We start from the raw sequence: 57671 nt of genomic DNA on the forward strand, positions 1-57671 counted from the left end.
GACTGGCTTTCCTCGCCGGCTGGGCCGTCGGCCTGGCAGTGGTGACGGCCGTCTGCGTCCAGGCCTCACACCTGCTCGGTGGCGCGCACCACGGCCACAAGTCGCCGCCCGAGTGGGCGTCGTGGCTGCGGGTGGTGCTGGGCGCCGCGCTCATCGTCTTCGGTATCTATCGCTGGTTCACCCGGCACGACAGCACCGATTCGCCGGGCTGGATGAAGAAGATCGCGACCCTCACCCCGGCCCGCGCGGCGGCGATGGGTGGGGCGCTGGTCGCGGTGCGCCCTGACGTCGTATTGATCTGTGTGCCAGCCGGATTGGCGATCGGCACCGCGGGGCTCGGCCTCGAGGGTGACTGGCTGGCCGCGGCCTTCTTCGTGATCGTCGCCGCGTCGACAGTGGCGATCCCGACGGTGGCCTATGCCATCGCCGGCGCCCGGCTCGACGACACGATGCGGCGGCTCAAAGATTGGATGGAGAAGAACAACGCCGCACTGATGGCGGTGGTGATGGTCGTCATCGGCGCGATGGTGCTGCACAACGGCGCACGTGCGCTCGGGTGGCTCTAGGGCAGCCCGGGGCGACAGCTGTTCCTGACCGGAAAACTCCGGTAGAGACGCCGTCGCGCGGATGCCCAGGTCACAGACCTGCGCATCCGCGCGACAGTGTGAAAAGAATTGTGGCTGGTGCGAAGCGGTCCGCACCAGCCGACTGAGCTTTCGGGCTCAGTTAGACCGCGGTGACTCCGGTCGCAGCCGGGCCCTTGCTGCCCTGACCGACCTCGAACTCGACCCGCTGGCCCTCGTCGAGGGTGCGGAAACCGTTGCTCTTGATCTCCGAGTAATGGACGAACAGATCCTTGGAGCCGTCGTCGGGAGTGATGAAGCCGAAGCCCTTCTCACTGTTGAACCATTTCACAGTTCCCTGTGGCATATACCAACTTCTCTCATGTAGAGCAGGACGTTAGGAAGAAAACGTCCGCGGGCATCGTAGCTCAGTTCGATATCCCTCCGCACCCTGAACTGCACATATCGCTGTTCCAGGTGTGAACCGGTGCGCCGCCGGGTATAGGGGCCGCAGGAGTGCGCCGGCCTCCGCTTCATGCCGGCCCCGGTACGGAAGTGACGGACATGCGACTGGTTGCAGCCGTGCTCGCTGTCGTTTCCGTCCTCCTCGCGACGTCGTGCGCGCCCGCACAGCGCGTTGACCTGGGTCGGGATGCGGGATACCTGATCGCGGCGATCTCCGGCGAGCCCGACCAACTCGACCCGCAGAAGACCAGCGCGTACTTCTCGTTCGAGGTTCTGGAGAACGTCTTCGACACCCTCGTGGAGCCGGACGCCAACCTGACCATGCGGCCCGCCCTCGCGCAGTCGTGGGACGTCTCGCCTGATCAGCTGGCATGGACGTTCCACCTGCGGCCCGGGGTGACGTTCCACGACGGCAGCCCGCTCACCGCCGCCGACGTCGTCTACTCCTACCGCCGGATCATCGACGGCAAGCTCGCCAACGCCGACAAGCTCAGTGCCGTCACCGACGTCACCGCGGCCGACGACCACACGGTCCGGATCACGGTGTCCCACCCGACCCCCAATCTGCTGACCAACCTCGGCGGGTTCAAGGGTGTGGCGATCGTGCAGCGCCGCAACGTCGAGGACGGGCAGATCGCCGGCCACCCGATCGGCACCGGGCCGTTCGCCTTCGTCAGCCAGCGCGGCGGTGATGCAATCACGCTGCGCGCAAATCCGCATTACTGGGCCGGCGCCCCGCGCATTCCGGGCGTGACGTTCCGCTTCATCAGTGAGCCGTCGACGGCGCTGTCGGCGCTGCAGGCCGGTGAGATCGACTGGACCGACGCGGTGCCACCGCAGCGGGTCGCCCAGTTGCGCGGCGATGATTCGATCCACCTCGCGGTGACGCCGAGCAACGATTACTGGTACCTGGCCCTCAACGAAGCCCGGCCGGCGTGGCAGGACGTCCGGGTGCGGCAGGCCATCGCCTACGCGATCGACCGGGCGTCGATCGTGCAGGCCACCAGTTACGGTGCGGCGCAGGCCAATCAGCTCGCGATCCCGCAGGGCAACCCGTGGTACACGCCCTACGACAAGTACCGCTACGACATCGACCACGCCAAATCGCTGCTGCGGCAGGCCGGCTCGGCGCCGACCGCCATGGACCTGTTGGTCACCAGCGAGTACCCGCAGACGGTGACCGCCGCCCAGGTGATCGCCGACAACCTCGCGCCGCTGGGCATCCGGGTCACCATCCGCACCGTCGACTTCGGGACGTGGCTCGACGAGCAGCACAGCGGTCACTTCGACATGCTGATGATGGGCTGGCTCGGCAACATCGACCCCGACGACTTCTACTACGCGCAGCATCACACCGGCGGTGCGAGCAATGCCCAGAAATTCTCGGACCCGCGCGTCGACGCACTGCTGGACGCCGGTCGTACCGAGACCAATCAGCAAGTGCGGCACCAGGATTACGCGCGGGCGGCGACGCTCATCGCGGACCAGGTGAGCTACCTCTACCTGTACAACCCCGCGGTGGTCCAGGCCTGGTCACCGCGGCTCACCGGCTATGAGGCCAGGCGCGACAAGGCAATTCGGTTCCGGGACGCGGTACTCGGCGGTGACCGGCCATGACCATCCTGCGGTTCCTGGCCCGTCGGCTCGCCTACTCACTTGTGGTCCTGGTGGGCGTCCTCATCGTGGTGTTCGCCCTGGCTCACCTGGTTCCCGGTGACCCGGTGCGCATCGCCCTGGGGACGCGGTACACACCCGAGGCGTACGACGCCCTCCGTCACGCGAGCGGTCTGGATCGGCCACTGCCTGCCCAGTTCCTCGGCTACCTCGGCCATGCCGCGACGGGCAATCTCGGCGTCAGCTTCCGCAGCGGCGACCCGGTGGCCCAGGTGCTGGCCGAGCGGTTGCCCGCCACCGTCTCGCTGGCCGTGGTCGGCATCGTCCTGGCTCTGGCCATCGCGCTGCCCGCCGGCATCTACGCGGCGTCGCACGAGGGCCGGCTCAGCGACGTGATCGTCCGGGTCACAAGCCAATTCGGGGTGTCCGTGCCGGACTTCTGGCTGGGCATCCTGCTCATCTCGCTGTTCTCCACGACACTGGGCTGGCTGCCGACATCGGGCTACCGGCCGCTGTTCGACGATCCGACGGGCTGGTTGCGCCACGTGATCCTGCCGGGCCTGACCGTGGGTCTGGTGGCCGCGGCGATCATGACGCGTTACGTCCGCTCCGCGGTGCTGGATGTGTCCGCCATGGGCTACGTCCGCACCGCGCGCTCGAAAGGCCTGCCGCCGCGGGTGGTCACGTTGCGGCACGTCGTGCGCAATGCCCTGGTTCCCATCCTCACCATCACCGGTATCCAGCTGGCGACGATCCTCGGCGGTGTCATCGTGGTCGAGGTGGTGTTCGCGTGGCCGGGCCTGGGCCGGCTGGTCTACCTGTCGGTGGCCGCGCGCGACTATCCCGTGATCCAGGGCGCGGTGCTGCTCATCGCGGTCCTGTTCCTGGCCGTCAACCTGGTGGTGGATGTGCTGTACGCAGTTGTCGATCCGCGGATTCGGCTGTCATGAGGCTGCCCACGAATCCCGTCACGGTGGTCAGCGCCGCCGTCGTGGCCGCTGCCGTGGTCGTCGCCGTGGGTGCCGGCCGGCTCGCGCCGTACGGCATCAACGATGTCGACGTACCGCAGGCGCTGCGGCCGCCGAGCGGTGCGCACTGGTTCGGCACCGACGAACTCGGCCGCGATGTGTTGTCCCGCGTGCTGACGGGCCTGCAGGCGTCGATGACGGTCGCGGTGGTCAGCGTGGCGTGCGCGGCGGTGGTCGGCACAGCGCTGGGCGTCATGGCCGGGTACCGCGGCGGCTGGCTGGACACCGTGGTGATGCGGGTCGTCGACGTGATGTTCGCGTTCCCGGTGCTGTTGTTGGCCATGGCGATCGTCGCGGTGCTGGGGCCGGGCTTGGGCACGACGATCGCCGCGATCGGCATCGTCTACGTGCCGATCTTCGCGCGGGTGGCACGGGCCAGCACCCTGGCGGTGCGGGAGGAGCCGTACGTGGCGGTGTCGCGCACCATGGGGACCGGGACGGCCTACATCCTGCGCCGGCACGTCCTGCCCAACATCACCGGTCCGCTCATCGTCCAGACCTCGCTGTCACTGGCGTTCGCCATCCTGTCCGAGGCCGCGCTGTCCTTCCTCGGCCTGGGCATCCAGCCGCCGCAGCCGTCACTGGGCCGGATGATCTTCGATTCGCAGGGCTTCGTCAGCCTGGCCTGGTGGATGGCGGTGTTCCCCGGCGCGGCGATCGTCGTCATCGTGCTGGCGTGCAACCTGCTCGGTGACGGGCTGCGTGACGTCCTGGATCCCAAGCAGCGCACCATGATCGAGGCGCGGCGGCGATCATGAGCGTGCTGTCGGTCGACAATCTGGCCGTCCGGATCGGGCGTCGCGACATCGTGCGCGGCGTCTCACTGGCGGTCGAGCCCGAGCAGACGCTCGGCATCGTCGGCGAGTCCGGTTCGGGCAAGTCGACGACGGTGCTGGCCGCGACCGGGCTGCTCGACGCGCCCGGCGCGCTCGTGACCGGCTCGAGTGTCCTTGCCGGACAACAGGAACTCGTCGGCGCCCCGGCGCGGACGTTGCGGCGCGTGCACGGTGGCCGGATCGGGTTCGTCTTCCAGGATCCCGGAACCTCGCTGAACCCGCTGCTGACCATCGAACGGCAGATCACCGAATCTCTTGAAACACACAAGCAGGTGACCCGCCGGCACGCCGCGGTGCGCGCCCTGGAACTGCTGGAGGCCGTGGGCCTGCCCGACCCGCAACGGCGGCTGCGCAGCTATCCGCATCAGCTCTCGGGCGGCCAGCGTCAGCGGGTGATGATCGCGATCGCCCTGGCCTGCGACCCCGAACTGCTGATCGCCGACGAGCCGACGACGGCCCTCGACGTCACGACACAGGCCCAGATCATCGAGCTGGTGCGGGAACTGCAGCGCGGGTTCGGTACCGCCGTGGTGTGGATCAGTCACGACCTCGGGGTGATCGGCGAGGTCGCCGACACCGTCACCGTGCTGCGCGGCGGTGCGGCCGTCGAACAGGCACCGGTCGACGCGATATTCGATGCGCCGCAGCAGGCCTACACCCGCGAATTGCTCGATGCCAGGCCGGTTTTGGGACACCCCGCCCGCGACGTCCCGGACACCCCGACACTGCTGGACGTCTCCCATCTGGACGTCAGGTTTCCCGTGAGCACGCCGACGGGCCGGATGGTGGTCCACGCGGTCAAGGACGTGTCGTTCCGCATCCGCCGGGGGACGACCCTCGGGCTGGTGGGCGAGTCGGGTTCGGGAAAGTCGACCGTGGCGGCCGCGCTGACCGGTCTCGTCGCGCCCGACGGCGGTCGCGCACTCCTCGACGGCACCGACGTGCTGACGGTCAAGCGCCGTGACCGCAAGGCGGTACGCCGCCGGATCGCTCTGGTCTTCCAGGATTCGTTCTCGTCGCTCAATCCGCGTATCCCGGTGGGTCTTTCGATCGCCGAGCCCTTGGCGGGTGCGGCCAGGGACCGACGGGCGCAGGTGCGTGAGCTGCTGGACTCCGTCGAGCTCCCGGCGGACTACGCGGCACGGTATCCGCACGAACTGTCGGGCGGCGAGCGGCAGCGCGTCAACATCGCCCGGGCGCTGGCCGTGGCGCCCGAGCTGTTGATCCTCGACGAAGCGACCGCGTCACTCGATGTCTCGGTGCAGGCCAAGGTGCTGGACCTGCTGACCCGGCTGCAGCAGGACCGTGGCCTGACCTACCTGTTCATCGGCCACGACCTGGCCGTGATCGAGCGGATGAGCCACGACGTCCTGGTGCTGCGCGGCGGCGAATCGGTGGAATACCGCTCTGCCGCCGAGTTGTTCGCGCATCCGGAACACGAGTACACGCGCGCGTTGCTCGCAGCGGTGCCTCCGGCGCGTCCGGGGCGTGCAACGATGACCTGATGCGCGCGGTGATCTTCGAGCAGTTCGGTGGCCCCGTGGACGTCAGGTCGGTGGCCGACCCGACGCCGTCGCCCGGCGGCGTCGTGGTGCAGGTGCACGCAACCGGGTTGTGCCGCAGCGACTGGCACGCCTGGGCCGGGCACGACGACGGCGTCGCCCTCCCGCATGTGCCCGGACATGAACTGGTCGGAGAAGTGGTCGCGGTCGGCACCGACGTCCGGCGCTGGCGGGTCGGTGACCGCGTCACCACACCGTTCGTGTGCGGGTGCGGCACCTGCGAATGGTGTGCCGGCGGCCAGGCGCAGGTGTGCCCGGACCAGACCCAGCCGGGTTTCACCCACTGGGGCTCGTTCGGTGAGTACGTGGCGCTGCACGCGGCGGACACGAATCTCGTTGCGGTGTCGGAAGATATCGACGACGCCGCGGCGGCCGCGCTGGGTTGCCGCTTCGCCACCGCCTACCGCGCGCTGCGGGCCCGTGCCGACGTCAAGCCCGGCGAGTGGGTCACGGTGATCGGTGTCGGGGGTGTGGGCCTCAGCGCTGTCCAGGTGGCGGCCGCGGCCGGTGCCAACGTCATCGCCGTCGACCGCACGCCGGCGGCACTGGAACTCGCGCGCAGCCTCGGTGCCGCCGAGACCGTCCTCGCCAACGGCGCCGAGGTGGCGCCAGCGGTGCACGAGATCACCGGCGGCGGTAGCCATGTCGCGGTCGACGCGGTGGGCACCGCGGGGACGTGCGCCGATGCGATCCACAGCCTGCGCCGGCAGGGACGCCATGTGCAGGTGGGCCTGCTGCCCAACGTCGACGGGCATCCGCAGGTGCCCATGGATCGCGTAATCGCTTGGGAATTGGATGTTTTGGGGTCGCATGGCATGGCCAGCGCGGACTACCCCGAGATGCTCGACCAGGTCGCGGCGGGCAAGCTGCGCCCGCAGGCGTTGGTCGAGCGGGTGGTGGGGCTCGCCGAAGGCGCGCGCCTGCTGCCGGAGTTCGGCGCCGCCAGCCCGGTGGGAGTCACGTTGATCGACCCCCGGCGGGCGTGACGGTCAGGGGACCGGCACACCTTCGCGCAGGAAGTACACGCCCGCGATGGTGCCATCGGGATGGATCTTCACCCGGAACTGGCCGGGCATGCGGTCCATCTGCAGCGGGACGTTCACCACGGTGAGGTCGCCGCGCGCGGTGTCCTCGGGGCCGCCGTGCGACTGGTACGCCCCGAACGTGCGCTGGTAGCCGTCCCATACCTGCTGTAATGCCTTGGGGGACAACCGTTTCTGCAGCTCCGGATCGAACCGCGCGGTGACGGCGGCGTAGTTGCCCGCGGCGATGTCGTCGATGGCCGTCATGGCCACCTGGTCGGGTGCGTCGGCCGCTGCCGCGACCGGTGCTCCGCCGAGAGCGACGCCGATCCCGAGTGCCGCGATCGCGGCCGCCACTGTGCTCCGACGCTGATGCCTGGAATGTTGTCCCCGCCACATGAGGGCCAGCCTATGCGCTCGCGTCCCGATTGCCATTGACGAGACCCCGGGCACCGCCTATTTTTGACTACATACGTTGTCAACGGTGACAAGGAGTGCGCACGATGTCCCTGCCGATCCCGGCACGTCATCCCGACCGGCCGCAACCGGTGCCCGCGGCGATCAGTTCATTCGCCACCATGCTGGCCATCGGGAAGCCCGATGCGGCGCAGTGGCAGCGCCTGGGCGAGCGCCTGAACGTCGGGGACGAGCCCATGGACGCCCTGGTCGCCTGGATGTCGGAGGCGGGAACCAAGCAGCTGCGGCCGCTGTTCGACCGCGCGCTCGCCGAGGGCATCGCCTCCGTTCCGGAGGCGCCGGAGCCACTGCGGCGGTTCTTCGAATCGATCGAGGCCACGCCCGACTGGGTCGATCCCGAAGCGCTGCGGATCGGAGCGCGGACCCTGCGCCGCAGCGGGGCCGACGGCATGTACATCGCCCGGGATGTGGCCCTGCTGGGCGGCTACCAGTTCTCCGGGTTCAACCAGACCCTGTTGCGCACCGGTGCCCTGGAAAAGGGGTCCAACCAGCGGTTCGCCGAGACCATGCAGTGGGCGCTCGACGTGATCGACGCCGGCGGGCTCGACAAGTTCGGCTCCGGCTACCGGTCCACGGTCCGGGTCCGCTTCGTGCACGCGATGGTGCGCAAGCATGTGCAGGCGATGCCGGACTGGCGAACCGAGCAGTGGGGTGTGCCGGTCAATCAGACCGACATGGCGGCCACGCTGGTCGGCGCCCTGATCGCGCCGACGATCGGCGGCCTGGGCATGGGCATCGTGTTCACGCCGACCGAGTTGAGCAGTGTGGCCCACCTCACCCGGTACGTGGGCTGGCTGATGGGGGTGCAGGACGAATGGTTGCCGCGGTCGTTCCGGGACAGCGTCCGCATCCTGTACCAGACGTCAACGGCGCTGGCAGTCTCCGACGAGACCACCCAGCAGCTGTCGGTCCCCATGGCGCGCGATCCGCTGAGCTGGCATTACCGCGGCGCGGCAGGTCTTCGCCGGCGGTTGGCCTGGGCCCAGCACCTGTCGGTCACGACGGCGTTCCTGGGCCCGCGAGTGATGCGCACGCTGGGGCTCCCGGCCTACATGCCGCCGTGGTATCCGGTGCTCCGCATCCCCGTCAACGGCGTCCGCAGCATCGCGGCGCTGGTGCTTCCGGGAGGCTCGGACCGCGCCGCAGACCGCGGGCTGCGCGAGCAGAGGGCCTTGCTGCACACCATGATCGGCGATGACGAGGCCACCATCGGGGCGTCGGCGTCCCATCTGCGGGGCGTGGCTTGAGTTTTACGGCAGCGGCGCGACAGGAGCGACGCAGGCCGGCTCCACCGGCGCCGGGTCGCGCCACGCGTGACTGCCGGACATCAGCGCGACGGTGAAGGCCTCCAGCAGCCCCACCACGACGACGGGCCACATGGCTCCGGCCAGCACGCTGGTGAGGACCTGGTGGTCGGGTTGCTCGTCGTTGCTGAACCTGCGGCCGAGGAGATACGTCGCCAGGGTCACCACAGCCCAGATCGCTGTGTACGCCTCCACATAGAGGTGGACCACTGGGCTACTCCCTTTGACCGGGTAACCGCCGCGTGAACAGCTGTGACCGAAGGCTCATTTGCAACTGAATGTGTCGTCAATCTAACTCGGGAAAATGCCCGCGCCAAGGCCTTCGGCAGCCAGCAAAACGGCATTACGGCACGTCGCGGGGCGGTGGCAAATAGCCTTCACGCGCGGTACCCGCTTAGTGCCGGTATCCAGCTACTTTGACGGACTAGTAGATTTTTTTGCCAGAAAGTTACGTGTCAGGACGTCAGCACGGCCTTGGCGGTGTGCTGCTGGCCCGCGCGGTCGATCCAGAACAGCTCGACGACGTCGCCGGGGTAGTGCCGGTCCAGCACGCTGGTGAGCGCACTCGCCGAGCTCACCGTGACGGCGTCGATGCTCACCAGCACGTCACCCGGGACCATCCCGGCGATTTGCGCGGGGCCGCCGCTGATCACGTCGCGGATGAGCACACCGGGCAGCTGCGAGTGCTCGTCGGTGCCGCCGACGCCGACGCCGAGCAGCGTGGGCTGCCCGATGTGGATGTTGTTCGACGCCGCGCCGGCCCGGATCTGCGCGGCCGTCGCCAGCGCCTCGTTGATCGGGATCGCGAAGCCCTCGCCGCCCGGGCCCATGTGGAAGTTCAGCGTCGCCGCGACCGTCATCCCGACCACCCGGCCGTCCGCGGAGACCAGCGGGCCACCCGAATCGCCGGCGCGGACCGGGGCGGCGAACTGGATCAGGCCCGTCACCTGCTCGGAACTGCCCGTCAACTCGTCCTTGGCGGTGATGGTGCGGTTCAGCCCGATGACGTGACCGGCCTCGTGGGTCAGTGAGTTGCCGCTGCCGTCGGCGTTGCCCAGTGCGACGACCTCGTCGCCGACGGCCACCGCCGACGAGTCGCCCAGCGGGGCGACCGGCAGGTCGGCCGCGCCGCGCAGCTGCAGCACCGCGATGTCGCGGTGCCGGTCGTAGCCGACCAGGTCAGCGCGATATGGCCGCCCACCGATGGTCGCGGTCACCTTGTCGGCGCCCTGTACGACGTGGAAGTTGGTCAGCAGCGCGCCGCCGGCGTCGAGGACGAAGCCGGTGCCAGCACCGATGGCGTGCTGGTAGTTGATGACGGTGTCGACGCGCGCGGTCGCGGGTTCGACGACGGCTGCGGCCGCGGACGGGTCAGCGTGGGTGACGGGGGCGAGGCTGATGGTGGCCACGGCAACGGCCGCCGCGGTGGCCGCGGTGCCGAGCCGACGGCAGAAGCGGAACCCGCCCATGTGCTGTCCTCCGGACTGCGAGGTGATGGCCCTGCGAATGGCCCTTAGGCTCCGCGCCCGAACAAGCCGGAGCCTTTGCCGGAGCGGCGGTTGCGCAGCTTACCGGCGGGGGCGTCGTCAGTGGCCGTTTCTTCCGCCTCGTCCTCGTTGGTGTCGGCGGTCTCTTCGCCGGACGTCTTGGCCGCTTCATCGGATTCTGCGGCGTCGGCGTTACCAGCGTCGTCGGCTTCGGTGGTCTCGGCCGCGTCGTCGTCGGCCTTGTCCGTGGCCTCTTCTTCGGCCTCGGCTTCGGTGTCAGTCTCGCTCTCATCGCCGGCTTCCGCGACTTCAGCGGCGACGGCCGGGGCCTCATCGGCGCCCTTGTCGGCCTTGCGGCGGCCGCGGCGCTTGCTGTCGTTGACCTTCAGCGGCGCCGGCGGCGGAGGCGGCAACTCGGCGACGAAGGCCAGGTAGAACGCCAGGGCGGCGAGCAGGGCCAGGCCGGCCGCGCCGCCGTAGATACCGAAGAGCCAGGTGCCGGCCTGATCCAGGGTCAACCAGATCTCGCTGATCGCGGCACCGATGATCAGGACGCCCGCGACGATGTGCAGGACGATCGACCAGGTCCGCAGGGTCAGCGCCAGCTGCGGGGTGCCGTACTCCGGCAGGGCGGTGCGCTGGCGGGTGAACAGGACCGGCAGCGCCGACAACGCGACGATCAGACCGCAGACGATGCGCATCGCGGTGCCGAGGGTGTGCGACCAGTCGCCGGTCAGCTCGTTCCACCGGGGCAGCGCGAAGAAGAAGTACAGCAGCCCGGCGAGGATGAGGAACGACGCGTGCCAAATGATCGCTACCGGCCGCCGCATACTGCTCCTCGAGGGTTTTTCGCTCTGATAGTGGGCCGGGGTGCGACCGGCTGATCAGCTGGTCGCACCCCGGACCGAGTGCGGAGGATAGGGGATTTGAACCCCTGAGGGCTGTTAACCCAACCCGCGTTCCAGGCGAGCGCCATAGGCCACTAGGCGAATCCTCCGTCGACAAGGGTACCCGACCCGGATCCGACGCCCTACTCGTGTGCCACTGGGTGGGTACTACACTCGTGGCCGGACCCCGCGCGGCGTCCATCCTGTGAACTCCCCCAGGGCCGGAAGGCAGCAAGGGTCAACGGGCTCTGGCGGGTGCGCGGGGTCCCCTATGTTTTCGCGATCTGATGCGAGAGGCGCGCCGTGTCGTTTCTGTCCCTCGGCCGTGACGAATTGCAGGCCCAGCACGATCTGCAACAGCGCAATTACGCCGAACTGCAGGCCCGCAACCTGGCCCTCGACCTGACTCGCGGCAAGCCGTCGGCAGAACAGCTCGACCTGTCGAACGCCATGCTGAGCCTGCCGGGAGACACCCCCGGTTCCTACCTGGACGGCAACGGCACCGATACCCGCAACTACGGCGGCCTGCACGGCCTGCCCGAGCTGCGGGCCATCTTCGGTGAACTGCTCGGCCTGCCCGTGCAGAACCTGATCGCCGGCAACAACGCCAGCCTCGAGTTGATGCACGACGTCATCGTGTTCTCGCTGCTGCACGGCGGCGTTGATTCGCCGCGCCCCTGGGTGCAAGAACCCATTCTGAAGTTCTTGTGCCCGTCGCCCGGCTACGACCGGCACTTCGCGATCACCGAGAGCTTCGGCATCGAGATGATCCCGGTCCCGATGCTGGAGGACGGCCCCGACGTCGACCTCATCGAGGAGCTGGTGGCCGCCGACCCGGCGATCAAGGGCATGTGGTGCGTGCCGGTCTTCGGTAACCCGACCGGCGTCACCTACTCGTGGGAGGCCACTCGCCGGCTGGTGCAGATGCAGACGGCGGCACCGGACTTCCGGCTGTTCTGGGACAACGCCTACGCCGTGCACACGCTGACGCACGAGTCGGTCCAGAACGTCGACGTCGTCGGCCTGGCCGCCACCGCGGGCAACCCGAACCGGCCGTACGTCTTCGCCTCGACGTCCAAGATCACCTTCGCCGGCGCCGGCGTCAGCTTCTTCGGTGGCTCGCTGGGCAACATCGCCTGGTACCTGCAGCACGCCGAGAAGAAGACCATCGGCCCGGACAAGGTCAACCAGCTGCGGCACCTCCGGTTCTTCGGTGACGCCGACGGCGTGCGGCTGCACATGCAGCGGCACCAGGCGCTGATGGCGCCCAAGTTCGCGGCGGTCGCGGAGATTCTCGACGACCGGCTCAGCGCGTCGAAGATCGCATCGTGGACCGACCCCAAGGGCGGCTACTTCGTCAGCCTCGACGTGTGGCCGGGCACCGCGAAGCGGACCGTGGCGCTGGCCAAGGACGCCGGCATCGCGGTGACGGCGGCAGGCGCGTCGTTCCCGTACAAGAAGGACCCGGAGGACAAAAACATCCGGATCGCGCCTTCGTTCCCGCCGCTGCCGGACCTGCGCCTCGCCATCGACGGCTTGGCGACGTGCGCGCTGCTGGCCGCGACCGAGGCGCTGCTGAAGGGCTGAGGTCCTGCCGCGCGCTGTATGCGTTGACCCTGTACCCAGGGCGCATTCGTGCGAGAGCGGTGCGCCGTGGCGTCAGGATCAACGGGTGTCACTGCCGTCCCCACGCTGACTCTGTACTGAGGGCGCAGTTGTGCGAGTAGCGGGGTGCGTAGATGCAGGGTCAATCGAGTCGTGGTGGTCGCGTTCGCCGAGCCTGACTGCACGGCGATTTGCGGCCTGATTTTCCGCCACCACGTCAGCTTCGTGGAATGGCGAATCCACCAGAGCACGAGTCGGACCCGCTCGGTAGCCTTCTCCCGTGGCTCTTTACCGCAAGTACCGACCGGCAAGTTTCGCTGAGGTTGTCGGGCAGGAGCATGTCACCGAGCCGCTGTGCAACGCGCTGGAATCGGGCCGCATCAACCACGCCTACCTGTTCTCCGGGCCGCGCGGTTGTGGCAAGACGTCGTCGGCGCGCATCCTGGCCCGCTCGCTGAACTGTGAGCAGGGGCCGACGGCCAATCCGTGCGGCGAGTGCCATTCGTGCGTGGCGCTGGCGCCGAACGGGCCGGGCAACATCGACGTCGTCGAACTCGACGCCGCCAGCCATGGTGGTGTCGACGACACCCGTGAGCTCCGGGACCGCGCGTTCTACGCACCGGCACAGTCGCGGTACCGCATCTTCATCATCGACGAAGCGCACATGGTGACCAATGCCGGTTTCAACGCGTTGCTCAAGATCGTCGAGGAGCCGCCGGAGCACCTGATCTTCGTGTTCGCCACCACCGAGCCCGAGAAGGTGCTGCCGACCATCCGGTCGCGTACCCACCACTACCCGTTCCGGCTGCTGCCGCCGAAGACCATGCGTGGCCTGCTGGAGAAGATCTGCGCCCAGGAGGACGTCGGCGTCGACGACGCGGTGTACCCCTTGGTCATCCGCGCCGGCGGTGGTTCGCCACGTGACACGTTGTCGGTGCTCGACCAGCTGCTGGCCGGCGCCGAGCAGAACCGCGTCGTCTACCAGCGGGCGCTGTCGCTGCTGGGCGCCACCGACCTCGCACTGATCGACCGGGCCGTCGACGCGCTGGCCGCCGGCGACGGCGCGGCGCTCTTCGGCGCCGTGGAGTCGGTGATCGACGCCGGGCACGACCCGCGCCGCTTCGGCACCGACCTGCTGGAGCGGTTCCGGGATCTGATTGTCCTGCAAGTGGTTCCGGACGCCGCGGCCCGTGGTGTGGTCGACGCGCCGGACGACGTCATGGAGCGCATGCGGGACCAGGCCGCCCAGATCGGCACCGCGACGCTGACCCGCTACGCCGAGGTGATGCACGCCGGGCTGGGGGAGATGCGCGGCGCGACCGCACCGCGACTGTTGCTCGAAGTGGTGTGTGCCCGGCTGCTGCTGCCGTCGGCCAGTGACACCGAAGCCGCTCTGCTGCAACGCATCGAGCGCATCGAGACCCGGATGAACGTCTCGATTCCGGCCTCCGAGAGCGCCGTGAGTGCCGTCAGCGCACCGCGTCCGGCTCCGGTGGCGGCCCCGGTCGCAGCCCCATCGGCACCGGTCGCCGAGTCGTACGCGGAGACACCCCCGGCTCCTGCGGCCCCGTCGTCGGCGGCGGGCAACCGGCAGTTCACGCGGAGAAGTCAAGCGCCGCAGTCGGGTTCGGCCACGTCGGCCGAGCCGCCACCCGCGCAGCCCGCACCCCCGGTGTCACGGCCCGAGCCCCGCCCGGCCCCCGAATCTGCGCCGGTTCAACGTGAAACATCACCTGAACCAGTCGCCCCGCCGGCTCCCGCACCGGACGCCCCGGCGCCCGTGCAGCCGGCCGCCGCGACACCCGGTGAGCCCGATGCCGCCGCGGTGCGGGCCATGTGGACGACGGTGCGCGAGAAGGTCCGCATGCGCAGCCGCTCCCTGGAAGCCATGCTCATGGAGGCGACGGTCCGCGGCATCGAGGGCGACACCCTCATCCTGGCTCACCCCGCGCCGCCGTTGGCGAAACGGCTGTCCGAGCAGCACAACGCGGACGTCATCCGCGAGGCGCTCAAGGACGCGCTGGGCGTGAACTGGCGGGTGCGCTGCGACGCCGGTGCGGCGCCCGCGGGTGCGGCCAGTGCGGCTCCGGCCGCCCCGCGACCGGCGGCCCCGACGCCCGAGCAGCAGGCCGCCGTGGAGCGCGCCGAAGAAGAGGACATGCTGGCCGACGCCGCCAACGACCGCGGCACCGACGTGCCCCGGCGCGACCCGGAAGAGGTGGCGCTCGAACTGCTCAAGAGTGAGCTGGGCGCCCGACCCATCGGGGAGTAGTCAGGGCGTCCACCACGGGCGTAACGGCAGCCCGCCGTCGGCCCCGTGCTCGTCGAGTTTGACGGCCAGAACCTGGTGCAGCTGAACCACATTGGTCTCGAATCCCACCCGGGAACCGGCCATGTACATGCCCCAGACCTTGGCTGTGGCCACGCCGACCTCGGCGACCGCGTCGTCCCAGTTGCGGACCAGGTTGGCGCACCAGTCGCGCAGTGTCAGGGCGTAGTGGTGGCGCAGGTTCTCCTCGTGCAGCACCTCCAGTCCGGTGTCCTGGGCGGTGGCGATTATCCGTCCTGAGCCGGTCAGTTCCCCGTCGGGGAAGACGTAGCGGTCGATGAATCCGCCGATGTGCCCCGGCCGGTTGTGCGGCCGGGTGATGCAGTGGTTGAGCAGCAGCCCGCCGGTCCGGAGCCGGTCCCGCAGGAACCGGAAGTACGCCGGGTAGTTGGCGACGCCGATGTGCTCGGTCAGGCCGATCGAGGAGACCGCGTCGAAGCCGTCCTCCCGCACGTCGCGGTAGTCACCGTGCACGACGCGGGCGAGGTCGGCCAGGCCCTCATCGGCGATGGCGCGCTGTGCCCAGCCGGCCTGCTCCGCCGACAGCGTCACGCCGGTGGCCCGGACACCGTGCCGGGCGGCGTACCGGACCATGCCACCCCAGCCGCAGCCGACGTCGAGCAGCCGATCGCCGGGCTGCAACCGCAGCTTGTCGAACACCAGCCGGTACTTGTTCTCCTGGGCCTCCTCGAGCGTGGCATCGGGCCGGGGATAGCAGGCGCAGGTGTAGGTCATCGACGGGCCGAGCACCAGTTCGTAGAAGGCGTTCGACACGTCGTAGTGGTGGTGGATGGCCTCGGCGTCCCGGATTCGGCTGTGCCGCAGCCCTTCTGCCATCCGTCGCCATTTCGGCAGGGCCTCCTGCGGCGGTGGGGCGATGGGCAGCAGATGCTCGAACCCGATGGACCGCACGATGTTCGCCAGTACCCGGATCGGCGGACGCTTGAACTCCACCTTGTCGGCGAGCGCCTTGAGCAGCTCGTACGGGTCGCCCGGATGCACCCCGAGCGCCGCGAGATCGCCTGCGACGTAGGCGCGCGCGAGGCCCAGGTCGCCCGGCGCGGTCGCCAGGTAGGTGGTGCCGCGCGGAGTCAGCAGGCTCAGCCCCAGTTCGGCGTCTTCGGGGCCGGCCGAACTCCCGTCGTACGCCTCGAATTTCAGGGGGAGCCGACCACTCGAGAAGCTCTCCAGGACCTCGGCCAAGGTGAGCTTGCCGTCGGCCGTGCCCCGGTCGTCAGTTGTCGTCATTGCCGCTGTACCGCCTTCGCATAGAGACCTAGTAGCCGCGATTCGGGGTCGTAAACGTCTTTGACCTTCTGGTACTCCGCGCCGCCGTAGCGCTTGTCGAAGTCCGCGCGCGAGTAGAACGACTCGGAGTACAGGGATTTGTGGCCGCCGCAGTCGTCGACCTTGTGCTCGATGAGCCGGTTCGTCTCACCGGCGACGGGTCCAGCCGGGACCGATGACCAGAACCCGACGTTGACGTAGTTGCGGTGGGGCTGGAGCGGATACAGCGGCCAGTGGGTGTCGTCGCGTAACCGTAACGGGCACAACCAGATCGGGGTGATGGGCACATGCACCAGGAACCAGTCGAGGAAGTCGACGACGCGCTCGACCGGCACCTCGACGTCCTGCACCACGCGCTCGCGCAGCGGCTGTCGCGGCGCCAGGAGGCTGCGGCGCTCGATCCGGTCGGCGATGTGGAAGCGCTGGTCGAGGCCGACGAGCTTCCAGTAGACGCTGCTGCGCCGGTACCGGCGGGGCCACAGCCGCCGGATGAGTGGGCGTTGCGCGCCGAAGGCCGCCGAACACCAGAACCAGTCGGTGTCCCAGCGCCAGAGATAGTCCTGCGTGGTGAGCCGGTCGTGGCGCTCGCCGGAGTCGTGCTGGATGGAGCGGTAGTAGATGTGCCGGCCGGTGTAGTCGCTGACCGGGCCGTCGGTCCCGGTCTTCATGCCGAGGCACAGATAGCTTTCGTCGGGCCCGAACACGACGCCGTCGAGGTAGTCCACCGGCACGCCGTCGTGGCCGCCGGTGTCGAGGATGCGCTGCAGCTCGTCGACCAGGTCGGTCAGCCGGTGAAAACGCAGGTGCCGCAGCTTGACGAAAGGGCGCACCGGTTCCAGCTCGATGCGCAGCCGTACCGAATAACCCAGCGTGCCATAGGAATTCGGGAAAGCATGGAACAGGTCGGGGTGCCGGTCGCGGCTGGCGGTGACCAGCTCGCCTGCGCCGGTGAGGATGTCGAGCTCCAGCACGGACTCATGCGGCAGGCCGTTGCGGAACGACGTCGACTCGATGCCCAGTCCGGTGACCGCGCCCCCGAGGGTGATGGTCTTGAGCTGCGGTACGACCAGCGGTGCCAACCCGAACGGCAGTGTCGCCGCGACGAGCGTCTCGTAGGTGCACATGCCCTGAACGTCCGCGGTGCGTGACTCGGTGTCGACGGCCAGCACACCGTCCAGCCCCGAGACGTCCAGCCCCTTGGTCTTGGTGCGCGTACGTGCCCGGAACAGGTTCGACGTCGGTTTCGCCAGCCGCACCGTCGCACCCTGCGGGATGGCGCGATAGCTGTCCAGGAGTCGCTGAACGGCCACCTCGTGGGCGGCCGTCGCATCGGTCGTGACAGCAGTCACACATATACGCTAAACCGAGACAGCGGTCCTCGCGACCGCAAGGGAAGCCAGATGAACAGGAGTTTTACCTGATGGGACAGGTCAGTGCGTCCAGCACCGTGTTGATTCTCGCCGAGCCGGAGAAGGTGCTTGCGGCAGTCGCCGACTACCAGACGGTGCGCCCGAAGATCCTCTCGTCGAACTACAGCGGCTACCAGGTGCTCGAAGGCGGACAGGGCGCCGGCACCGTCGCCACCTGGAAGCTGCAGGCCACCAAGAAGCGCTCGCGTGAGGTCAAGGCCACGGTCGACGTCGCCGGCAAGAGCGTCATCGAGAAGGACGCCAACTCGTCGATGGTGACCACGTGGACCGTCGCCCCGGCGGGCACCGGCTCGACCGTCACCGTCAAGACCGCGTGGCAGGGCGCCGGCGGTATCGGCGGCTTCTTCGAGAAGACCTTCGCGCCGCTGGGTCTGCGCAAGATTCAGGACGAGGTGCTGGGGAACCTGAAGAAGGTCGTCGAAGGCTAGCCCTTTCGGCGCACGGAGATTCTTTTCGCGGCCAGTCGGTCGCCCGGTGATCCGTCGGGCGACTAGGCTGGCGCGCACACCCGATCATCGAAAACTGAGGGGATCGTCATGCAACCCGGTGGCCAGCCCGATATGTCCGCGCTGCTCGCTCAGGCGCAGCAGATGCAGCAGCAGCTCATGGCGGCGCAGGAGTCCCTGGCCACCTCGTCGGTGACCGGTCAGGCCGGTGGCGGTCTGGTCAAGGTCACCATGATGGGCAGCGGTGAGATCACCGCGCTCACCATCGACCCGAAGGTCGTCGACCCCGACGACATCGAGACGCTGCAGGACCTCATCGTGGGTGCCCTGGGTGACGCCTCCGAGCAGGTGACGCTGATGGCGCAGCAGCGCCTCGGCCCGCTGGCCGGCGGCATGCAGGGCATGGGCCTGCCCGGGTTCTGATGTGTTTGAAGGCCCCGTACAGGATTTGATCGACGAGCTCGGCAAGCTGCCGGGCATCGGGCCGAAGAGTGCCCAGCGCATCGCGTTCCACCTGCTGTCGGTGGAGCCGCCGGACATCGACCGGCTGACCGCGGTGCTGAACCGGGTGCGCGACGGCGTCAAGTTCTGTGCGGTGTGCGGCAACGTGTCCGATGACGACCGCTGCCGCATCTGCAGTGACCCGCGCCGCGACGGTTCCCTGGTGTGTGTCGTCGAGGAGCCCAAGGACGTCCAGGCGGTGGAGCGCACCCGCGAATTCCGCGGGCGCTATCACGTCCTGGGCGGCGCGCTGGATCCGCTGTCCGGTGTCGGGCCGGAACAATTGCGAATTCGCGAGCTGCTCAACCGCATTGGCCAGCGGGTCGACGGTGTGGACATCGTCGAGGTGATCATCGCGACCGACCCCAACACCGAGGGCGAGGCCACGGCCACGTACCTGGTGCGCATGCTGCGGGACATCCCGGGGCTGACGGTGACGCGCATCGCGTCGGGTCTGCCGATGGGTGGCGACCTCGAGTTCGCCGACGAGCTGACGCTGGGCCGGGCCCTGGCCGGCCGCCGCGCCATGGTCTGATGCGCGGCTCAGCCGCGGTGATTCAACTTTCCACCCACTGAAACTGCCTGCCGCGCGGCGCTGGGCAAAACTTTCTCTGCCATGAGGCTGTTTCGGCAAGTTCAGCTAACTATTGCAAATGAAAGTAATGCGCCATGTCCAGGGAAGTCGGCACGGCCTTCTTCATCAGGCAAAGAATGCTGCGAAAGTTGTTACGGTATCGGTGATTTCGGACGGGTTGCTCGATCGCGGCGCGCCGGGGCAGGTTTATTGACGCCCATTTGTGGACATAGTCAGAGCATGTAGCATTCGCCCACGGGTCGAGTGAAATCGCAAAGCCCAATTATCTTGAGCGTCAATTCTTTTGGGAGCACCATGAGCACCAACCCGTTCGATGACGACAATGGATCTTTCCTCGTGCTGATCAACGACGAGGAACAGCACAGCCTGTGGCCGACATTTGCTGATGTGCCGGCCGGCTGGCGGGTGGTCTTCGGTGAGGCCGACCGCGCCTCGTGCCTGGAGTACATCGAGCGGGAGTGGACGGACATCCGGCCGAAGAGTTTGCGGGACCGACTGGCGGTGGGTCAGCAGCTCTGATCGCTCGCTCGGTAAGTCAGAGGTAGTTCGGCATTTCAGTGTTTGGGATGGATCTCGGCGATTCGTCGCTGCCTGTCACGCGTGGGCAGTTGGACATCTGGCTCGCGCAGGAAACCGGTCAATCGGCTGCGGAGTGGCAGCTCGGCATCTTCGTGAAAATTGACGGGCCGGTTGATTTCGAGATCTTCGAGCAATCGATCCGCCACGTCGTGGGCGAGGCCGACCCGGTGCGGGCGACGTTCTCGGAGTCCGGCGGTCAGGTGCGCCAGCGGTTGCTCGATGTCGCCGATTTCGAGGTGGCTTTCCACGATCTGACCCATACCGACCAGCCGATGGTCGAGGCGCGCGCGACGGCCTCGGCGCTGCAGCGCACCCCCATGCCGTTCGACGGCCCGCTGCTGCGGTTCGCCTACTTCCGGGCCGGCGCCGACGAGTCCTACTTCTTCGCCTGCTGTCACCACATCGTCGCCGACGGCATCGGGCTGGCGCTGGTCCTGCAGCGCATCGCCGCGGTTTACTCGGAATCTGTTGCGGGCGTGGCGATTCAGCCGTCCTACTTCAGTTCGCTGCGGGATCTGCTGGACTCGGAGGGCGCGTACGAAGCCTCCGCGGACTATGCCGAGGACGAGGCCTACTGGACCGCGAACCTGCCGGCGGCGGCGACTCGCAACCTGCCCCCGGCTGACGTCGCGGGCGCCGATGGCTCGTCGGAGCCGATCCCGCTTGCCCCTGCGCTGCTGACGCAGGTCGAACGACTGTGTGCGGATTGGGACGTGCGCCGGTCCACGGTGCTCATCGCGGCGTGCGCACTGGTCCTGCGTGGCCGGGCGGCCGAGGGCCACGAGGTCGTGCTCGATCTGCCGGTGACGCGGCGCGTGCTGCAGGTGTCGAAGACCTTGCCCGGCATGGTCGCCGGGGTGGTGCCGCTGGTCCTGCAGGTTTCCCCCGACGCCACCGTCGCCGAATTCTGCGCGCATGTGCACACCCGCACCCGAGAAGCGGTGCGGCATCAGCGATTTCCCGTGCAGGCCCTGGAGCGCAAGGTTCACGGGCCGGGTGCGGACCGGATCGTGGTGGACTTTCTGCCGTCGGGCTTCACCGTGCCGCTGGGCGAGGCCACTGCGGCAGCTCAGCTGATCTCCGGTCTCGGTCGCGGCTCCGGTCTGGCGTTCTCGGGCACGGGCGACGAACTCTCCATCACGACGTTCGGTACCCGGCAGCTCGACGTCGTGGAACTGGCGGACCAGCTGCACCGCGTGCTGACCGCCATGACGGCGGACCCGGCGCAGCGCCTGTCGGCGTTGCCGGTGCTCGGTGCACCGGCCGAGGACCGGCTGGCGGAGCTCGGAAACTGGGCGACGCTCGCCGCCGAAACGACCGTGCCGCTGTCGATCCCGGCGCTTTTCGCCGCTCAGGTGGCTCGCGTGCCGGAGGCTGTGGCGCTCAGCGGTGACGGTCGGCCCCTGACCTACCGGGAGCTCGACCGCGCGTCGAACCGGATGGCCCAGCTTCTCGCCGACCGCGGCGCGGGGCCGGGGCGCCGCGTCGCGGTGATGCTGCCGCGTTCCGCCGAGGCCATCGTGACCATCCTGGGCGTGCTCAAGACCGGCGCGGCCTACCTGCCGATCGACCCGGCACTGCCGGCGTCCCGAATCGCCTTCATGCTCGACGATTCCACACCGTTCGCGGCCGTCACCACCACGGCCCTGGCTGACCGGTTCGACGGCTTCGACGGCGTCGTCATCGACGTGCGGGAGCCGTTCGACGGGCCCGACGACTGGCCGGCCGCGGCCGGCCCGGAGCCCGACGATGTCGCCTACGTCATCTACACCTCGGGCACGACCGGAACGCCGAAAGGCGTTGCGATCGCCCATCAGAACCTGACGCAGCTGATCGCTTCGCAGGATGCCGGCCTGCCGCCCGAGCAGGCCTGGTCGCATTGGCATTCGTACGCCTTCGATTTCTCGGTATGGGAGATTTTCTCGGCGCTGCTGCGCGGCGGCCGGCTGGTGGTGGTGCCCGAGTCGGTGTCCGCCGATCCGGCCGAGTTCCATGACTTCCTGATCGCGGAAAAAGTCACCGTTCTCACCCAAACGCCCTCTGCCATCGGGATGTTGGACATGACAGGGCTGGAGTCATGCGCGCTGGTGATGGGCGGCGAAGCGTGCCCGGCCGAGGTGGTCGAACAGTGGGCGCCCGAGCGTGTGATGGTCAACGGTTACGGCCCGACCGAGACCACGATCTACGCCGCGATCAGCGCGCCGTTGACGGCCGACGCCGGCGCGGCGCCGATCGGCGCGCCACCGCGCGGCACGGCATTGTTCGTGCTGGACGGCTGGATGCGGCCGGTGCAGCCCGGCGTGGTCGGCGAACTGTATGTGGCCGGTGCCGGGGTGGGTGTCGGGTATCTGCACCGCACCGCATTGACCGGATCACGTTTCGTGCCATGCCCGTTCGGCAGGCCCGGCGAGCGGATGTACCGCACGGGAGACCTGGTGTACTGGGGCGAGGACGGACAACTGCGGTACGTCGGACGCGCCGACGCCCAGGTCAAGATCCGTGGCTACCGCATCGAATTGGGTGAAGTCCAAACAGCTTTGGCCGCAGTCGACGGCGTCGTGCAGGCGGCGGTGATCGTCCGGGAAGACCGTCCCGGCGACAAGCGCCTCGTCGGTTACGTCACCGGCGCCGTCGATCCGGTCGAGGTGCGGGCCGCCCTCGTCGAGCGCCTGCCGGCGTACCTGGTTCCGGCCGCGGTCGTGGCGCTGACCGAGCTGCCGCTCACCACCAGCGGCAAGCTCGACACCCGCGGCCTGCCCGCCCCGGAGTACACGGGCGACGACTACCGCGCGCCGGACAGCCCTGTCGAAGAGATTCTGGCTGCCATCTATGCCGAGATCCTCGGCCTGGAGCCGGCGGCCGTCAGCGTCGACGACTCGTTCTTCGAGCTGGGCGGCGACAGCATTCTCGCGATGCAGGTGGCGGCGCGCGCCCGGGCCGCCGGCCTGGCATGCCGCCCGCGTGACGTGTTCGTCGAACAGACGGTGGCGCGCCTCGCACAGACGGTGACCGTGACCGACGACGCCGACGATGTCGTCGACGAGGGCATCGGATCGGTGCCGGCCACCCCGATCATCCGGTGGTTCGCCGGGATCGAAGGACCGGTCGACGAGTTCAACCAGACCCTGGTGTTGCAGGCGCCGCACGGCGCCACCGGCGACGACGCGGTGATGTTGTTGCAGGCCTTGATGAATCGGCACGCCATGCTGCGGCTGCGGGTCGGCGCCGACGGGACGCTGTCGGTACCCGAGGCCGGCTCGGTCGATGCCCGCGACTGCGTCGTCGATGTGGACGAGCTGTCTGAAGCCGCCGTGGCCGCGGCGCGGCGACGGCTGAACCCGGGTGCCGGGGTGATGGTCAGCGCCATGTGGGTCGGCCCCAGCCGGCAGCTGGTCCTGATGGTCCATCACCTCGCGGTTGACGGGGTGTCGTGGCGAATCCTGCTGGAAGACATCAACATTGCGTGGGCGCAGCATCGCGCCGGCCACCCGGTGGAGCTGACGACGACAGGCACGTCGTTCCAGCGGTGGGCCACGCTGCTCAGCGAGTATGCGCACCATCCGGACGTGCGGGCACAGGCGGCGGCCTGGCAGCGGGCGGCCTCGGTATCCGCGGCACTGCCGGCCGCGGACCCCGATGTGGACACCTACGCCACCGCGGGCCGGCTGTCGGTGACGCTCGACGCCGAGCACACCAGGGCCCTCCTCGGCGAGGTGCCGGCGGCATTCCACGCCGGCGTGCAGGACATCCTGCTGATCGGTTTCGCGCTCGCGGTCACCGAATTCCTGGGCACCGGTCGGTCGCCGTCGGCATCGACGTCGAAGGCCACGGGCGCGACGAAGGTATCGCCGACGATGTCGACCTGTCGCGGACCGTCGGCTGGTTCACCGCCAAATACCCGGTCTCGCTGGCGATGCGCCAGCTGTCCTGGTCGCAGATCACCTCGGGCGACGAGGCGCTCGGCGCAGTTGTCAAGGCGGCCAAGGAACAGCTGCGTGCACAGCCCGCGGGCCTGACCTACGGGCTGCTGCGCTACCTCGACGACGACATCGATCTCGATGGCGCCGAGCCGAGCATCGGGTTCAACTACCTTGGGCGCCTCGGCTTTCCGCAGATCGCCGGTGTCGAAGAGCTGTGGCGTCTCGGACGCGACGAACTGTCCCTGGCCGGCGCCGCGGCCCCGTTGCCGCTGTTCCACACCGTGGAACTCAACGCCGGCACCGTCGACACCGACGCCGGCCCCAGCTGCAGGCAGACTGGACCTGGGCGACCTCGGTTCTCGACGATGCCCAGCTGAACCGGTTGAGCCGGTTGTGGTTCGAGGCGCTGGCCGGTATCTGCGCACATGTCCGTTCGGGCGGCGGCGGTCTGACGCCATCGGACATCGCACCGGCGCGGCTGGGGCAGCAGCAGATCGACCAGTTGCAGCAGCAATACCCGCGTGGCCGACATCCTGCCGCTGACGCCGCTGCAGCAGGGTCTGCTGTTCCACAGCAGCACCGCGCACGAGCGGGCCGACGTCGCGGCCGAAATGTACTCGGTGCAGCTGGATTTCACGCTGACCGGCGCGCTGGACCCGCAGCGACTCCGCGATGCCGTGCAACGCACCGTCAACCGGCATCCGCACCTCGCGGCCACGTTCAGTCAGCAGTTCGACGAACCGGTGCAGGTGATCCTGGCCGAGCCGGAGATCGCTTGGCAATTCCTCGATTTCGGCGCGACGGGTGTGCTCGACGAAGACGAGATTCAGCGACTGTGCGCCGCCGAACGCGTCGCGGTCGGCGACCTCGCCGGTGAGCCGCCGTTCCGGGCCCTGCTGATCCGAATCGCCGAGGACCGGCACCGGTTTGTGCTGACCAATCACCACATCGTGCTCGACGGCTGGTCGCTGCCGATCCTGCTGCGTGAGATCTTCGCCGGCTATGCCGGGCACCGGTTGCCGCCCGCGGCGTCGTACCGGAAGTTCATCACCTGGCTCGCCGATCGCGATCTCGATGCGGCGCGCGCCGCGTGGGGTGAGGTGCTCGCGGGCTTCGATACGCCGACGCTCGTGGGCCCGCAGGACCGGCTGCAGGACCGGTTGGGGCGGGGGCAACGCGGCTTTGCGTCGTTCCAGGTTCCGGCGGAGACCACGCGCGCACTGTCAGACCTGGCCCGCTCGTGTCAGACCACCGTCAGCACCGTGCTGCAAGGCGCGTGGGCAGTGCTGCTGTCGTCCTTGACGGGCAGGCACGACGTGGCGTTCGGTACCGCGCGGTCCCGGCTCGGACAGCTCGATGTCGGCGACACCGAATCGATGGTCGGCCTGCTGATCAACACCGTGCCGGTGCGTGCCAACCTGACCGCGGGCACCACCGTCACCGGCCTGCTCGACCAGCTGCAGACCGCGCACAACGACACCCTCGACCATCAGCACCTGGCGCTGGGCGAGATTCACCGCGTGGCCGGCCATGACCAACTTTTCGACACGCTGTTCGTGTACGAGAACTATCCGGTCGAAGCGGGGATGTCCGTAGGGGTCGATGACCTGGCCATCGCCGAGTTCGCGAACCGCGAGTTCAACCACTATCCGCTGACGGTCGAGGCGTTCCCGGGTGACGAGCTCGGGCTGCACATCGAATACGACACCGAGGTGTTCACCGAAGCCGGGATCGCTTCGCTGATCGGCAGACTGCGCCGGCTGTTGGTGGCGATGACCGAGGACCCGGCGCGGAAGCTGTTGTCCATCGACCTCCTCGACGAGGCCGAGCAGGACGAATTGCGGCGTTGGTCGGGCGCCGGGGTGCAGGCGCCGATCGGACTCGGGCCCGAGCTGCTGGCCGCGGCCGTCGCGGTCGATCCCGACGCGGTCGCCGTCATCGACGGAGCGCGCAGTCTGACGTATCACGAGCTCGACGAAACCTCGAACCGGTTGGCGCGCCTGCTGATCGAGAACGGGGTGGGTCCCGAACGCGCCGTGGGTGTCGCGATGGACCGGTGCGCCGAACTGGTGGTGGCGTGGTGGGCCGTGCTCAAGGCCGGCGGCGTGTACGTGCCGGTGGACCGCACCCACCCCGTCGAACGTATTGCCACGGTGCTGGATTCGGTCGCCGCCACGTGCGTGCTGACGCGGGACGCCGACCAGGTGGGCGGTGCGGGCCCGCGTCCGGTGTTGCGGGCGGACGTGGATCTGTCCGGTTTCCGCGCCGAACCGATCACCGACGGCGAGCGCCCGGCGCCGTTGGCCGTCGACAACACCGCCTACGTCATCTTCACGTCGGGCTCGACGGGTGAGCCCAAGGGCGTGGCGGTCAGCCACGCCGGCCTGCTGGGTGCCGCTGCAGCACAACGTGACTCGTACGAGCTGACCGCCGAAGCGCGCGTGCTGATGGTCGCCGCCCCGACCTTCGACGCGTCGCTGTTCGAGATGCTGATGGCGACCGGCGCCGCGGCCGCATTGGTGGTGGCACCGCGGGACGTGTACGCCGGCGAGGCGCTCGTCGATCTGATGCAACACCACCGGGTCAGCGCGACGCTGCTGACCCCGACGGTGGTGGCGTCACTGGATCGGTCGCGGCTCGACGGGCTGACGACCCTGATCACCGGCGGTGAGGCCTGCCCCGAGGAACTCGTGCAGTCCTGGGCGCCCGGGCGCCGCATGTTCAACGCGTACGGACCCAGCGAATCCACCATCTGGGCCACCGGCACCCCGCTGACGCCGGGCCGGCCGGTGAACATCGGTAGGCCCATCGCGGGCACCCGGACCCTGGTGCTCGACGCCCAACTCAACCCCGTGCCGCCGGGCGTGACGGGCGAGCTGTACCTGGCGGGCCCCGCGGTGGCCCTCGGTTACGTGGGCCGGCCCACGCTGAGCGCCGAACGGTTCGTCGCCAATCCGCATAGTGGGCACGGTGATTCCGGCGGCCGCATCTACCGGACAGGCGACCTGGCGCGCTGGAACGCCGACGGCACGCTCGACTATCTGGGGCGGGCCGACACCCAGATCAAGCTGCGCGGCCAGCGCATCGAGCTGGGCGAGATCGAGAGCGCGCTGCTGGCCTGCCCGCAGGTCAGCCAGGCCGCCGCGACCGTGCATCACGGCACCGGTGGCGCCCAACTGGTCGGCTACATCACGTTCGAACACGCCACCGACGGCAGCCGCGACACCCAACACGACGCGGAGATCGTCGGCGAGTGGCAGGACATCTACGACGAGCTGTACGGCGCCGACGACGCGGAAGGCCAAGCGCCCGAGTTCGGTTCGGACTTCCGGGGCTGGAACAGCAGCTACACCGGCGAGCCGATTCCGCTGGCCGAGATGGAGCAGTGGCGCGCTGCCACGATCGACCGCATCATGGCGCTGCGCCCGCGGCGGGTCCTGGAGATCGGCGCCGGCTCGGGCCTGATCCTGTCCCAGATCGCCCCGCACTGCGAGCAGTACGTCGCAACCGACGTGTCATCGGCAGCGGTCGACAAGCTGGCGCGTTCGTTGCGGGAGTTGCAGATTCCGTGGCGTGACCGCGTCGAGTTCATGGCGCGGGCCGCCCACGTCACCGACGGACTGCCCCGTGGTCACTTCGACACCATCATCGTGAACTCGGTGGTGCAGTACTTCCCCAATGCGGCGTACCTGACCGAGGTCATCGACAAAGCGGTGGAGCTCCTGGCGCCAGGCGGCACCCTGTTCCTCGGCGACATCCGAAATCACAGTCTGCAGAACACCTTCCAGACCGCCATCGTGCTGGCTCGTAGCGCGGAGGCCGGTACCGACGCCGCGGTTCTCCGGCAGCGCGTCGAGCATGCCGTGCTCGGTGAGGCCGAGTTGCTGCTGGCGAAGCAGAACATGGCCGCCCTGCAGGAGGGCGCCAACGCCCTGGCCGAGGGCAGCCGCAAGATCGCCGAGGGACTGCGTGTCCTCGACGACCAGACCAAGCAACTCGGCGAAGGCCTCTCGCACGCGTCGGCATTCCTGCTGGCGATGAAACTGCACGCGTCCGAGCCGGGCGCCGCGGGCTTCTACATCTCGCCGGAAATCCTGGGCAACGACAAATTCAAGGACCTGGCCCGGGTTTGCATGTCGCCCGACGGGCATTCGGCGCGGTACCTGGTCGAGTCCAAGCTCAACCCGTACGACACCAAAGCCATGGATCAGGTCAAGGCGATCCTCGCCGCCGCGCAAGGCGCACAAGCCAATACGTCGCTGGCCGATGCCAAGATCGCGATGTCGGGCATGACGCCGTATTACGCGGAACTGCGCGACTACTTCAACAAGGACCTGCGGTACATCGTGCTGATGACCGTCATCGTGGTCTTCCTAATCCTGGTGCTGTTGCTGCGGGCAGTGGTCGCGCCGCTGTATCTCGTTGGCACCGTGATCCTCTCGTGTCTGTCATCGCTCGGCATCGGCGTCATCGTGCTGCAGATCCTCGGCGGCCAGCCGATGGCGGCGAGCACCCCGGGCATGGCATTCATCGTGCTGGTGGCAGTCGGCGCCGACTACAACATGCTGCTGATCTCCCGGATCCGCGACGAATCCCCGAACGGCATCCGCTCGGGTGTCATCCGCACCGTGCGCAGCACCGGCAGCGTGATCACCTCTGCCGGAATGATCTTCGCCGCACCCATGTTCGCCATGCTGTTCAGCAGCATCGGCTCGATGGTGCAGGGCGGCTTCATCATCGGCGTCGGCCTGCTGATCGACACCCTGATCGTCCGCACCGTCACCGTGCCGGCGCTGGCCGTGCTGGTCGGCAAGTACAACTGGTGGCCGTCGCGAGCCAAGCGGAACCCGGCGCCCGCCCTGAGCTAGCGTGGGGGCATGGCCGATCTGCTCGCGCTGACGCCCACGTTGTACCGGCTGCGGATCCCTGGCGAGCGGGCACATCTGCTCAACTGCTACCTGCGCCTCGACGCCGACGGCGTGACGCTCATCGACACCGGCTGGCCCGACAGCGCCGCGCTGATCGCCGACGCCCTCGCCGCGCTGCGGCGCCGGCCTGTCGACGTGAAACATATTGTGCTGACGCACTTTCACGAGGACCACTGCGGCGCCGCCGCCGAGATCGCCGGCTGGTCAGGTGCCGAAGTCATTGCCGGAGAGCCTGATTCGTCGTACATCACGGGTGACGACGCCGGTCCGATACCGGTGCTGACCGACGCCGAGCGAACGCTGCGGCCGGATTTCGACGCCGCACCGCACGGTCCGGCCTGCCGCGTCGACCGCACCGTGACCGACGGCGACGTCCTCGACTTCGGTGGCGGCGCCCGCGTCATCGCCGTACCGGGACACACTCCGGGCAGCATCGCGCTGTATCTCCCGGACGATGATGCCGTCCTGACCGGCGACGCCGTCGCCGAGGTGAATGGTCAAGTGGCCGTGGGTGTCTTCAACACCGACCGGCCCGCCGCGGTCCGGGCCGCCGGCATCATCGCGGCGACCGGCGCCCGCATCGCCGGGTTCGGCCACGGTGAGGCGATCGTCGGCGACGCCGCGGCCCGCATCGCCGCCGCCGTCGACCTGTTCGCCTGAGTCAGGCCGTGACGGTGAGCTCGACGCGGCCGTCGGTGCCGAGGGTCTCGCGTTCGGCCAGTGCGGAGGTCTTGGCGACGAGCCGGACCCGGTCGGCGCGGAACAGATCCTCGGAGTATTCGAACGGCCGCCCGCCCGCATCCGAGGCGACACGCGTCATCGCCAGCAGGGGAGTGCGCGTCGGGATTTCGAGCCAGGACGCTTCACGGGGATTGGCGCTGACGACCTCGATGCTCTCGACCGAGGTGACCGGCCGCAGGTCGTAGCGGACGGCCAGGATGTCGTAGAGCGACCCGCCGAGAGGTTGCTCGAGCAGGTCCGGCACGAGGTCGGCGGGGAAGTGCGCGCAGTCGACCGACAGCGGGAAGCCGTCGGCGTAGCGCAGGCGCTGGATGACGACGAGTTCGGTGTCGGGCTCGATGCCCAGGCGTTGCGCCTCGATGGCCGTGGCGCCGCGCAGGGCCGTCGACAGCACCCGGCTGCGGGTCGTGGAATGACCGCCCTGCTTCAGCCGATTCGGCAGGCCCGACAGCTCGGCGACGTTGCGTTCCACGAGCACGGTCTTGATGAACGTGCCGCCCGCACGGCCGCTGCGCCGCTCCAGGATGCCGGCGCGGCTCAGCGGAACCAGGGCGCTGCGCAGCGTCGCCCGCGAGACGGAGAACTGCTCGGCCATCTCGCGTTCGGAACCGAGACGGTCACCGGGACGGAGCGTTCCGGCGTCGAGCATGCTGACGATGCGGCGCCGCACATCCTCGGCTACCGGGCCACCCTCGGACTCGTCCATGTCGTTCACCGTACCGACCTGGTGTCACCCGGCGACGGCGTCCAGGGATTCCGGCAGGATTTGCCCGCCGTCGACGACGATGGACTGGCCGGTGAGGTAGCGGGCCTCGTCGCTGGCGAGGAACGCGGCGACGTGGCCGATGTCTTCGGGAGTGCCCAGCGTTCCGGCGGGGATGGAGCGGGCCATGCCGGCGATGTAGTCCTCGCCCATCTCCTGCAGCCCCTCGGTGAGGATGTTGCCGGGCAGGATGGCGTTGACGGTGATGCGCTTGGGCGCGAGTTCGATTGCCGCGGTGCGCATGAAGCCCAGCTGTGCGGCCTTGGATGCGCCGTAGTGCGACCAGCCGGGGAAGCCCGTCACCGGACCGGTGATCGACGAGGTGAGGATGACACGGCCGGCGCCGCTGCGGGTGAGCGCCTCGAGACAGGCCTGCACGCTGTAGACGGTGCCCTTGACGTTGACGTCGAGCACGGTGGCGAGATCGTCGGGTGTCATGGTGGCCAGCGGTGCCTCGGGGAAGATGCCGGCATTGGCGCACAGAACGTCGATGCCGCCGAAGGCGTCGACGGCAGCCTCGGCCATCGCCTGGCAGGACCGGGGATCGGCCACGTCGACCGCGACCCCGATGATCTTGCCGGACCCGAGCCCGTCCAGGCCGGAGACGGCGGTGTCGAGGTCGTGCAGTGAGCGGGCCGCCACGGCGACATTGGCGCCCGCGGTGGCGAAGACCGCGGCGATGCCGTAACCGATGCCCTTGGTGGCGCCGGTGACGATGACGTTCTTGTTGGTGAGATCGAACATGGTGCGCGGTGTCCTGTCAGTGGGAGAGAGTGGGAGCGGTCGCGGGCACATCAACCCGGAACCACGATGGGTCGGTGAGGTAGGCCTGCGCCAATTGTGCTGTGCCGGAGGCGTATCGGTGCCCGAGGGTCTGTGCCGGTCCGGATTCGGGATGGCTGCCGATCCAGGCTGTGAGCATCAGGCGGCGCAGCATGACGAAGGTGGGGATCTCCGCGAGGTCGGCAGCGGGGATGTCGCGGACGGTGCGGTAGCCGGCGAGCCATTCGTCGATGATGCGGGCGGCGTCCGGGGTGTCCTCGACGAACGACACCACCGCGCCCAGGTCGGCGAGGTACCACGACCAGCCGCAGTCGTCGAAGTCGATGACGGTGATCTTGCCCTTGTGCACCATCAGGTTCGACATCCGCAGGTCGGCGTGGACGAGCCCGAAGCGCTCGGGGCCCATGCCGTAGTCGGTGAGGCGTTCGATGACCTTGCGTTCGGCCTCTTCGATGACGGCGGCATCCGCGGCCGAGAGGGAAGGCGCGTCCCGCCAGTCACCCCAGCGCCCGGCGGCGCCGAGCATGGTGTCGAGATCCCACCGGAACCGCGTGAAGGCCTCGGGTCGCTGCCAGTTCTGGACGTGCTCGTGCAGAGTCGCGGTGATGGCTCCCAGTTCACTGAAGCTGATGTCGGAGGCGTCGTCCTCGGCGATGGTGCCTTCCACAAAGGTGAACAGGTCGACGAGGTAGGTCTCGTCGCCGATGCGGGCCTCCACGACGCGGCGCCCGTCGGGAGCGGGTATCACCTGCGGCGTCGTGATGGCGGAGTCGCGGCGCAGGCTTTCCATCCAGTCGAGTTCGGATTCGATGGCGGCCAGCGAGTGGTAGCCCGGCCGGTGCACGCGCAGGACCTGGCGGCCGGTCTCCGATTCCACCAGGAAGGGGCCGTTCTCCGAGTAGCTCAGCAGCGTCACAGTCGCCGAATCGAGTCCATAGTGGGGGAGCGCGGCGTGCGCGAAGCGTTCGTAGTCGGTGGCGGCCATGTCGCTCATTGTGGCTCTCCTGAACTGGCGGTGTGGGCACGGTCACTATTTGGTCTGGTCAGTTCTACCGCACTTCGGATCGAAAGTGAACCAAAACCGAAAATTGGTAACGACGGTTTTACGGGCCGGAAATATGGCGCTCTTTTAGCCCGGACCACAGGAAATACGCAGGTAGTACGGGTATTGACCGCGCTGGAGTGGTCTGGTACCAATAGCCGTGTGCCGATGGCGTGGGGGTCCATTGGTCCATCGGATAGCTGAAGTGCCGCTCGACGGAGCAGACCAAATAAACCCAAAACCGGCCAGCGTGGCCCGGACCCATCTCCCATCAGATCGGATCGGTTAGCACCCATGAGTGAAATCGACGACCACCCACGAACTGCCCCGGTGACATCGGCGCCGCCCGACAGCGGCCCCGGCGTGCAGCGCCTCAAACCCAACGCCGTCGGCTTGATCGGCGTGCTGTTCATGGCGGTGGCCACCGCCGCCCCGATCACCGCGATGGTCGGCAACGTCCCGATCGCCGTCGGGTCCGGTAACGGTGCGGCCGCCCCCGCCGGGTACCTGATTGCGACGATCGTGCTTGGCCTGTTCGCTGTCGGATACGCGGCGATGTCGAAGCACATCACCGCGACGGGGGCGTTCTACGGCTACATCTCGCACGGACTCGGACGGGTGCTCGGTCTGTCGGCCGGCTTCCTGACGGTCCTGGCGTACGTGGTTTTCGAGGCGTCCCTGGTCGGCATCTTCTCGTTCTTCTCGCGGGATCTGTTCGCATCACTGTTAAACGTGCACCTGCCGTGGCTGCTGTTCGCCGTGGTGATGATCGTCGCCAATGCGGTGCTCACCTACTTCGATGTCAACTTGGCCGCGAAAGTGCTTGGCGGACTGCTGATCACCGAGATCGTGATGTTGACGCTGATGGCCGGCTCCGTCGTCGTCAGCGGCGGTGGCCCGGAAGGCTGGTCGCTGTCATCTCTCAACCCGATCAACGGGCTCAAGGGGCTCGACGCCGTCGTCCCGAACGTCAACGGCGCGGGCACCATGGCCGTCGTCGGCTCCGCCGGAATCGGCTTGTTCTTCGCCTTCTGGTCCTGGGTCGGATTCGAGTCCAGTGCCATGTACGGCGAAGAGTCCAAGAACCCCAAGAAGATCATCCCCGTCGCGATCATGTCGTCGGTGCTCGGCATCGGGGCGTTCTACATCGTGGTGTCGTGGCTGGCGATCGTGGGCACCGGACCCAGCAAATCCATTGCGCTGGCGCAGGATACGAACACCGCCGGTGAAATCTTCTTCACTCCGGTGCGCGAGCACCTCGGCGGCTGGGCAGTGACCATGTTCCAGATTCTGCTGACCACCGGCTCCTACGCGTGCGGCATGGCATTCCACAACTGCGCTGCCCGCTACATCTACGCGCTCGGCCGCGAAGACATCCTGCCCAGAACCGCGAAAACCATTGGCCGTACCCACCACAGCCACGGATCCCCGCACATCGCGGGCTTCGTGCAGACGGCAATCACCCTGGTGATCGTGCTGTGGTTCGCGGTCTCCGGTCGCGATCCCTACAGCGGGCTCTACGGCCTCGCCGCGCTGCTGGGTACCTCCGCCATTCTCATCGTGCAGGCGATCGCGGCGTTCTCGGTCGTCTCGTATTTCCATGTGCGCAAGCAACATCCGGAGACCGCGCACTGGTTCCGCACCTTGGTCGCGCCCGGCCTCGGGGGCCTCGGCATGCTGTACGTCATCTACCTGCTGATCAAGAACGCCTCGTTCGCGGCCGGTACGGCGAAGGACGACATCGTCTTCGCGTCGATTCCCTGGGTTGTCGGCGGCACCGCCATCGCCGGAATCGTGGTGGCCCTGGTGCTCCGGGCCAAGTCCCCGCAGCGCTACGACCGATTGGGGCGCGTCGTGCTCGACGAAGAACGCTGACGTAACGACCTGACCCAGCGCCGATCGCTTTCTACCGCAAGGACAACGAACATGGCTTTCTCAACAATCATGGACTCCAACAGCTACACCGGCGGGGAAGAGCTCGACCCCACCACCGATGCCATGGTCGAGAAGCGGCGATCGACGCTGGGTCCGTCGTACCGGCTCTTCTACAACCGGCCGGTCCACCTGGTGAAAGGTGCCGGCGCGCACCTCTACGACGCCGACGGCAACAAGTACCTCGACGCGTACAACAACGTCGCCAGCGTCGGGCATTGCAACCCGCGGGTCATCGAGGCCGTGACCCGGCAGATGTCGGAACTGAACACCCACACCCGCTATCTGCACGGCGGCATCCTCGACTACTCCGAGCAGCTGCTGGCGACATTCCCCGAGGAAATCTCCTCGATCATGTACACCTGCACGGGATCCGAGGCCAACGACCTGGCCGTCCGGGTCGCCGAGCAGTACAGCGGCGGCACCGGCGTCATCGTCACCGAGGAGGCCTACCACGGCAACAGCGCGCTGATCTCGGCGATGTCGCCGTCGCTGGGCGTCGGAGTGCCACTGGGCACCAATGTCCGTACGGTGCGCGCGCCGGACTCCTACCGCATCGATCCGGCCGTTCTCGGCACCTGGTTCGCCGACCAGATCAGCGCCGCGATCGCCGATCTCGAGCGGCACGGCCACAAGTTCAGTGCGCTGCTGCTGGATTCGATCTTCTCCTCCGACGGCATCTACGTGGACCCCTCGGTGCTGGGGCCGGCCGTCGAGGTCGTCCACCGCGCCGGTGGCGTGTTCATCGCCGACGAGGTGCAGCCGGGGTTCTCGCGGACCGGTGAGGCCATGTGGGGATTCCAGCGGCACGGCGTGGTGCCCGACCTGGTGACGATGGGCAAGCCCATGGGCAACGGCATTCCCGTCGCCGCGATGGCCGCCCGCCCGGAGATTCTCGACGTCTTCGCGCGGGAAACCCCGTACTTCAACACCTTTGGCGGCAACCCGGTGTCGATGGCCGCGGCGCAGGCCGTCCTCGACGTCATCGTCGGCGACGGGCTCGCCGAACACGCCGTCGCCGTGGGCGATCAGTGGCGGGCCGAACTCCGCGTCCTGGCCAAGGAGTACCCGCTGCTCGGCGACATCCGCGGCACGGGCCTGTACACCGGAATCGAGATCGTCACCGACCCCGACACCAAGGAACACGACAGGGGCACAGCCCAGCGCATCGTCGACATGATGCGCGATAACCGCGTTCTGATCTCTGTGTGCGGCGGACATGGCAACATCCTCAAAGTGCGACCCCCTCTGGTGTTCTCGATGGCGGACCTCGACTGGTTCATGACGGTGTTCTCTGCCGTCGTCAAGGAGCTCGCGTGAGTGCTTATCGTGAGGCGTTCGAGGCTGCCGCCGAGCGGCCCGACGACTTCTGGCTGGCGGCCGCGCAGGCCATCGACTGGACCGTCGCGCCGACCCGGGCGCTCGACGACTCGGCGGCGCCGCACTACCGCTGGTTCCCCGACGGGCAGCTCAACACCTGCTACAACGCCCTCGACCGGCACGTCGAGGCCGGCAACGGGGACCGCACCGCGCTGATCTACGACTCGGCGATGGTCGGTGTGCAGCAGTCCTTCACGTATGCCGAACTGCTCGACCGCGTGGCGCGCTTCGCCGGAGTGCTTGCCGCACAAGGCGTCACCAAGGGTGACCGCGTCGTGATCTACATGCCGATGATCCCCGAAGCGGTCATCGCGATGCTCGCGTGCGCCCGCATCGGCGCCGTGCATTCGGTGGTCTTCGGCGGGTTCGCCGCCAACGAACTCGCCGCCCGCATCGACGACGCACAGCCGGTGGCGCTGCTGACCGCCTCCGGCGGTCTGGAACCGGGTCGCACCGTCGAATACCTGCCCGTCGTCGCCAAGGCGCTGACGCTGACCAGCGCCGCGCCGGCCACGGTGATCGTCAAGAACCGCGGCGAGATCGCGGGGGCGGCCGCCGACTATCCGGGCTACCTCGATTGGGACACGTTGGCCGCAGGTGCCGAGCCCGCCGCTCCGGTGCCGGTGGCCGCCACCGACCCGCTCTACATCCTGTACACCTCCGGCACGACCGGGCGGCCCAAGGGCGTCGTCCGCGACAACGGTGGGCACGCCGTCGCGCTGGCCTGGTCGATGAAGAACGTCTACGACATCGGTGCCGGCCAGGTGATGTGGACGGCCTCGGACATCGGGTGGGTCGTCGGCAGCTCGTACATCGTGTACGGGCCGCTGATCGCCGGCGCCACCACCGTGCTCTACGAAGGCAAGCCCGTCGGCACCCCCGATGCCGGCGCGTTCTGGCGGGTCATCGAGCAACATCGCGTGGCGGCGCTGTTCACCGCGCCGACCGCGCTGCGTGCCATCCGTAAAGCCGACCCCGACGCGTCATTGCTTGCGGGCCATGACATTTCGACACTGCACACGCTTTTCGTCGCCGGGGAGCGGCTGGACCCCGACACCTATGAATGGGCCTCGGAGAAGTTGCACTGCCCCGTCGTCGACCACTGGTGGCAGACCGAAACCGGCTGGGCCATCTGCGCGAACCTGCGCGGGCTCGAACCCATGCCCATCAAAGCCGGATCCCCGACCGTGCCGGTACCCGGCTACCGCGTCAGCATCGTCGACGCGTCGGGCAATCCGGTCGGGTCCGGCGTCGAGGGCAACATCGTCATCAAGCTGCCGCTGCCGCCCGGAACCCTGGCCGGACTGTGGCAGAACGACAAGGGCTACGTGCAGTCGTACCTGTCGGCGTTCCCCGGCTACTACCTCACCGGTGACTTCGGCTACGTCGACGACGACGGCTACCTCACCGTGCTGGGCCGCACCGACGACGTGATCAACGTTGCGGGGCACCGGCTTTCGACAGGGAGCATCGAAGCCGTCATCGCCGGCCACCGGGCCGTCGCCGAGTGCGCCGTCATCGGTGTCCACGACGACCTCAAGGGGCAGCGGCCCAGCGGCTACGTCGTGCTCAAGGCCGGGGCGGACATCGACGGCGGGGTGCTGCAACAGGAACTCGCGGCGATGGTGCGGGACCAGATCGGTGCCGTCGCCACCTTCCGTGACGTCACCGTCGTGGGCGCGCTGCCCAAGACCCGCTCGGGCAAGATCCTGCGAAAGACCATGCGGCAGATCGCCGAAGGCACCGACTACGTCGTCCCGTCCACCATCGAGGACAGCTCGGTGATCGACGCGCTGATCCCGGTGCTGCGCCCCAGCTAGCACTCCGCCGCGCCCGGTAAGTTGGCGGCAATGTGGGGTTCTGTGGCGGTGCTGGCACTGCCGATCGCGTTCGATCCGGTGCGCCTCGGCGTCAACCTGTTGCTGATCTCCCGGCCGCGCCCGGCGCAGAACCTGCTGGTGTACTGGGTCGGCTGCGTGGCCGCGAGCGTCATGCTGCTGTTGCTTCCGCTGCTGGCGCTGCACTTCACCGACCTGGCGTGGGTGCACGACCTGGCCAACCCGCGCACCACCGCGAGCGCGACGATGCGGCACCTCCAGGTGGCCGTCGGCGTGCTGCTGCTCGTCATCGCGGCAGTGACGGCGGTGCGGATGGTGACGCGCCGGCGCACACCGGACGACGACGTCTCACCCGTCTCGAAGTTGTTGCACAGGGACCCGGACGCGCCGCCGCGGGGCGGCCTGCTGGGACGCGCGCAACGCGCCTGGGAGAGCGGGGCGCTGTGGGTCGCGGCGGTGATCGGCTTCTGGGCCGGCCCGAACCCGTCGCTGGTGCTGTTCGCGCTGACGACGATCCTGGCGTCGGGCGCCGCCATCGGCACACAGATCGCCGTCGCGCTGGTGTTCATCGTCGTCAGCCTCGCCGTCGTCGAGGTGGTGTTGCTCTGCAATGTCGTCGCACCGGCGAAAACCCAAGCGGCACTGCGGAAAGTGCACGACTGGGTCGGCGGCTACCGGCAACAGATCGTGGTGGCGATCGTGACGCTCGTCGGCCTGGCGTTCATCGCGCAGGGTGCGGGGTTGTTGGCGTAGGGTTAAAGCCGCTCCAACTGGGAAAAGAGTGGGGATGGCTGATCACGAGGTCCACCACGACGGATATCCGACCCACCGCCGAAAGGTCCGCTTCGACTGGTCGGACACGCCGCTGCACTGGGTTCCCGGCGATCCGTTTTCCACCCACATGCTGAACGTGCTGCACCTGATGCTGCCGGCCGGTGAGCGCTGGTTCATCCAGGTCGTCAACGAGGCCGAACCGCTCGTCGACGACCCGCAGATGAAAGCCGCGATCAAGCCGTTCGTGCAGCAGGAGGGCTGGCACGCCCAGGCGCACCAGATGGTGCTGCAACATCTGCTGGAACAGGGCATCGACACCACGCCGTTCACCGGCACCATGTCCACCGAACTGCCCGCGGTGGGTGACAAGGCCGCTGCCAAACAGTCACGACTGCCGCGGGTGGTGCAGCGGTGGGCGCTGTACCAGCGCCTGGCGGTGGCCGCGGCCCTCGAACCCTTCAACGCGGCGCTGGGCCAGTGGACGATCCAGAACCGCGGCCTCGACTACGCCGGCGCCGACCCGACCATGCTGGATCTGCTGCGCTGGCACGGGGCAGAGGAGATCGAACACCGCGCGCTGGTGTTCGACATCTACCAGCATCTGTGCGGCAACTACCTCATGCGGGCGGTGACGATGCTGCTCACCGCGCCCGGGTTCCTGCTCACGTGGTACCGGGGTATGCGGTACCTCATGAACGCCGACCCGACCATCTCCGCCAAGCCGCGGTTCCGCGACTGGCTGCGCGCCTCGCGGGAGTACCGGGTGCCCGGTCCCTGGCTGCTCATGGTGACGGTGCCGTTCCGCTACATCCGGCCCGGCTATCACCCCAACGCGGAGGCGTCGACACAGATGGCGCTGGACTACCTGGAGTACTCGCCAGTGGCCCGTGCTGCCCGGGAGCAGGCCGCGGCAGGCGGTCAGTAGTCGATCTGCGCATCCAGATCGAATTCGGCAAGGACTCGTGACACCGTGTCGCGCAACGCTTCCCGGGTGTCGAGCCGGCCCGGGAGATAGGCGGAGATTCTGATCGACATCTTCCCGCCGGCGCGCCCGGATGACAGGAACATCTGGCCGCCCATCGCCTCGAGCAGGCCCTTCGTGATGTCGGGCTCGACCGATCGCATGGACAGGTAGTCAGCCTCTGTGCCGTCGGGCCGGCTCACCGCCGCCGGCACGTCACCGACGTTGGAGCAGGTGACCGGCAGGACGGCGCCGCCTGCTGCCAGCGCACCGAACTTCCGGACCGCCCATTTCGGCGTGACCGCCGCCAGGGCCGTCGGCGCCAGGGCCTCTTCGTCAGGGTTCTCGATGGTCTCGAGGGTGGCGCGCGTGATCTTGGCGCGGATGTCGGCGAGGTCCTTCGCCGCGTGCGTCGGGTCGACCACGACGTCGGCACTCGTCAGCGCATTGGCGCGGGTATCGCCCTCGGTCCGCCGCGACAGCACGAAGCGCAGCGTGACCGTCCCGTCCTCCTGAACGCGTCCGGTCGCCACCGCGAGCCGGCACGCGATGCCGGCGATGAGCGAGTTGCTGCCGCCACCAAGACTTTTCGCGCGCGCATCCCATGCGCTCAGATCGATCTGCGCGGTGAGGCCGGGGACGTCGACCTTCTGGTCGCTGCCGGCTCTGCTCGGGGGTGCCGGCTTGGCCGGCGGCGCTGATTCGCTCCCTCCGCGTCGCGCCATCCGGGCCACGGCGGCCACGCCGTGCGCCATGTCGGGCAGATCCTTGACCGTCTGCCGCAGATCCTCGCGCAGCGCGCGACCGCGAGGCCGTGACCGCGCGGGCAGATAACCCAGGTCGTGCGTCCGGCCCTCGACGGCGTCGGCGACCGCCTGCCCGAAGGCGATGGCATCGACGATCAGATGCGACGCTACGAGGCTGATCGCGGTGGCGCCGCCCTCGAGCGGCAGCACCCCGAGATGCCAGCCGGGGCCCCGCTCGGGATCGAGCGGCAGCCGGGCGCGCTCGTCGGACCATGCGCTCACCGCGGCGCGCGGCCGTGCCGTCGCGGCGAAGTCGATGTCGGGCGCCGCCGGAGACCGGACCCAGCGATCACGGGCGAACGGTACTGACGCCCGCTCGATCAGGCGCCCCAGGAGACCATGACCAAGGTTGTGGTGAAACCGCCGCAACGCGGCGACGTCGACGGCCCGGTCATAGATCCAGGTCATCTGCAGGACCGTGCCATGGCTTGCGCGCAGCGCGAGGAACGCGGCCTGGTCCAGATAGGCGAGCCGGTCGTCCACGGGCCGAGCGGAGGGCGCGTCGACATGCGTTGCGGCCGCGGCGGCGTCGGTGGCGGTGAGCGAACCGGCGAGGTGGGCCGCCAGCGCACTGGCGCTGGGGTGGTCGAAGATCAGGGTCGGCGGCAGGGCCAGGCCCGTCACGGTCTTGAGGCGGTTGCGTAGTTCGACGGCGGTGAGGGAGTCGAAGCCCAGCTCCTCGAAAGCGGCCTCGCGGTCGAGATCGTCGGGCGTGGGGTGGCCCAGAACCGCCGCCGCCTGCGCGCACACCATGTCGGTCAGCAGCGTGCGCTGCTCGTCGCGCGTCAACCCGTTGAGGCGCTGGGCCAGCGCTGACTTCGAGGCGGTGGCATCGCCGGAATCGTGGGCCGGCCGCCGCCGCGGACTGCGGACCAGCCCACTGAACAACACCGGCAGACTTCCGTTGCGGGCCTTGGTGTTCAGTGCGGCCCGGTCCAGGCGGGCGGCGACGGTCACGGGGTGATCGTGCGTCAGCGCGTCGTCGAACAGTTGCAGCGCCTGCGCGGGTGTCATCGGCGCCAGCCCGCTGCTGCTGATCCGGGCCAGATCACGGTCGCTCAGGTGGGCCGTCATCCCACCGGACTGTTCCCACATTCCCCACACGAGGGACGTCCCGGCCAATCCCAGGGCTCGCCGATGGGCGGCAAAGCCGTCCAGGAACGCGTTCGCCGCTGCGTAATTGCCCTGTCCCGGTGCGCCCACCGTGGCGGCGATCGACGAACACAACACGAACATCGCCAGATTCAGATCGCGGGTGGCTTCGTGCAGGTTCCAGACCGCGTCCACCTTGGCCCGCAGCACCGGGCCCAGCCGGTCCGGGGTCAGGGAGGCGATCACGGCATCGTCGAGGACGCCCGCGGCATGGATCACTCCGCGCAGTGGCGGGGAGCACTGCGCGACCAGCGCTCGGACCGCGTCCGGATCGGTGACATCGCAGGCCGCCAATTCCACGTGGGCGCCGGCATTTTCCAATTCGGCGGCCAGCGCGGCGGCGCCCTCGGCGCGGTCCCCACGCCGGCTGGCCAGCACCAGGTGCCGGACGCCGTAGGCACTGACCAGATGGCGGGCCAGATGCGCACCGACCATTCCGGTGGCGCCGGTGATCAACACCGTGCCGTCGGCGAGCCGGCCGGCCAGCGCCGTCGGCATCGTCAGCACCACCTTGCCGACATGGCGCGCCTGACTGATGAACCGGTAGGCCTCCGGGGCGCAGCGGACGTCCCAGGGGGTGACGGGCAGGGGCCGCAGCCGCTCCGTTTCGAAGAGCTTGGTCAACTCGCACAGCATCGCCTGCATCCGTTGCGGTTCGGCCTCGGAGAGATCGAAAGCCTGGTACCGGATACCGGGATACTGCGCGGCGACCGCCTCGGCGTCGCGGATGTCGGTCTTGCCCATCTCGATGAAGCGCCCACCGCGGCCCAGCAACCGGAGCGACGCGTCCACGAATTCCCCGGCCAGCGAGTCGAGCACGATGTCGACGCCGCGGCCCCCGGTGACCGCCAGGAACTTGTCCTCGAAGTCGAGGGTGCGCGAATCGCCGATGTGGTCGTCGGCAAAGCCCATGGCGCGCAAGGTGTTCCACTTGCCCGGACTGGCGGTGACGAAGACGTCCGCACCGAGGTGGCGGGCCAGCTGCACCGCCGCCATGCCCACCCCGCCGGTGCCGGCGTGCACGAGTACCGATTCCCCGGCAGCGATGCCGGCCAGATCCACCAATCCGTACAGGGCCGTCAGGAACGCCACCGAGACCCCGGCGGCCTGCTCGAGCGACCAGCCCTCCGGCACCGTGGTGAGCAACTGCTCATCGACCACGGCCACCGGGCCGGTGCCGGCCATCAGGCCCATCACCGCATCACCGACCGCGATGCCCGAGACGCCCGGGCCGGTCTCCACCACCACGCCGGCGCCCTCGGCGCCCAGCACGGGGGCCTGCCCGGGATACATGCCCAACGCCGCCATGACGTCGCGGAAATTGACGCCGACCGCAGCCACCGCCACCCGCACCTGGCCGGCCGGCAACGCTGTTTCCACCTCCGGGCAGGCCCGGAAGGCGAGGTTCTCCAACGTTCCGTCACCGCCGACGGCCAACCGCCACGCACCTTCCGGTGGCACCAAAAGCGCTGGGGCCGAGGCCAACCGGGCGGCGTGCACCTTGCCGGACCGCACCACGAGTTGCGGCTCTCCGGCGGCGACGAGCTTGGTCGGGTCGACGGTGCCGTCGGTGTCGAGAAGCATGATGCGGCCCGGGTTTTCGGCCTGCGCCGAGCGCACCAGACCCCACACCGCCGCGGCAGCCAGATCGCCGATGTCTTCGCCGGCCAGTCCCACCGCGCCGCGGGTCGACACCACCAAGGTGCCGGCACGCTCGTCGGCCAGCCAATCCTGCAACACCTCGAGGGCGGCGCGCGTGCCGGCATGCACCGCGCCCACCACGTCGTCGTCAGCGGATGTGTACTCCCACACGACCACTCGGTCACGATCCGCCGGTTCGGACATGTGGCTCAACGATATTGGTGTCCAGAGCACTTCCAGTGGTCCGTCGGGGGCGGGCAGTTGCGCGGCGCCGATCGGGCGGGTGGTCAGTGCGCGCACCGTGAGCACCGGCGACCCGGCGTGGTCGGCCACGTCCACCGACAGCTCGTCGTCGCCCAGTACGGTGATGCGGGCCCGTACCCGCCCGGCGCCGCCGGCATGCAGCGTCACACCGCGCCAGCAGAACGGCAACATCGTCTGGGTGGTGTCGCTGGCCAGCCCGGCCGCGTGCAGCACCGCATCCAGCACCGCCGGGTGGATGCCCATCGCGTCGGCCGCACCCGCGTCTTCGGGTGCGGCCACCTCGGCGAAAAGCTCAGGGCCGCAGCGCCAGAGCGCGATCAGGCCCTGGAACGCCGGCCCGTACTCGTAGCCGCGCTCGGCGAGCCGCGCATAGCCGTCGGACAGGTCGACGCTCGCCGCACCGGGCGGCGGCCACGCCGTCAGGTCTCCTGCGCGCTCCGAAGCGTGGGCCGACAGCGTGCCCTCGGCGTGCAGCGACCACTCCGCGTCGGACTCATCGCGACGTGCGTACACCGAGACCGCCCGGCTGCCCGACTCCGCGGCAGCGCTCACCACCACCTGAAGTTGGGTCGCGGCGTCCTCGTCCAGGACGAGGGGCGCAGCGAGCACCAACTCGTCGATGGTTCCGCAGCCCACCTCGTCGCCGGCCCGCAGAGCCAGCTCCACAAACCCGGTCCCGGGGAAAAGCACCGCGCCGCCGATCAGGTGATCGGCCAACCATGGCTGATCCGCCAAGGACAAGCGCCCGGTCAAGACCACCCCACCGGAATCAGGCCGCTCGACCACCGCGCTCAACAACGGATGGTGGGCGGCATTCAGCCCCAGCGCCGCGGTACCCGCGGACCCGGCGGAGGTCGGCATGGTCCAGAAGCGACGCCGCTGAAATGCGTAGGTGGGCAACTCGATCCGGTGCCCACCCGAGGCGACCGCCGGCCACGCCACGGGCATGCCGGTGGTGAACAACCGGGCGGCGCCGTGCAGGAGTGCCGCCACCTCTGGCCGGCCCTTGCCTAGCAGCGACACCGTGACGGGTTCGGCCGGTGACACCGACTGTTCGACGGCCGCCGTCAACCCGCTGCCTGGACCGACCTCGATGAAATGCGTCGCGCCGTGGGTCTGCAGGGTCCGGATGCTGTCGGCGAAACGCACGGGCCGGCGGATGTGCTCCACCCAATATGGTGCCGAGCCGAAATCGCCTGCGGCATCCACTGATCGGGCCGTCACATTCGAGATCAGCGGAATCTGCGGCCGGCGCGGTTCGACTTCGCCTGCGAGCCGCGCGAACTCGTCGAGCATCGGCTCCATCAACGGCGAGTGGAAGGCATGCGAGACCGCGAGCGGGTGCACCCGGTGGCCCCGCGCGGCCAGCCGCTCGGCGGTCTCGGTGACGGCGCCCTGCGGACCCGAGAGGACCACCGACTCAGGCGCATTGATCGCCGCGATCACCGCACCGTCGGCCAGCAATGGCGTCACCACGTCTACTGCGGCGCTCACGGCCGTCATCGCGCCGCCGGCCGGGAGGGCCTGCATCAGGCGTCCGCGGGCGGCGACCAACAATGCGGCGTCCGGCAGCGTGAGCACCCCCGCGACGTACGCCGCCGAGAACTCACCGACCGAATGTCCCAGCACGAAGTCGGGCGTGACGCCCCAGCTCCGCAGCACCGCGAACAACGACACTTCCACCGCGAACAGCGCCGGCTGCGCGAATTCGGTGCTGTCGAGCAGGCCGCTGTCGGAGCCCCAGAGCACCTCGCGCAGCGGCAGCCGCAGATGACGGTCCAGCTCGGCGGCCACTTCGTCGAACACCGTGGCGTACAACGGCAATTGGTCATACAGCTGCCGGCCCATCCCGAGGCTCTGTGAGCCCTGCCCGGGAAACACGACCACCGACTTGCCGACCGCGCCGGCACGACCTGCCACGACTGCCGCATGCGGTTTGCCGGCGGCCAACGCAGTAAGTCCCGCGGAGAGTGCCTCACGATCCGTGCCCAGTACCACCGCGCGGTGCTCGAACACCGAACGTCGGGCCAGCGAGTACCCCACGTCGACAGGCTGGAGTTCTGGATGGGCGCGCAGATGTGCCGACAAGCGGCCGGCCTGCGCGCTCAGCGCCTCGGCTGATTTGCCCGAGATGACCCACGGGAGTGCGCCGCTCGGGTTCTCCGCCCCGTGGCTTTCCGGTTCAGCCGGCGGACCCTGCTCCAGAATCACGTGCGCGTTGGTGCCGCTGATGCCGAACGACGACACACCGGCCCGGCGGGGGCGCCCATCGAGTGGCCAGGGCCGGGCCTCGGTCAGCACGGACACCGCACCGCGGTCCCAATCCACGCGCGGGGAGGGGACATCCACGTGCAGCGTCGCCGGCATCACGCCATGGCGCATGGCCTGCACCATCTTGATCACCCCGGCCACGCCCGCGGCGGCCTGGGTATGACCCATGTTCGATTTGATCGAGCCCACCCACAACGGCCGCTCCGCCGGCCGGTCCTGCCCGTAGGCGGCCAGAAGCGCCTGCGCCTCAATGGGATCCCCCAACGTGGTGCCGGTCCCGTGGCCCTCCACGACATCCACGTCGGCGGCGGTCAACCCCGCGCTGGCCAGGGCGGCCCGGATCACCCGCTGCTGCGACGGCCCGTTGGGGGCGGTCAGCCCATTGGAGGCGCCATCCTGGTTCACGGCACTGCCGCGCACCACCGCCAGCACGGGATGCCCCAACCGCTGGGCATCCGACAACCGCTCCAGCGCCAGCACGCCGGCGCCTTCGCCCCACGCCGTCCCGTCCGCGGCGCCGGCGAAAGCCTTGCACCGGCCGTCCGGGGCCAGTCCGCGTTGTCTGCTGAACCCGATGAAGGTCTCCGGTGACGTCATCACCGTCACGCCACCGGCCAACGCCAGGTCGCATTCGCCCGACCGCAGCGACTGCGCGGCCCAGTGCAGCGACACCAACGACGACGAGCACGCGGTGTCCACCGACACCGCCGGCCCCTGCAGCCCCAACACGTACGACACCCGGCCCGAGGCCACGCTGAGTGCCGAGCCGGTCAACCCGTAGCCTTCGAGCCTGTCGGTTCCCGCGGCGCCGTAGCGTTGCGCGAAGACCCCGGTGAACACCCCGGTGGCGGAGCCGTGCAATGACGTCGGATCAATTCCCGCCTGCTCCAAGGCTTCCCACGAGCATTCGAGGAGCAGCCGCTGTTGCGGATCCATCGCCCGCGCCTCACTGGGGCCGATGCCGAAGAAGCCGGCGTCGAAGTCGGCCACGTCCGCGAGGAAGCCTCCCCAGCGGGTGTAGGTCTTGCCCGCCGCATCGGGGTCGGGGTCGAACAAGCCTTTCACATCCCACCCGCGGTCGGTGGGGAACTCCGACACCACATCCTGCGCGTTCGCCACCAATTCCCACAGGCCCTGGGGCGTGTCCACCCCGCCGGGGAAGCGGCAGCCCATGCCCACGATGGCGATGGGCTCGTCGGCCCCGGTTGCCGGGGCCGACGCGACGGGGCCTGCGCCGGCGGACAATTGGGCTTCCACATGCCGGGCCAGTTGTCTGACCGAGCCGTAATCCCAGCCGACGGTGTCCGAAAGCTGAAGTCCGGTAACGGCTGCCAGCCGGTTGCGAAGTTCGACCGTCATCTTCGAATCGAAGCCGAGTTCGGAGAAGGCGAGATCCCGGTTCAGTGCTTGCGCGTCCGTCAGGCCCAGCATTTTCGCGACCTCGGCGCACACGGTATCGGCCACCAGCCGGTGCTGTTCCTGCCGCAGGGCGGCGACCCGGTCACTGAGCGTCACGTGATTCGGTGGGCGTTCGGGAGCGGGCGGCGGTGTATCCGAGGGTGTTTCGGCGGCCGGGTAATCCCAGATCGGCGGCGCCGGGCTCTCGGCGCGCAGCGCGGGGCGGACCAGCTTGCCGGTCGGCGTGCGGGGGAGCTGCTCGACCACGGCGAATCTGTGTGGTACCTGGACGGCAGACAGCTGAGAAACCAAGCGCTGGTGCAGGTCTCGGAAGACCGATTCGTCGACGACGGCATTTTCGGCGGGGACGAGGAACGCCTGCAGTGCCGAGACACCGGGTGACTCTTTCACCCCGACAACGGCCGCGTGCGCGATTCTGCCGTCCTGGGTGATGAGGCGCTCGATGTCCCGTGGATTGACGTTGACGCCACCGATGATCTCGGTGTCGTCCGCGCGGTAGCAGTACGTCACCCAGCCGTCGGCGTCGACCGACACCCGGTCCCGCGTATCGTGCCAGTCGCCATCCCGTACGAGAGTGCCGGCCGGACGATTCCAGTACCCCGGCGATATCGACGGCCCGCGGGCCCAGAGGTTCCCCACTGTGCCGGGAGGCGCCACCGCGCCCTCCGGCGTGACGACGCGGATCTCGTAGGGCGGGAGAACTTTTCCGATGGTGCCAGGACGCCAGTCCGCGATGGTGTTCGAGACGAACGTCTGCCCCACCTCGGTCGAGCCGATCCCGTCGAGTATCGGGATACCGCCGAAGAACTCCGTCATCCGCTCGGCGAGCCGCACGTCGAGAGCTTCGCCGGCTGATACCAGGCAGCGCAGCGAACGGAATGATGCGGGGGAGCAGGCTTCGACGATGCGCGCGAAAAACGTCGGCACGCCGTAGAGCACCGATGCGCCGAATGTGGTGCTCAGGTCGGCTGTCGCTTCGGGGGTGACCGGCCGTTTGACGATGACCGCGGAACTGCCTGTCGCAAGCGGGAACCAGACCGCGTTGCCGAGCCCGTACGCGAAGTACATTGGCGCACTGCACAACCCGACATCGGGTGCGGTGAGGCGCAGTGCTCGGTCACACATCGCCTCGACGTAGGCCCACACGTCGGAGTGCCGGTGGATGGCGGCCTTCGGTGCACCCGTCGTACCGGAGGTGTAGGTGGCGTAGGCGGGAGCGTCGCCGCTCAGCGGCTCGTAGCCGGCCGGGCCGGCATGGGCCGCTTCGGAAACCAGCTCCGCGGCGTCGGCGACGGCCGACTCACCAAACCGGTCGAGGAGCGCGCCGGATGTGATGACAAGGCCTGGCTCCGTGTCGTTTTCGGCGAAACGGTGGTCCCGGCGATTGAGCTCGGGGTTGGCGAGGAAGGCCACGATGCCGCGGCCGAGGCAGGCCAGCAGCAACTGTACGAGTTCGGGAGAATCCGGAAGGCACAACAGGACGCGGTCTCCGGCGGAGAGTCCACGGCGCTGTAGCACCGTCCCCAAACGTGCTGCGCCGTCGTGGATTTGCCCGTGGGTCACGACCTGCGGGCCATGGTAGGCGGGCCTGTCCCGCCATCCTGCCTGCGATGCACGTTCGGCCAGCAGCGCTGCCAGATTTCCGCTCGGCAGCGTCATGATGCGGTTGCCTCGAAATCGAGGAAGTACTCGGTGATGACGATGACGGGCCGGCCGTCGAGGATGATGCGGTACCGGCGGCTGACGGTCCTCGATTGCGCGTCCCGATCCGTCGCGGCGGCAAGCCAGTCGGGTGATTCCGCCACCCAGATGTCGGCCGGCTCCTTGAATGTTTCGAGGCGGCTGGCGGCCATGATCTCGCCGATGGGCGCAGTTGTGCTCGTCAGGTCTGCCGCGATGGTCGGGGGCAGCAGGTCGATGGCGATGAGGGATTCGGCGCCGACGAATCGCCGGCCCGAGGTCCGGCCGTTGAGCAGGACACGGCGTTGCAGAACCCGGCCCGACAGGTGGTCCCACTGGTCGAGTTCGTGCGGATGAATCTGCTGCTCGACGACCTGGACCACGATCTCCTCGCCGCTGACGACACCGAGAATCCGCGTGAGGGTGCCGTTTGTCGCGATGAGTATCCGTAGGTCCCGATTGAGCTGGTGGATTTCTTCGCCCGCCAGAAAGCACTCGGACATATGGCCGTTCCTAATCGAAGACGCCAATACTCAACGTGCTGCAGGCTCGCGAGACGCTGCGAACCGTGCGGTTCATGATCCCCCACGACCGAGTGCGGTGCATGGCGAACTGACGAGAAATGAACTGGGTACGCGGCTTTCCACGAGCCGGAAAGGTTTGCCTAACCAAATAGGCAACCCATGGCGCGAGTGTGGTGTATTGCGTGAAATATGCACTACAGCAATGTCTTTCACGCTACCTCGGCGTGCTCCTGTGCTGTCGAACTGTCGCAGTGGAGGCAGATGACCGTGTCGAAGGTGAAGTCGCCACACTGGGGGCAGAAGAAGTCGAACATGAGCACACCTCTCGAGCTGGGCAGTGGTGGCTCGTATCTACCCGGTTGTCGAATGGTGAAACCGCGCACGTGCGCGTTGACAGTCAGTTCACAGCAACGGGCTCAAGCGCTTTCGCCGGCGTCAAGCCCGGCGCGGTGCGGCGAGGCGCTCGCGGCGGAGCAGGTCGACCTCGGGCAGTTCCAGGGGTGGCAGCTCACCGACCACCTGAGCCAGCAGGTAGTCGGCCAGCTCCGGATTCCGGGCCAGGCACGGGCCGTGCAGGTAGGTGGCGACCACGCTGCCCTGTACGACACCGTCGTAGCCCGACCCCGCGCGGTTGCCGGCACCCTTCTCGACGCGCGCCAACGGCTTGGCCAGCGGGCCGAGATCGGTTCCGCCGCGGTGGTTTTCGAAGCCTGTGAGGTTCTGGGTGAGGCCGTCGAGCATCGGCACCGACGCCACCTCGCCGATGGTGCGTTCGGGCTGCGGCGAGGTCGTCACGTCCAGCAGGCCGACGCCGTCGACGCGCTCGCCTGACGACGTCTCGTACCAGTGTCCGAGCACCTGGATGGCGGCGCAGATCGCCAGCACCGGAGCGCCGCGCTCGACGGCACGCTGCAGGCCCGGGTATTGCAGCAGGTGGCGGGTAGCCAGGCGCTGTGCATAGTCCTCGGCGCCGCCGAGGATGTAGAGGTCCATCGAATCCGGCACCGGGTCGTCGAGGGTGATCTCGACGATCTCGGCGTCAATTCCCCTGAGCCGCAAGCGCTGTCGCAGCACGACGGCATTACCGCTGTCACCGTAGGTGCCCATGACGTCGGGCAGGACCAGGCCGATGCGGACGGGCGTGTTCATGCCAGCTCCCGATTCAGCTGCAGGAACGCCGTGTAGTTCGCGATGACCTCGACGTGCCCGGGCGGGCAGGACTTGATGGCGGCCAACGTGTCGTGCACCAGCGTGTGGTCGACACCCGCGTAGCCGAGGCGCACCGCGAGATCGGTGCCGCGCTCGCCCGCCGATACGATGGGCGCCGGGAAGTCCACGAAGTGCTCGAAGTTCACGTCCCACAGCCACGACAGATCCTCGCCGTCGGGTACCTGGCCGTTCACTGAAATGACCGCTCCCGCAACATCGCTGGAGACCATAGACAGCGCCTCCTGCCAGCCGGCGGGGTTCTTGGCCAGCAGCATGCGCACGGTGTGCTCGCCGACGTGCAGGGTCCGGTAGCGTCCGGCGACCTCGTCGACCGTCGACACCGCGGCCACCGCCGCGGCGGGTGACGCGCCCAGCGCGACCGCGGCGGCCACGGCCTGCGTCGCGTTGCCGCGGTTCACCGTGCCGGGCAGGGCCAGCGTCATGGGGGCGGTAAAGCCGTCCGGCCCATAGATGTTCGTCTCGTCGTACCACCACTGGGGCGTCGGCCGGGAGAAATCGGTACCGGTCGAATGCCAGTGCCCGTTCTCGCGGACGATCACCTCACCGCTGCGCGGACAGCTCACCGAATCGCCGGACCAGCCGCCACCGGCGGCGACCCAGACGACATTGGGGCTGTCGTACGCCGCCGAGGTCACCAGAACGTCGTCACAGTTGGCCACGACAACGGCCTTGGGGTGACGGGCCAGTCCGGCACGCAACGTCCGTTCGATGTGGTTGATCTCGCCGACACGGTCCAGCTGGTCACGAGACAGGTTGAGCAACACGATCACCGACGGATCCACCGCGTCGGAGACATGCGGCACGTGCATCTCGTCGACCTCGAGCGCGGCCAGCGTCGCCTTGCGCGATCCGGCCAGCGCGGCAATCAGCCCGGCGTCCATGTTGGCGCCCTCGCTGTTGGACGCCACCGGCCCGAGGGTCGCCAGCGCCGCCGCCGTCATCCGCGTCGTCGTCGACTTGCCGTTGGTCCCGGTGACGACGACGGAGCGCCGCCCGGAGCCGAGCTGTCCGAGGATCGACGGGTCCAGCTTCATGGCGACGAGCCCGCCGATCATGGCGCCGGCACCGCGGCCCGTCACGCGCGACGCCCACCGGGCGGCGGCGCCCGCGCCCAGCGCGACGCGTCCTCGTGCGGTGATCATCCCCGGAAGTCTAGGAGGGGCGCCCCGAATGTGACGACACGTGTGAGGGTGCCCACTACGGCAGCCGGATGCTCGGCCGCTTGCGCACGATGCCGTCGTCGAGCATCTGCTGGAAGTGGTCGGTGACGGTCTGCTCGATGGGTCGATACACCAATCCGAGCTCGCTCTGGCTGCGACTGGCGTCGAAGACGAGCGGGTAGCCCACGTTGGTGTCGACGAACTCGCGCGTCAGCCCGATGACCGGCGCTACGGCCTTGACCGCCAGCTTGGGCACGTTGAGCCACGGGAACGGATACAGGACGCCGAACTTGGCGCGCAGGATCTGGCCGATCTCCAGCAGGCTCAGCGAGGCGGCGTTGACCAGGTAACGGTCGTGCGCCTCGGGTGTGTAGCCGGCGCGTACGTGGGCGTCGGCGACGTCGCGCACATCCACGATGCCCGAGGTCAGCTCCGGCGCACCGGTCAGCATGGTGCCGTCGGCGAACTGCTTCATGGTGGCCAGGCTGGCCGAGTCGCTGGCGCTCGTCAGAGACGGGCCGAGCACCAGGCCCGGATGGATGGTCACCAGATCCCAGCGGTCCTGCGCCTTCTGGTAGCGCCAGGCCTCCTGCTCGGCCACGGTCTTCGAATACGAATACGGCTGATGGTCGACGCTGCTGGTGGTGTTCCACTGGTCCTCGGTGAACACGCCGCCGGGGACGTCGCGCGATTCGCGGGCGTCGCCGTAGATCGCCACCACGCTGCTGGTCAGCACCACGCGCTTGACGCTCTCGGTGCGGTTCACCGCGTCCAGGACGTTGCGGGTGCCTTCCAGCGCGGGGCGCACCAGCGATTCCTGCGCGTCGGTGACGCCTTGGAGCAGGAACGGCGAGGCAGTGTGCATGACGAGCTCACAGCCGGCCATGGCCTCGTCGAAGCTGCCGACGTCGAGCAGGTCGGCCTTGAAGAGTTTGAGCTTGCCCGGGTGGTCGGCCGACAGTTTGTGGAGGTGCTCCAGGCCGGTCGGCTTCTGCGGATTGCGCACCGTCCCGTGCACGGTGTGCCCCGCTTCGAGCAGGTAACGGACGATCCAGCTGCCGATATACCCGCTGGCGCCCGTGACGAGGACGGGGGCGTCGGGGTCGATCGTGGTCATGCCCGTGACGATAGCGTCGAGCACCTCGTCGAGGGCGGTCATCGCCTGATTCGGACGGCGACACGCTGTGGTGCCCGCCGATTCTTGTCAGGGGTCCGTGCCATCCTTGCCACGTGGGCGAAACCAACCTCGGCTGGGGCCGACCGGCCACCGATGCCGGTGCGGGTTGGGCCGTCGTCGACGTCGAGACATCAGGGTTCGATCCCGGCCATGCCCGCGTCATCAGCGTCGCGGCGCTGGCCCTCGGCGACGACGGCAACGTCGAGCATTCGTTCAGCAGTCTGCTCAATCCGGGCGTCGATCCCGGCCCCACGCACGTGCACGGCCTGACCTCCGAGATGCTGGCGGGACAGCCGACGTTCGGTGAGGTCGTCGGCGACCTCGCCGCCGTGCTGTCCGGGCGCACGCTGGTCGCCCACAACGCCGGTTTCGACTACGCCTTCCTGGCCGCGGAGTGCGAGCGCGTCGGCGCGGTGCTGCCCGTCGACAGCGTCATGTGCACCGTCGAGCTGACCCGCCGGCTCAACCTGGGCACCGAAAACCTGCGCCTCGAGACGCTCGCGACGCACTACGGCGCGACACAGATTCGCCCGCACGACGCCCTCGACGACGCCATGGTGCTGGCCCAGATCCTCAAACCGGCGCTGGCTGCGGCGCGTGAGCACCGGCGCTGGCTGCCCATTCGGAATGTGGGTCGCAAGCGCTGGCCCAGTGGCGCCATCACGCACGACGAACTCCGGCCGCTGAAGGTGCTGGCGTCCCGGCTGCCATGTGATTACGCCAACCCGGGCCGGTTCGTACCGGGACAGCCCTTGGTGCAGGGCATGCGGGTGGCGCTGTCGGCCGAGATGGTCCGCACGCACGAAGAGATCATCGAGCGCATCGTGCACGTCGGGCTGTCCTACTCCGACAGCGTCGACGCCCAGACCTCGCTGGTCATCTGCAACGAGCCGGCGCCCGCGCAGGGCAAGGGCTATCAGGCTCGCGAGCTCGGCGTGCCGCTGGTCTCCGACGCCGAATTCATGACGCTGCTGGGCCATGTGGTCGGCGGCTCGGATGTCGAGGAATTCGTCGACCGGACCCCGGCCGGCGACCAGTTCATGTTGTTCTAGCGGCCACTCGCCGCTTGCTGTAGAGCGCTCGTCAAAAACTTTGGTCACTTTGTTAGCGCTAGTCACGCAAGGTAACTAGCGTCACGCTGTCGACGATTTCTTGTCGGTGGTTCGAACTAGTGTTCGAGTATGGCCATCGACTCTGCTACCGTCCTCAACGCCTACGCGGCGCTTGAGGATGCGATCGCCACGGTCAACGGCCTGGACTACAGCGGGTTGCCCATTAAAGTCCTGTTGGAGCTGCAGTCCCGCCGCGAAACCCTGAAGTGCGCCGCTGAGGCGGTCGATCACCAGATCCTGGCCGCGGCACAGACCCAGGCCACCGCCAGAGAGATCGGGGCCAAGGATTGGCCTGAGGTGCTCCATGTGCGGCACCGCATCAGCCGGGAGGAAGCCCGCCGGCGGGTGCGGGACTGCGACCACCTGGGCCCGCGCTCGGCGATCACCGGGGAACCACTGGGTCCGGTGTGGGAGCTGGTGGCCGCCGCGCTGGCTGAGGGTGCGATCAACAGTGAGCATGTCGCGGTGATCACCTGGTTTTTCGGCAAGGTCCCGTTGTGGGCGGCGGACCCGATCACCATGGCCCAATGCGAAACAGATCTGGTGGCCGACGCCCGGGTCAAAACCCCGGAGGATTTACGGCGCGCGGCCGCGGACTTGTTGTACAAGCTGGATCAGGACGGCCCCGAACCCGACGACGACGAGCCCGACCCGAAGCGCTCATTCGTGATGGGCACGCAGCGGCCTGACGGGCGCACCGACGTCACCGCCGAACTCGACCCCGAAGGGCGGGCTTACTGGGACGTGTTGTTCGAGAAGTACGCCGCCCCGGGTATGTGCAACCCGGCCGATCCGCAGCCCTGCTACTCCGGGACCCCGACCCAGGAACAGATCGACAACGACACAAGGACTGTGGCGCAGCGGCAGTACGACGCGTTCAAATTCGTGGGCCGGATGATGCTGGCCACCGGAACCTCCGGGGTGCACAACGGGTTCCCGGTCGCGGTGGTCGCCACCTGCACCGTCACCGACCTGGAAAAGCGCACCGGGATGGCGCTCACCCACACCGGCACCAAGCTCCCGGTCAAAGACCTGATCGGGATGGCCGCCCACGGCTCGGACAACTACCTCGCCATCTTCGATAACCACACCGGCCAACCCCTCTATCTGGGCCGAGCAGCCAGAACCGCCAGCACAGCACAACGGTTGGCGTTGTTCGCCCGCGACCACGGCTGCACCCGACCCAACTGCACCGCCCCGGCCTCCCGCTCGCAGGCTCATCACATCACCAACTGGCGCGACGACGGACTGACCAACATCGACACCATGACCCTGGCCTGCGGCCGCGACAACCGCCTGGCCGACACCGGCGGCTGGACCACCACCATGGGCCCCCACGGCAGAACCCACTGGACCCCACCACCACTACTGGACGTCGGCCAACCCCGAACCAACCACTACCACCACCCCACGCTCTACCCGACCGAAGGTGAGGACGCCGATGGCGAAAGTGACAGTCCTGCAAGGTGAGTCACCGCCACCACCGATCGGGTGCGGCGTGGCACGAGGCTGCCCAGGGCTTGGGCCGGTGCCGAAAGCGGGTGTTCAGCCCGCGATGCGCCGGCTGAATGTGCCGTGGAACCCGATCGGCAAGTGGTGCTCCAAATGCGCAGTGGCCAGCGGCCCGTCCTCGATGGTGCGGGCATCGAAGATCACGAGTTGCGAACGATGCCTCCGCAGATCGTGATTGAGCACCAGCAGCCAACCGTCGTCCTCGGCGGCCGTGCGGGTGCGGGGCACGAACAACGGCTCACCGGTCTGGGCCAGGCCGAAATCGAACGTGGTCTGCACGCCGGTGCGGTGGTCGATGCGAGTCACCGCGTTGTAGTGGCCCACATCCTCGGTGGCCTTGCAGGCGTAGGTGACGTTGTGCTCCAGCGTCGAACGGCGCCAGTCGTACTGCGGGAATTCCATTGGCGCCGTTGCTGATAGCACCGTCTCGGTGATCCGGCCGGACTTGCTGATGCGGAAGCGCGAGAGGTGTCCGCGGGGCCACTCATCGATGGTCAGGTGCGCACGGGGATCGGTGGGACCGGCCGGGTCCTGCCACGCCTTACCGAGCTTGCCGAAGATGTCCGAGTCCTCGAACCGGAAGAACTCCACGACGGTGTCGGAGCCGTCCTCGAAGGCGTTGGTGACGTGGATGTGCGTCAGCGCCTCGTGCTCGATGATGCGGGGCTTGGACCCGTCCCGCGGCACCAGGGCGAACCGCGTCGACCCGTTGCGGGTCTGGTATTCCAGTGCTTTCGCGAGTGACCGGGTGCGCAGCAGCGTCGGAATGTTGGGGCGCAACGGATCCAGCACGAACACCATGTGGTTCTCGGTGAGGGCGAAGTCGTGGTTCCACACCATGTCCCACAACTTCAGCGAGCTGATCTGGTGGCTCCGGCCGGCGCGGTCCACTTTGAAGCACCGCAGTCGCGGCGTGGGTAGCAGGTCGAGGCCGAAGTTGTAGACGTCGCCGGTGTGCGGATCCCACTTGGGGTGGGCGGAGAAGGAGCCGAGGTAACCGAGGCGGTCACCGTCGAAGCGCTTGTAGCCCAACGTGTCCAGCGAGTCCGGATCGATCTGGTACGGCGGGCCGCCCTCCCACATGGCCAGGAGTTCGCCGCAGATCGTGGCCATGTTGGTGTTGCCGGTGTTGGCCGGCGGGAGCAGGTTGCCGCGCAGTGTGGGCGCGTTGGTGGTGATGCCGCGCTGGCTCATCACATCGCCGCCGCGGTACTGCTTGGTGCGCACATAGCGGTTGGTGAAACGCACGGACTTCCCGTCGAGGACGAAACGGGACACCATGCCGTCGGCGTCGAACATGGTCTTGAGCACGGTGTCGCCGACCTCGAACTTGCCGGGGCCGATGCGGAACAGTGTGCCGGTCAGCTCGGGCGGCAGGGTGCCGTCGATGTGTGCGACCTGATAGTCCATTTCGTCGTACAGCGACGCGAAGGCGCGGCCGTGCAGCTGCTTGAGCGTGGGTTCCGCGGGCACTGTGGCTGTCATGCCACCTCCATCTGATGACGTGTGTCCTCAGTTTTGTGCCGCGCCCCGGCGATGTCAAGGTTTCGGGCGTCAACCGCCGAAGAGCAGGTACAGCCCCGTGAACGTGTAGCCGACCATCACCAGCATCATCGCCAGCTGCCCGGTGAGCTGATGGCGCTTGGGCAGTACGCGCAGCGCGCAGTCGTGTGCGGCGACGACGCCCGCGATGTGCCCCGCCACCACGAACAACACCTTCGTCGTGGCCAGCACCGACGGGTGCATGGACAGCACGTAATACACCTGCGCATCGTGCAGGCCCAGGAGCTGGAAGACGGTCTGCTGACCCTTCTCGACGAGATAGGTCAGGTAATGCGCGAACACGTAGCCGATGACGATCGGAATGAGGGAGTGCGCCATCAAACCGGGCAGCTCCCGGCGCCGCGCGCGGTCCACGCCGCCGGTGGCGCGGGCAGCGAGGCTGAACGACAGCGCGACCGTCGTGACAAACACCGCCAGCCCAAGGGTTTTCATCGCGGTGACCTGCCAGCCGCCGTGCGCATGCGCTTCGACGAACCCCCGCCATGTCGGCGTCGCGGAGAAACTGTCGAAGGCCGTCGAGCCCAGCAGCGCCGCGAGCACCGTCACGGTGGCCGGCCGGACCGGCAGTGTGGGTAGGTGATTGAACGGATTGCCGACGGCGATCTGCCCATCTGCGTCGCGCCGCACCGGCGCGCACCGTGACGCCACCACGCTGTACACCTCGAACGGGTCGGCATGCGAGCACCAGCGGGTGCCGCACACCGCGGCCCCGGCCAGTGTCACACAGAGGTAGACCAGCAGCCAGATACGCACGGCGCCAACCGAACCCGGGTCAGGGCTGGCCAGCTCGAGCCAGACGAACGCGAAGAGCCCGGCCGCCGCCGGCCAATAGCCGAGCCGCGCGGGATACGCGTCCCGGCTCAGCCGCAGCAGTCGGGCGATGGTCCGCACCGGCGACAACACCCGCCACACTGGGCCCAAAAGCACTGACAGCGCGACGATTCCGACCCACAGCAGTACGTAGAACACGCCCGGCAGCGGGTTGCCGGATTCGGCAGGCGCGACGATGGACGCCACCGCGACCCACACCGCGAACGCCAGAGCCAGCAGCCCGACCGTCCAGCGCGTGGCGGGCGCGTCG

General features: G+C 68.5%; 40 protein-coding genes, 1 tRNA gene, 1 other RNA gene and 1 pseudogene (2 of these 43 cut by a window edge). 25 read left to right on the top strand and 18 right to left on the bottom strand.

What is annotated here, in order from left to right; all coding sequences use genetic code 11:
* Positions 1-566 carry the 3' portion of a GAP family protein gene (locus ACJH6H_RS00545; RefSeq protein WP_135355629.1) on the top strand. 124 nt of this gene lie to the left of the window's left edge, so the window shows 566 of its 690 coding nt (coding positions 125-690); its start codon lies off the left edge, out of view; its stop codon occupies positions 564-566.
* Positions 567-726: 160 nt separating this feature from the next.
* Here the strand turns inward: ACJH6H_RS00545 and ACJH6H_RS00550 are convergent, their stop codons facing one another.
* On the bottom strand, positions 727-930 hold the full coding sequence (locus tag ACJH6H_RS00550; RefSeq protein ID WP_043402873.1) for a cold-shock protein: 204 nt from the start codon (positions 928-930) through the stop codon (positions 727-729).
* 197 nt (positions 931-1127) lie between these two features.
* Here ACJH6H_RS00550 and ACJH6H_RS00555 point away from each other — a divergent pair, with 197 nt between their 5' ends.
* The 5 genes from ACJH6H_RS00555 to ACJH6H_RS00575 are packed head-to-tail and all read left to right on the top strand — an operon-like array spanning position 1128 to position 7054.
* On the top strand, positions 1128-2645 hold the full coding sequence (locus ACJH6H_RS00555) for an ABC transporter substrate-binding protein (protein ID WP_406774017.1): 1518 nt from the start codon (positions 1128-1130) through the stop codon (positions 2643-2645).
* Positions 2642-3592, top strand: a complete 951-nt coding sequence (locus tag ACJH6H_RS00560) for an ABC transporter permease (RefSeq protein ID WP_406774018.1) — start codon at positions 2642-2644, stop codon at positions 3590-3592. Before ACJH6H_RS00555 ends, ACJH6H_RS00560 begins: the two co-directional genes overlap by 4 nt.
* Entirely contained in the window at positions 3589-4428 is an 840-nt protein-coding gene (locus ACJH6H_RS00565) for an ABC transporter permease (protein ID WP_406774019.1), read from the top strand. Before ACJH6H_RS00560 ends, ACJH6H_RS00565 begins: the two co-directional genes overlap by 4 nt.
* Positions 4425-6011, top strand: a complete 1587-nt coding sequence (locus tag ACJH6H_RS00570) for a dipeptide ABC transporter ATP-binding protein (RefSeq protein WP_406774020.1) — start codon at positions 4425-4427, stop codon at positions 6009-6011. The genes ACJH6H_RS00565 and ACJH6H_RS00570 overlap by 4 nt, the downstream gene beginning before the upstream one ends.
* Positions 6011-7054, top strand: coding sequence for a zinc-binding dehydrogenase (locus ACJH6H_RS00575; RefSeq protein WP_406774021.1), 1044 nt, complete (start codon positions 6011-6013; stop codon positions 7052-7054). Before ACJH6H_RS00570 ends, ACJH6H_RS00575 begins: the two co-directional genes overlap by 1 nt.
* 3 nt (positions 7055-7057) lie before the next feature.
* On the opposite strand, the gene ACJH6H_RS00580 is transcribed toward ACJH6H_RS00575, so the two are convergent.
* Entirely contained in the window at positions 7058-7447 is a 390-nt protein-coding gene (locus ACJH6H_RS00580) for a DUF3887 domain-containing protein (protein ID WP_406774022.1), read from the bottom strand.
* A gap of 146 nt (positions 7448-7593) precedes the next feature.
* Here ACJH6H_RS00580 and ACJH6H_RS00585 point away from each other — a divergent pair, with 146 nt between their 5' ends.
* Positions 7594-8814: an oxygenase MpaB family protein gene (locus tag ACJH6H_RS00585; RefSeq protein WP_406774023.1), complete on the top strand. Its 1221-nt coding sequence runs from the start codon at positions 7594-7596 to the stop codon at positions 8812-8814.
* A gap of 3 nt (positions 8815-8817) precedes the next feature.
* Here the strand turns inward: ACJH6H_RS00585 and ACJH6H_RS00590 are convergent, their stop codons facing one another.
* From ACJH6H_RS00590 to ACJH6H_RS00605, 4 genes are all read right to left on the bottom strand, one after another.
* Complete coding sequence (locus ACJH6H_RS00590; protein ID WP_064860534.1) at positions 8818-9081, bottom strand: hypothetical protein; 264 nt, start codon at positions 9079-9081, stop codon at positions 8818-8820.
* A 245-nt stretch (positions 9082-9326) separates the two neighbouring features.
* Positions 9327-10340 (bottom strand): S1C family serine protease, encoded by a 1014-nt coding sequence (locus tag ACJH6H_RS00595; protein ID WP_406774024.1) that lies wholly within the window; start codon positions 10338-10340, stop codon positions 9327-9329.
* A 44-nt stretch (positions 10341-10384) separates the two neighbouring features.
* Entirely contained in the window at positions 10385-11188 is an 804-nt protein-coding gene (locus ACJH6H_RS00600) for a hypothetical protein (protein ID WP_406774025.1), read from the bottom strand.
* Positions 11189-11269: 81 nt separating this feature from the next.
* Positions 11270-11355, bottom strand: a tRNA-Ser gene (locus ACJH6H_RS00605).
* A 68-nt stretch (positions 11356-11423) separates the two neighbouring features.
* Here ACJH6H_RS00605 and ffs point away from each other — a divergent pair.
* From ffs to ACJH6H_RS00620, 3 genes are all read left to right on the top strand, one after another.
* Positions 11424-11520: signal recognition particle sRNA small type (ffs, locus tag ACJH6H_RS00610), an RNA gene on the top strand.
* A 28-nt stretch (positions 11521-11548) separates the two neighbouring features.
* The gene (locus ACJH6H_RS00615) at positions 11549-12832 is read left to right on the top strand and encodes an aminotransferase class I/II-fold pyridoxal phosphate-dependent enzyme (protein WP_406774026.1); all 1284 of its coding nucleotides are present in this window, start codon (positions 11549-11551) and stop codon (positions 12830-12832) included.
* 298 nt (positions 12833-13130) lie between these two features.
* Positions 13131-15122, top strand: coding sequence for a DNA polymerase III subunits gamma/tau (locus tag ACJH6H_RS00620; RefSeq protein ID WP_133426106.1), 1992 nt, complete (start codon positions 13131-13133; stop codon positions 15120-15122).
* Here the strand turns inward: ACJH6H_RS00620 and ACJH6H_RS00625 are convergent, their stop codons facing one another.
* Both ACJH6H_RS00625 and ACJH6H_RS00630 read right to left on the bottom strand, forming a co-directional pair.
* A complete protein-coding gene (locus ACJH6H_RS00625) occupies positions 15123-16427 on the bottom strand; it encodes a class I SAM-dependent methyltransferase (RefSeq protein WP_406774027.1) in 1305 nt (434 codons plus the stop codon).
* Complete coding sequence (locus tag ACJH6H_RS00630) at positions 16424-17815, bottom strand: FAD-binding oxidoreductase (RefSeq protein ID WP_406774028.1); 1392 nt, start codon at positions 17813-17815, stop codon at positions 16424-16426. Before ACJH6H_RS00630 ends, ACJH6H_RS00625 begins: the two co-directional genes overlap by 4 nt.
* A 71-nt stretch (positions 17816-17886) precedes the next feature.
* Here ACJH6H_RS00630 and ACJH6H_RS00635 point away from each other — a divergent pair, with 71 nt between their 5' ends.
* The 8 genes from ACJH6H_RS00635 to ACJH6H_RS00670 all read left to right on the top strand — a co-directional run bounded on the left by ACJH6H_RS00635 (position 17887) and on the right by ACJH6H_RS00670 (position 29525).
* Complete coding sequence (locus tag ACJH6H_RS00635) at positions 17887-18324, top strand: SRPBCC family protein (protein ID WP_020101051.1); 438 nt, start codon at positions 17887-17889, stop codon at positions 18322-18324.
* A 108-nt stretch (positions 18325-18432) separates the two neighbouring features.
* Positions 18433-18765, top strand: a complete 333-nt coding sequence (locus ACJH6H_RS00640) for a YbaB/EbfC family nucleoid-associated protein (protein ID WP_029105129.1) — start codon at positions 18433-18435, stop codon at positions 18763-18765.
* Position 18766: 1 nt separating this feature from the next.
* Complete coding sequence (recR, locus tag ACJH6H_RS00645) at positions 18767-19378, top strand: recombination mediator RecR (protein WP_029105128.1); 612 nt, start codon at positions 18767-18769, stop codon at positions 19376-19378.
* 354 nt (positions 19379-19732) lie between these two features.
* Positions 19733-19957, top strand: a complete 225-nt coding sequence (locus ACJH6H_RS00650; protein WP_406774029.1) for an MbtH family protein — start codon at positions 19733-19735, stop codon at positions 19955-19957.
* A 47-nt stretch (positions 19958-20004) separates the two neighbouring features.
* Positions 20005-24033: a non-ribosomal peptide synthetase gene (locus ACJH6H_RS00655; protein ID WP_406774030.1), complete on the top strand. Its 4029-nt coding sequence runs from the start codon at positions 20005-20007 to the stop codon at positions 24031-24033.
* Positions 23931-24314, top strand: coding sequence for a hypothetical protein (locus tag ACJH6H_RS00660; protein ID WP_406774031.1), 384 nt, complete (start codon positions 23931-23933; stop codon positions 24312-24314). Before ACJH6H_RS00655 ends, ACJH6H_RS00660 begins: the two co-directional genes overlap by 103 nt.
* Before the next feature lie 144 nt (positions 24315-24458).
* Positions 24459-28805, top strand: coding sequence for an amino acid adenylation domain-containing protein (locus tag ACJH6H_RS00665; protein ID WP_406774032.1), 4347 nt, complete (start codon positions 24459-24461; stop codon positions 28803-28805).
* A gap of 9 nt (positions 28806-28814) precedes the next feature.
* Entirely contained in the window at positions 28815-29525 is a 711-nt protein-coding gene (locus ACJH6H_RS00670) for an MBL fold metallo-hydrolase (protein ID WP_406774033.1), read from the top strand.
* A gap of 1 nt (position 29526) precedes the next feature.
* On the opposite strand, the gene ACJH6H_RS00675 is transcribed toward ACJH6H_RS00670, so the two are convergent.
* From ACJH6H_RS00675 to ACJH6H_RS00685, 3 genes are read right to left on the bottom strand one after another with little or no spacing between them, the layout of a single operon-like run.
* Positions 29527-30312: a GntR family transcriptional regulator gene (locus tag ACJH6H_RS00675; RefSeq protein WP_212807384.1), complete on the bottom strand. Its 786-nt coding sequence runs from the start codon at positions 30310-30312 to the stop codon at positions 29527-29529.
* 24 nt (positions 30313-30336) lie between these two features.
* A complete protein-coding gene (fabG, locus tag ACJH6H_RS00680) occupies positions 30337-31113 on the bottom strand; it encodes a 3-oxoacyl-ACP reductase FabG (protein ID WP_406774034.1) in 777 nt (258 codons plus the stop codon).
* Between the two features lie 16 nt (positions 31114-31129).
* Positions 31130-32146 carry a phosphotransferase enzyme family protein gene (locus ACJH6H_RS00685; RefSeq protein WP_406774035.1) on the bottom strand — a complete coding sequence of 339 codons (1017 nt, stop codon included), beginning with the start codon at positions 32144-32146 and terminating at the stop codon, positions 31130-31132.
* Between the two features lie 342 nt (positions 32147-32488).
* Between ACJH6H_RS00685 and ACJH6H_RS00690 the strand changes: the two genes are divergently transcribed.
* Genes ACJH6H_RS00690 through ACJH6H_RS00710 form a run of 5 tightly spaced genes read left to right on the top strand, consistent with a single transcriptional unit; the run spans position 32489 to position 39043 of the window.
* On the top strand, positions 32489-34069 hold the full coding sequence (locus tag ACJH6H_RS00690) for an APC family permease (RefSeq protein ID WP_406774036.1): 1581 nt from the start codon (positions 32489-32491) through the stop codon (positions 34067-34069).
* A 51-nt stretch (positions 34070-34120) separates the two neighbouring features.
* The gene (locus ACJH6H_RS00695; RefSeq protein WP_406774037.1) at positions 34121-35446 is read left to right on the top strand and encodes an aspartate aminotransferase family protein; all 1326 of its coding nucleotides are present in this window, start codon (positions 34121-34123) and stop codon (positions 35444-35446) included.
* On the top strand, positions 35443-37326 hold the full coding sequence (locus ACJH6H_RS00700) for a propionyl-CoA synthetase (RefSeq protein WP_406774038.1): 1884 nt from the start codon (positions 35443-35445) through the stop codon (positions 37324-37326). Before ACJH6H_RS00695 ends, ACJH6H_RS00700 begins: the two co-directional genes overlap by 4 nt.
* Positions 37327-37356: 30 nt before the next feature.
* Complete coding sequence (locus ACJH6H_RS00705; protein WP_406774039.1) at positions 37357-38097, top strand: GAP family protein; 741 nt, start codon at positions 37357-37359, stop codon at positions 38095-38097.
* Between the two features lie 34 nt (positions 38098-38131).
* Entirely contained in the window at positions 38132-39043 is a 912-nt protein-coding gene (locus ACJH6H_RS00710) for a metal-dependent hydrolase (RefSeq protein ID WP_212807377.1), read from the top strand.
* A 1310-nt stretch (positions 39044-40353) separates the two neighbouring features.
* On the opposite strand, the pseudogene ACJH6H_RS00715 reads toward ACJH6H_RS00710, so the two are convergent.
* From ACJH6H_RS00715 to ACJH6H_RS00735, 5 genes and pseudogenes are all read right to left on the bottom strand, one after another.
* A pseudogene (locus ACJH6H_RS00715) lies at positions 40354-48291 on the bottom strand (SDR family NAD(P)-dependent oxidoreductase); the annotation flags it as partial.
* Positions 48288-48815 (bottom strand): chorismate pyruvate-lyase family protein, encoded by a 528-nt coding sequence (locus ACJH6H_RS00720; RefSeq protein WP_212807375.1) that lies wholly within the window; start codon positions 48813-48815, stop codon positions 48288-48290. The pseudogene ACJH6H_RS00715 and the gene ACJH6H_RS00720, both read right to left, overlap by 4 nt.
* A gap of 456 nt (positions 48816-49271) precedes the next feature.
* The gene (locus ACJH6H_RS00725) at positions 49272-49985 is read right to left on the bottom strand and encodes a type 1 glutamine amidotransferase (protein ID WP_406774040.1); all 714 of its coding nucleotides are present in this window, start codon (positions 49983-49985) and stop codon (positions 49272-49274) included.
* Positions 49982-51208, bottom strand: coding sequence for a Mur ligase family protein (locus tag ACJH6H_RS00730; RefSeq protein ID WP_212807373.1), 1227 nt, complete (start codon positions 51206-51208; stop codon positions 49982-49984). The genes ACJH6H_RS00725 and ACJH6H_RS00730 overlap by 4 nt, the downstream gene beginning before the upstream one ends.
* Positions 51209-51263: 55 nt before the next feature.
* A complete protein-coding gene (locus ACJH6H_RS00735) occupies positions 51264-52385 on the bottom strand; it encodes an aldehyde reductase (RefSeq protein WP_212807372.1) in 1122 nt (373 codons plus the stop codon).
* Between the two features lie 71 nt (positions 52386-52456).
* Between ACJH6H_RS00735 and ACJH6H_RS00740 the strand changes: the two genes are divergently transcribed.
* The gene (locus ACJH6H_RS00740) at positions 52457-53455 is read left to right on the top strand and encodes a DEDDh family exonuclease (protein WP_406774041.1); all 999 of its coding nucleotides are present in this window, start codon (positions 52457-52459) and stop codon (positions 53453-53455) included.
* A gap of 129 nt (positions 53456-53584) precedes the next feature.
* The gene (locus tag ACJH6H_RS00745) at positions 53585-54985 is read left to right on the top strand and encodes a DUF222 domain-containing protein (RefSeq protein ID WP_406774042.1); all 1401 of its coding nucleotides are present in this window, start codon (positions 53585-53587) and stop codon (positions 54983-54985) included.
* A gap of 75 nt (positions 54986-55060) precedes the next feature.
* Here the strand turns inward: ACJH6H_RS00745 and ACJH6H_RS00750 are convergent, their stop codons facing one another.
* The gene (locus tag ACJH6H_RS00750) at positions 55061-56512 is read right to left on the bottom strand and encodes a carotenoid oxygenase family protein (RefSeq protein WP_406774043.1); all 1452 of its coding nucleotides are present in this window, start codon (positions 56510-56512) and stop codon (positions 55061-55063) included.
* Between the two features lie 69 nt (positions 56513-56581).
* Positions 56582-57671: the 3' portion of a hypothetical protein gene (locus ACJH6H_RS00755; RefSeq protein ID WP_406774044.1), read on the bottom strand. The gene runs 191 nt beyond the window's last position; the window shows 1090 of its 1281 coding nt (coding positions 192-1281); its start codon lies off the right edge, out of view — the gene reads right to left on this strand; it ends in the stop codon at positions 56582-56584.

Source organism: Mycobacterium sp. SMC-21 (assembly GCF_045310825.1).
In the GTDB taxonomy this organism is placed as follows: domain Bacteria; phylum Actinomycetota; class Actinomycetes; order Mycobacteriales; family Mycobacteriaceae; genus Mycobacterium.

Excerpts from the sequence above, each read along its gene's own strand:
- ACJH6H_RS00550 (WP_043402873.1), bottom strand. The coding sequence starts at position 930 with ATGCCACAGGGAACTGTGAAATGGTTCAACAGTGAGAAGGGCTTCGGC.
- ACJH6H_RS00555 (WP_406774017.1), top strand. The coding sequence starts at position 1,128 with ATGCGACTGGTTGCAGCCGTGCTCGCTGTCGTTTCCGTCCTCCTCGCG.
- ACJH6H_RS00560 (WP_406774018.1), top strand. The coding sequence starts at position 2,642 with ATGACCATCCTGCGGTTCCTGGCCCGTCGGCTCGCCTACTCACTTGTG.
- ACJH6H_RS00565 (WP_406774019.1), top strand. The coding sequence starts at position 3,589 with ATGAGGCTGCCCACGAATCCCGTCACGGTGGTCAGCGCCGCCGTCGTG.
- ACJH6H_RS00570 (WP_406774020.1), top strand. The coding sequence starts at position 4,425 with ATGAGCGTGCTGTCGGTCGACAATCTGGCCGTCCGGATCGGGCGTCGC.
- ACJH6H_RS00575 (WP_406774021.1), top strand. The coding sequence starts at position 6,011 with ATGCGCGCGGTGATCTTCGAGCAGTTCGGTGGCCCCGTGGACGTCAGG.
- ACJH6H_RS00585 (WP_406774023.1), top strand. The coding sequence starts at position 7,594 with ATGTCCCTGCCGATCCCGGCACGTCATCCCGACCGGCCGCAACCGGTG.
- ACJH6H_RS00595 (WP_406774024.1), bottom strand. The coding sequence starts at position 10,340 with ATGGGCGGGTTCCGCTTCTGCCGTCGGCTCGGCACCGCGGCCACCGCG.
- ACJH6H_RS00600 (WP_406774025.1), bottom strand. The coding sequence starts at position 11,188 with ATGCGGCGGCCGGTAGCGATCATTTGGCACGCGTCGTTCCTCATCCTC.
- ACJH6H_RS00625 (WP_406774027.1), bottom strand. The coding sequence starts at position 16,427 with ATGACGACAACTGACGACCGGGGCACGGCCGACGGCAAGCTCACCTTG.
- ACJH6H_RS00635 (WP_020101051.1), top strand. The coding sequence starts at position 17,887 with ATGGGACAGGTCAGTGCGTCCAGCACCGTGTTGATTCTCGCCGAGCCG.
- ACJH6H_RS00640 (WP_029105129.1), top strand. The coding sequence starts at position 18,433 with ATGCAACCCGGTGGCCAGCCCGATATGTCCGCGCTGCTCGCTCAGGCG.
- ACJH6H_RS00650 (WP_406774029.1), top strand. The coding sequence starts at position 19,733 with ATGAGCACCAACCCGTTCGATGACGACAATGGATCTTTCCTCGTGCTG.
- ACJH6H_RS00655 (WP_406774030.1), top strand. The coding sequence starts at position 20,005 with ATGGATCTCGGCGATTCGTCGCTGCCTGTCACGCGTGGGCAGTTGGAC.
- ACJH6H_RS00660 (WP_406774031.1), top strand. The coding sequence starts at position 23,931 with ATGCGCCAGCTGTCCTGGTCGCAGATCACCTCGGGCGACGAGGCGCTC.
- ACJH6H_RS00670 (WP_406774033.1), top strand. The coding sequence starts at position 28,815 with ATGGCCGATCTGCTCGCGCTGACGCCCACGTTGTACCGGCTGCGGATC.
- ACJH6H_RS00675 (WP_212807384.1), bottom strand. The coding sequence starts at position 30,312 with ATGGACGAGTCCGAGGGTGGCCCGGTAGCCGAGGATGTGCGGCGCCGC.
- fabG (WP_406774034.1), bottom strand. The coding sequence starts at position 31,113 with ATGTTCGATCTCACCAACAAGAACGTCATCGTCACCGGCGCCACCAAG.
- ACJH6H_RS00685 (WP_406774035.1), bottom strand. The coding sequence starts at position 32,146 with ATGAGCGACATGGCCGCCACCGACTACGAACGCTTCGCGCACGCCGCG.
- ACJH6H_RS00690 (WP_406774036.1), top strand. The coding sequence starts at position 32,489 with ATGAGTGAAATCGACGACCACCCACGAACTGCCCCGGTGACATCGGCG.
- ACJH6H_RS00695 (WP_406774037.1), top strand. The coding sequence starts at position 34,121 with ATGGCTTTCTCAACAATCATGGACTCCAACAGCTACACCGGCGGGGAA.
- ACJH6H_RS00705 (WP_406774039.1), top strand. The coding sequence starts at position 37,357 with ATGTGGGGTTCTGTGGCGGTGCTGGCACTGCCGATCGCGTTCGATCCG.
- ACJH6H_RS00710 (WP_212807377.1), top strand. The coding sequence starts at position 38,132 with ATGGCTGATCACGAGGTCCACCACGACGGATATCCGACCCACCGCCGA.
- ACJH6H_RS00720 (WP_212807375.1), bottom strand. The coding sequence starts at position 48,815 with ATGTCCGAGTGCTTTCTGGCGGGCGAAGAAATCCACCAGCTCAATCGG.
- ACJH6H_RS00725 (WP_406774040.1), bottom strand. The coding sequence starts at position 49,985 with ATGAACACGCCCGTCCGCATCGGCCTGGTCCTGCCCGACGTCATGGGC.
- ACJH6H_RS00730 (WP_212807373.1), bottom strand. The coding sequence starts at position 51,208 with ATGATCACCGCACGAGGACGCGTCGCGCTGGGCGCGGGCGCCGCCGCC.
- ACJH6H_RS00735 (WP_212807372.1), bottom strand. The coding sequence starts at position 52,385 with ATGACCGCCCTCGACGAGGTGCTCGACGCTATCGTCACGGGCATGACC.
- ACJH6H_RS00745 (WP_406774042.1), top strand. The coding sequence starts at position 53,585 with ATGGCCATCGACTCTGCTACCGTCCTCAACGCCTACGCGGCGCTTGAG.
- ACJH6H_RS00750 (WP_406774043.1), bottom strand. The coding sequence starts at position 56,512 with ATGACAGCCACAGTGCCCGCGGAACCCACGCTCAAGCAGCTGCACGGC.